Consider the following 54994-nt stretch of genomic DNA (forward strand, 5'->3'; position numbering starts at 1 on the left):
ACATTTTTTTTCACTCTTTTGATTTCAGTTGCAGCAGGATTCAGCGTAATATCTGATTCCACAACTATTTGAAGTGTCGGTTCTGCAAGTACAACTGGAATTTTAACAGTTGGAGCTGTAACTGGTGTAGCGATTAGTGGAGTAGCCTCACTACCTAATGGTACTAGTTCAGTTGATTCTACTGGACAAGGTGCTATTTGATTTAGATTTTCTGATTGTTCATTCAAAATAATTCCTCTTTTCATTTTTTAGTATTAGAGAGCGCTCTCTATATTGCTAGGATATGTAGCAATTAAATCTATGTATGGATGTGTATACTAGTTATTTTCTAATATTTTAAAAATGAAATTAAAAGATAAGAATTGAGCATCAAAGTTCTAGATCACTTGGTTTTAATTGTTTAGTTAACCAACATTTAGCCATTTCCGTGCGCTTTTGCTAATAAATCACAATATCAATTTACAACGTTTTTTAGTTAACTACACTAGTGTTAGGAAATTCACTATAATGTAAACTAAAAATTTCAATCTTCTACACAAGCACAAAAACAACAAAATAGACAAATGCTACAGGAACTGCATAAGAAGAAATACCTTTTAAACTCCATTTGTCCTCATCAGTTGACCAGAGAAAAATAAACAATGTTATCATGCTAATCCCGAAAGCGGCCGTAATAATATTTAATAATCCAATAATCCCCATCCCCTTTTCTATCCAACACATTACTATATTCTTAATAAATTGGGACAATGCTAACCGCTTGGCTGTTCTATCAATTAATGCATTGCGTTTACATAGCATCTCTCATATTGTTCAGGTAATGATTTCAATTTCGCTTGTATCTAAAATAATGAAACTTTTTTAACTCTTTCCCGTAAATACATAAATAACCAATTCAATGGAGGTGCTTAAATGAAAGATATTTTTAAAGGAATTCTAGCTGTAATCATAGCCTTAGCTATATGGGATGGAATTAAATACATATGGAATCTTTTTGTTTAAAAGCTGAGAAAACAGCCAATCTTTGGTTGTTTTTTTCTGTTTGAACAAATGTTTTCAATCTTCTGCTGAACAATTGCTTTCCGCCACACCGGATTTACATGCTCACAGGATGGAGGTTTATGTAAGTGTCTATTTAACAGTTAAGTCTAGAAATAATTATGAATTGTGTTATGCAATCGTCAAAAATGAAAACATTTCATTTTTGAAATTTTAAAAATAAGAAAAAGTACAAGGTAAGAATGGAAATAGGAAATAGTTTTGAAGAAGCTGCTCAAAAGGAGTTGTATGAGGAAACAGGATTAATTGTCCAAGAATTGAAATTGGTTAGATTAGCTTCAAGGAAAGAGTTGTATTACAAATTTCCATATGGGGATGAAATTTATAACGCGACGGCAATTTAAAGCAACTGCTGAAAAGGCATTATAAAGCAAAATGAGGAAAGTAAAGAATTAAAATATATCCCTTTAGAAAAACTTCCAAATTTAAATTACACAACATTGAAATTACTAGAAAAGGGTGGTTATATTGCAACTGATTAGATATAGCAGGCTATTATCACCATTAAGCTTCACCCCCAATCTAGTGCTTGTGCATAAAATTTCATACAAGCTCTTTTTTTACTTCCGAAAACTCAAGCAAGTGTCCTTTTCGATGATTTGTAGTAAATTAAAAGCCCATTAGGCTCTGAGTTATTCAGTCACCTAACAGGCAATTAATATAAGACTTTAAATGTTAGTCCCTTTGAAATTCATTTCAAACTTCAAACCTGATAAGACTACTCTTGAATAGCCGCTTCAAGTGCTACAACGATCATGTCGTTGAATGTAGTTTGGCGTTCTTCTGCTGATGTTACTTCACCAGTTAGAATGTGGTCACTTACTGTTAAGATAGAAAGTGCTTTACGGCCGTATTTTGCAGCTAATGTGTAAAGTGCTGCTGATTCCATTTCTACAGCAAGTACGCCGTATTTAGCTAATTTTTCGTTTTGGTGCTCATCAGAATAGAATAAATCTGCTGTGAAGATATTACCTACTTGTAAGTTTAAACCAGCATCTTTACCTGCATTGTATGCTTTTAATAATAAATCAAAGTCAGAGATCGGTGCGAAGTCGATAGCGCCGCCCCAAATGATTTGGTTCATACGTGTATCAGATGTTGCTGCTTGCGCTAAAATAACGTCACGAACTTTTACATCTTTTTGAATTGCACCACAAGTACCTACGCGGATTAATTTTTGAACATCATATTCTTGCATTAATTCTGTAGCGTAAATCGAGATTGATGGCACACCCATCCCAGTACCCTGAACAGAAATACGTTTACCTTTATACGTACCTGTATAACCAAACATGTTACGAACTTCGTTATAGCAAGTAACATCTTCTAAAAACGTCTCAGCAATGTACTTTGCACGTAATGGATCTCCTGGAAGTAAAATTGTGTCAGCGATTTCGCCTTTTTTTGCATTAATATGAATACTCATACTGCAATCCCTCTTTTCTGTCAGTTATCACTATAAATAATACTGTGTTTCTCGTATTTTCGCAACGCTAGACGTCTAGCAACTTGAAATAAATTTTATTATTTCCACTTATATCACGCGAGATCTACGTATAATGACCATAACTCATCAAATACTTCTATTTTTAAGTTATCTGTAGCGTAAGATTCAATATATGAAGATAGCTCATCAAAGTCCATGCTCTGCTTCGGAAAATTATGCTCATTGAACACTTCCTCTGCAAATCGCACCTTCGCATCTGACCAATCTCCACCTCTGAATGTCAATACATACAAATAAAAGCTCTTTTTCATACTTAAATCCCCTTTTTACTCATCTGCTTTCCGCTAGTTTATCAAAAAATACCTTCTTAGTCACAATAATATCGATTAAGTATTTTCTCCACTATAACTAGTGGCACAAACCGGACTTTCCTCACAGAAAAATAATACATATAATTTATCTGAAAAATGAAAATTATTAGAAAAAAGGGATAGAAATACCTATGAAAATAAGGTAAAATTTAAATCAACTATTCAAAAGTTGGAAGGTGATGACGATTAAAGACTCTCATAAACAAAGTAAATTCGTAAAGAAACGCCCATCTTTTTTTAAGAATAGCTTTTCAAAAAAGAAAAAAGATGATTCAGAAGATGATAGGCATAATATCCCTCCTATCAAAGAAAAACGACAACGTTATTACCATTTAATTCGAGGCAAAGTACTTATTATATTTGCTCTCCTCATTATTATAAATGGCACAATGGGTTTATTATCGTATATCAATATTGAAAATCTGCAAAGACAAATGAAAGATTTTACTGAGAAAAACGTTCAAGAACAATTAACGGTTAACCAACTTGCTTATGAAATTGCGAGGCTCACCAATTTAGAACAAGCCTATTTAATTACCGGGAACGGAAACTTCGCTACTTCTTATAAAATGAAAATTGATACCATCGATAAAAAAATGAAGACCCTAGAAAAGCAGTTTACAGAAAGAGAGCTAGAGTTAGGTCATACACAGGCGATCAATCAATATTATAAAAATTACCTTGAGTATTCTAGTAAGGTTATGACAATGCGTGATGAACTTGGACTTGAACAAGCTCGTAAACTTATGATGGACGGTGCTGGAGAATCGATGAAGGCGTATATTGATAAAAATATCGAGTCCATTAATGAAGTTATGGATGCTGCAAATAAAGCGAAACTAGATAAGCTTAACAAGCAAGTTACTCTATCTATCACTTCTTTCTTCTTCGTTTCAATACTTGGACTTATTGCCATTATTATTTTTGGTTATATGTTATTTAAATCATTAAGAAACAATACACAAGCTATTAACGACTCCATTCTCGATATTGCACGGGCTGGCGGAGACTTGACACGACGAGTTAAAGTTCGTAATCATGATGAGTTTTCAACTATTGCCACTTCAACTAATACACTAATTGAGTCAATATCTAATTTGATGAAACGTGTCAGTAATCTAGCGGACCACGTTTCAAGTAGTAGCCAAGAGCTAATGTCTTTAGCCGATGAAAACGCCCGTACTATACAGAATATTGCAGATGCTACGGCTGATATCGCATCTGATAGCGAGAATACGATTTCAAGTATGACGAGCGCGCAACAAAAAATGAGTGATCTTGAGCATTCTGTGCACCAGTTAAATGAGCAAGCTATTGCTGTTCAGCGTGCATCATTAGCTATGCAGGAGGCGGCTAATGATGGCAGTCGCTCCGTTCAACAATCTTCGTTTGTCATGCAAGCTATAGAAGAAACGATGTAATTATTAGTACAACGTTTAAGACCCTATAAGAATATCATAGGGTCTCTTTGTTATTTATTCTCTTCGCTCATGATTCTCTTCATTATTTTAGTTACTACTTTTCTACATCTCAATATAGCTTCCTCACTTGGCTCGTTGTTGGCAATAACTGTGCATTCGTACTTCCCTACTTTTAGTTTAGTTATTTTTCCACTAGTCATACGCAAATACTCTTCTTACGTTCAAATGTTATGTATGCAAAATCTATTCCATCTTCTTTGTCTGCTTCAAAATCAACAATTCTAAATTTCTTAATCATATCTAGAAAAGGGAAATAAGCGTCTGCCTTTTTAGCTTTACTAGATATAAAAGTTAAATAAACTTTATCAACATAATCTAGAGATTGTTTGTATATCTCCTCTCCCCCAATAATCCACAGATCTTTTTCTTGCTCCCCACTTAAATAATGATTTATAACTTTATCAAGTGAATGTTCAACTATTATATTTTTATTTACTTTGTAATTCTTGTTGCTAGATAAAACAACCATTTTACGATCTGGTAATTCTTTAGGCAAGCTCTCATATGTATTTCTTCCACTTAGTATGTAATTTTTTAAACCATAATCATTTTTTGAAGTTAATTCTCTAAATCGTTTCAAGTCTTTCTTTAGTCTATAAATCAAATTCCCTTTATATCCAATTGCGTAACTCTCATCTATTGCAACTATCATATTGATTGACATATACTCCTCCTACTTATCATTGACTTAATACGTGACTTGATAGTAAAATCAAGATGTGACTAAACCGAATTTTCCTGATTCACTTCTAAGTCACGTATGAGTGAGTGTCTTATTGGCATCTCACTCTTTTTATTTATCTTTCTTGGCATGAATGATATTCTTGTTATCATATACATTAACTACTTCCCATCCATCAGATTCTAATTGTTCTACCTCACTGTAATTTTTGTAATTGTAGTAGATATGTTTTTCTTTTGTTGACAATGAAGACACTATTACTGCAAAAACTAATATTCCTATACCTATCCATATATTTATTTTTGAAATAGAATGAGCTTTAAAATAAACACTCGTTGGGATTATTATCATTAGTAATAAAACTGCCACTACAACTGTCCATAAGTAATGATTAACTATCCATTCATTAATGATCAATTGACACTCCTTCCTTTTTATACATATGATTACACTGCTAATTCAAATTTAAGTTGTGGCAAAATTGGGTTATAATCAATTAACTCAAAATCCTTTTCTGAAATGTCATAAAAATTAGTGCCATCAGGGACATTTAGAATTAACTTAGGTTGAGATTGGACTTTTCTAGATTTTAATTCTTCTACTCGCTTCAACATTTCAATAGCGTTATCAGAGTGCTTGTCGTAGATATGAAGGTTTTGAGTTAGCATATTAAACTTGCCAACTTTCATTGAAGTGTGTTTAGCCACCATCATTTGAAGCGCTAAATATTGCATCCTATTTATGTGACCTGCTGTTAGGTAATCACTGCTACGAGATGTCAATGTCATATCTAAGTAGAAGTCCTCTTTTACTTTTCTTACGGTAAACATAGAGCTGTAGCAACACGGGTTCAAGCCATCTGATTCCTTAAAATCCTCATTCTGCCACATGGATAAGATATGTCTACGACCAAACTTGTTATTCATTAAACCGTCTAATAAATTATTTATTAAGTCATATTTCTTTACAGTTGCACCATATCTAATGCCTATTGAATCGTTTCCAATATCAAATTCATTCCACCAGTTAATATTGTAATTGTCACGTAGTAGCTTCAAATCGTTACTTTGATCCTTATAAATCCATTCAATTTCTCTAATGGCACTTTTAATTGCAATTGGGCGTAATTCTGTAATAGGAGTCTCACCTTTTGAAATATCATATGTTTCAAATACTGGACTGATAAATGCGCTATATGCAGGAGTTCCGTCTTTCCATTTAGGTCTAGGGTTATCGTCCATACATCCTTCATTAGCCAATCTAGTTAAGTTTTCAATCAGATACTTTTCTGCTTTATTTAATTCGGTCAACCTAATCTCTCCTCTATGTATAAAAATAATGAGAGTAGAAATCAATCCACTCCCATATAAACTTATGTATTTTATTTATTAAGAAGTTTCTTTAAAGCCTTTTTAAATTTACCTTTCTTCTTTTTCTTAGGAGCTTCCTTTACTGTTTCACTTACAACTTCAACATCCTCAATCTTTTCTTCTTCATTTTGAGTTACAACTTCTGGAGCAATTACTGGTTCTTCAACTTTCTTATCAAATTTCACAAATTTATTATTAAATCGTTCTACACCTGATCCATAGAAATCTTCAGAAGAAATTACACCATTTCCATTATATTGTGGTACAAATGATACTCCTTTTTGCTTTGCTTCTAACTTGCGTTCCTTACGTGATTTCATCATAAATAACATTCTCCTCTTTTTATAATATTTTAATTTTATGTATTTATTTATATTAAACGTATTTCTACGTGAATTTTATTCTACTATGTATTTCAATGCGTGTTGATTAGATTTCTTTTGTGCTTCTAGTTGATCCTTAATAATTTGCTCTATATCCTTCATTGCAATATTACGAGCTGCATTTACATCTGCATTAGCCTTATGACTACATTTTTGACAATGAAATGTTTCTTGGTTAGGTCTCCATTTGTCTTTATTACTTTTATTATGTATATGTCCACATTTATTACAACGAGCAGATGTATAAGAAGGATCAATTTCCACAACTTTAATTCCTACTTGTTCTGCTTTATATGTGATATATTGCTTTAGCTGATAAAATGTCCAAGTTTTCAAAAAGGTATTATCTTCTGAAATACCAGTCAAATCTTCTAACTGAATAGTACCACAACCCATTTTCACTGCTTCATCAATAATGAATTTTGACCAATTATGATTTTTAGTTTGTTTAAAGTTCGCAATTTTTCCACTAACCTTTTCTAATGCCTTAGTACGTGTCTTTATACCATGCCCAACTGAACCTTCTCCCGCCCATTTACGAGACTGTTGAATACGTTTTTTACGTACTAATACTTGATTTTCAAAATCCCTAATTTCCTTACCGTCTCCAACAAATTGGCGATAATATTTATCATGAGACACAGCTAACGTAGCAGGAACATTTACACCTACGTCGATTCCCATAACTTTATTTTCGTCTAATAAAACCTTTTGTGATTCAAACTGATATGTAAGTAGTAGATAAAATTTATTTTTAATTTTTGTAATTTTACTATCACACATCTTATATTTCTCATCCAAAATTCTATCTAGAATAACATTAGCACCATTACCAGTACGTAAAATTACATCTATCTGCCCTGATTTTAAGCCACGCTGATTTTTACCTTCATTCGATAATAAAGAAAATTTAGCAGTGTAAGTTTTAGCATTTAGTTTTGTTAAATTTCTAATTTGTAGTTTTCTAATAGGGAATGATCCATCACGTTTATAATTCGCAACTGATACTTCTCCTCGATTAATTAAAGGAGCATCTTTTTTAAATTTCTTTACTGCTTCTTGAATTGCAACATCAACTGTTGCCGATGATATAAAATCCCCAAATTCATCTTTTATTAGATTGTAAATATCAGGTGATAGTGTTTTCCCTAAGACATCTTTTTCTTTTGGGTACTTACCAAATCTATCATTATAACCAAATGAGAATTGTTGCCAATCCCACGCCATTGAAGTTGCTTTGTTTTTAAGTCTATATATTACATACTGTATATCTCTTAATAAGTTGTATAAATCTTTATCATACTTAATTTCATATTTCATTGTTTTAGTTACCATTATTTCTCCCCTACCTTTTAGTTTTTTGGTGCGAGTAATACAGTGATTTCATGTTTACTTATGGTTCGCACTATTAGATTTTATAATTATTAACTCGCTTACATACTTATATGAATTGCTACGTATTGTGTATTTTTTACATTTAAATTTATTAATTCTCTCTATTTACATACTTATATGAATTGTTACAGCGGGATTTATGTATATCTAATCATTAGTGTTGTATATGTAAATTTATCGAGTGTATTAGATTTTTATACTATTACTCATTATGTATTTCTTACTTAATCTTACCTTCTCGATATAGTGCAGGAGAGTCTGCACAGGTAGTTTTATTATTACTTATTAAATTCTTTATTTTGTTAATTCTTTTCAATACAGAGTTATGACTTATTATCTAATTAAAGAGATTACTAAGTACGATCTTCCTTCTCATATGTACAATAATATATTAGATTTTGTTTGCGAATTTTTCATATGAGATTACCGAGTGTAGAATCTTTATTTTCGATCATTTATATGTATTTCTATACTAATATGTATCCGAATCACTTCTCGCCATTATTCGCTTAATGGACTGGTATTACGCATGAAAGTCTACGCTATCAATGGAACAAGTACTAATTTTCTATTGATTTTATTTTAGGTATTTGCGGTAAGTAACTGGTGATTGATGTACTCTTACCGCAAATATTATGTATTTAATTAACTAATTTCAGTATAACATCTTATTTTCATAATTCAATATTTTTATGTATTTTATTATTTACTATAAGACAGCTTACATTTCATTTTCCCTATTTTTAGTAATATCAAAATAGAAATAACCTAATTTCTTCATCATTATATTTATACTCATCTTTCACATTGTAATTAATTGTTTTAGAGTAAATACTTGAGTTAAATATTTCATACCCATTCTGATGATCAATAATGCCTACATCAATAAATGAATAATGTGAACGATGACCTCTAGCCTGTGTAGACAATCGATGATATTGTAGAATGACTTGATGTCCATTTTTCAAAATTTCAATCTCATATTCATTATTACATCGATACTTCCTAACTACTGTTTCACCAATACTTAGGTCATCCATATATTTTACTGTTCGCTTTATGTTGTCAGAGAAAAACATTACTTTTTCCTTTAGTGACAATTGAAGTATCAATAAATTTCAACATAAATTTATCTCCTTTCGATTTTAAATAATATCCATGTATTATTGAAAGTCGGTGATACAAATATAATATTCATACCACCAAACAATTCAAATAATCATAATTACGATATAGATTTTACTTAGTTAGACTATTATTAATTTGACGTTGAATTTCCACTTTAATTCGTGACTCTGGAGCGAAAAATGAATCTGATTTCATAATCTTACCATTTTCATCCTGTTTGGCATATTTATCACCGTTTTCATCAGTAAACAACTTAGAGTCGTTACTTTCTTTAATGATCTCAATAATAGGTTGAATATCGATTCCTGACTCTACACAATCACCAAGTAAGAACCATAGCTCGTCACCCAAACCATCAGCTAACGCTACAAGTTTTTCAGTTCGATCTGTAATAAGAGGTTTCCCCAATTGTTTTGCCATAGCTTTATCTAAATACTCATGCAACTTAGTCACAGCATTAATGAAATCAGCTTTATCATCTGAGATTGAATATAGTTGCTCTACTGCTTCCTCAATTGATCCCCATCCTTTACGGTTAGTAAATCGTTCTAAAGTAGGTAGAGTAGGAGTTGATTCAGCAGGATGTCCAAATGTGATTTGAAAATCCTCAACGATATTTTGTAATTTATTTGAGTATGTATTTGTCATAATTATATATTTCCCCTTTTATTCTGTGAGTTATTTGTTTATTTAATATATTATCTAACTATGCTTCACAACTACTACATAGTTTATCTTTACTGAATTGTTGAGCCGCATTTGTACTATGTTGGTAATAAAGAGTTTTAATCTCATTTTTCCATGCAAAGATATGTAAATCATTAATTTCCTTTGCTGTCATTTTAGGATTAACCATAATATTTAATGATTGTCCTTGGTCAATAAATTTTTGACGCATTGCGGCTTGTTCTAATACTGCATATTGGTCAATCTCAGCGAAAGTTTTAAACACTTCTTTCTCATGCTCAGAAAAGAAATCTAAATGCTGAACAGAACCATCATTACTACGAATACTATTCCAAGTTTCTTTATTATCTTTTCCATAAGATTCTAATACCTTTTTGAGATATGGATTACGAATAGTTACTTTTGCTTTAGCAACATCTTTAACGTATACATTACTGAATTGAGGTTCGATTGATTGAGAAACTTGACCCAGAATGAATGCTGAAGAAGTTGTTGGCGCTGTCGCTAAACGGGTACTATTACGTCTGCCATAACCTTTTAGTAGTTCTGGTTCTTCAAATATTTCGGCTAATTCTTTGGAAGCTTTTAATGATTTTTTATCAATTAATTTAGCAATACGAACATTCAGCGTAGAAGCTTCTACACTTTCAAAAGGAATCATTTTAGATTGTAAAAGCGAATGCCATCCTAATACACCTAAACCTAATGCTCTGTGATTTTTAGCAAAATTATAAGACCGTTCCATATATTTGAAAGCATCTCGTTTTTCTTGTTCATCGGAATCTCTCATAGCTTCCAAATCACTAATGAATTCAGAAATAACAGCATCTAAGAAATAAATCATAGTTTCCACTGCATCAGTATCCTTCCACTCATCAAAATGTAATAAGTTCATAGAAGATAAACAACATACAAATGACTCTTTGTCATTGTTTGGTAATTTTATTTCTGTACATAAATTACTTTGATTAATTTTCATATCCTTATCTTTATATACATCTACAGTATTATTATTGACTGTGTCAGTAAAGAATATATAAGGATAACCAATTTCTACACGACTCTGAATAACTTTAGCCCAAATAGAACGCTTATAAGTATCTCCTGCAATCATCTCTTTCATCCATTTATTAGTAACAGTTACTCCATGAGTCATTTTTTGAATAGGATTACCTTCACTTCCTATTTGTAAAAATTCTTCAATATCAGGATGTTCAATAGGCAAGTATGGAGAAAATGCACCTCTCCTCATACTACCTTGTGATGCAACATCAATGAGAGTTTCAAACATATTCATAAAATGAACTGCTCCTGAAGATTTACCATTATCTTTTATTTCTGCTCCGCGATGACGTAAGTTTCCAAAGTAACCGGAAGTTCCTCCACCAAACTTACTCATCATACCAACTTCTCCATGAGTAAATAAAATATTAGCCATATTATCATCAATATTACTCCCAAAGCAACTAATACTTAATCCCTTATTATTTCCGAAATTAGACCAAACTGGAGAAGATAATGAATAATAACCTTTACTTAAATATGTATAAAACTTATCAGAGAATCCTTCAATTCCTAAAATTTTCTCAGCATGGTCAGATATTTCTTTTAATCGTTGTTCAGCACTAACTCCTTCTTTTAAATATCCACCTTTTAAAAAGTTTCTACTATTTTCGTTTAACCATTCAAATGTCATAAGTTTATTAGACTCCCTTTTTAATAATATAATTTGGCAGTTTTATAACATACCAAGGTTCTATTATTAATTAAACAAATCATCTACTCCGATGCTTTTAGTTCTCTTAGTATAATTAACTGAACGTTTATCAAAGAAATCTACATGTTTCGTACTTTCTAATTCATCAGTGAACCAATCTGTCTGTTCTACTAATTCTTCATTGATTTCAAAAATAGGTTCAAATCCAGTACTCTTTAGTGAGTTATTTAATCTATTTTTAATAAACTCTATAACTACTTCTTTAGGTAAGAAATCTAAATCTCCATCTTCATATATCCAATCCACTACAGACACTTCTGATTCAAACGTATTCTTACAAGCTTCATAAACTTTATTACTCAATTCTCCATCGAACCATTCAGGATTTTCATTTCTAATAATATCAACTAATTCAATACCGAACATTCCGTGTAATTGTTCTTCTTTAGATGTAGCTTCAATAGCATTAGACATACCTTTAAATAAATTCTTATACTTATTGAACGACATGATAATTAAGAACTGAGAGAATAGGGATACGTGTTCAATAAATAACGAGAATAGAATAAGTGATAATGTAAAATCTTTATTACTCTCAGTTTTAAGATATTTCACAGCACTCGTTAAGCTATTAACTCTCTTTGATAAAGTTGGAATTTCTTGGATTTTTTCAAACTCATCATTTAACCCTAAAATTTCTAATAGGTGAGAATATGCATCACTGTGCCGTACTTCTGACTCTCCAAAAGTAGCACCTACTGCACCTACTTCTGGTTTTGGCATCCGATTATGTAAGTCTCCCCAGAAATTCTTAACGGTTACTTCTACTTGAGAAATTGCCAACATTGCATTCTTAATTACGTTTCGTTCCTTATCGCTAATATTAACTTTATAATCATGAATGTCTGAAGTGTAATTAAACTCAGTATGTAACCAATAAGAGTGTTGGATAGCCTCTTTATACTCATTTAATTGAGGATACTCATAAGGCTTTAAGTTTACACGACTCTTAAAAATATCAGGTTTTCTTTCTTGTGATCGCTTTTCCCGATAAAGGATATATGCCTTAGCTGTTGCTTTATACTTAGAATTAAGAAGAACCATTTCTACAATATCTTGCACATATTCAACTGACAATTCAATTTCTCCATAATTTGATTTACTCAATGCTTCTAATACATCTTGAGCAAGTACCTCTGACTCTTCACTGTCAAACTCTCCTGTTTCCCTCCCTGCTTTGCTAATAGCATTAGTAACCTTATCTAGTTTAAATTCGACTATTGAGTTATCTCTCTTCTTAATTGTTTTTGATAATGCCAAATTAGTTCCTCCTTGTTTATGTATCTGATTGATTCACTTTAATTGAAATTGCTAATCTTCTTCAAGGATTTCTTTGATGATTTCAATTGGCTGAATTCCATTTAATTTTATTTGACTACCATCACTATCTATTAGTATCACTGGTACACTTGATAAATCATATTTCTCAATTGCCTCTGCATCTTTAGCAATGTCTATTGTATCGAATGGAATACCTTCTCCTTCTAAGATGATTTGCATTTTATTGCAATCTGGACACATTGGTGTTGAACGTTTAATTAATGTTAACTTATTTTTCAAAATACCATCCTCTTTCTATTCATGTGTATTATTTATGTATTTTTTTAATTAATAGTTAAGTAAAATCTGTTCAACAATTTCCTTTGTTGTCAGCTTACCTGTATCAAATTTAACCACTTCTAAATGTTCAACCTTATGTAATGCTTCTTCGTATTTGTATTTAGCATATTTTAACTTTTCTAATGAAACATACTCATCACCACGAATATTGAAACGTTGTTCCAATACTTCATCATCTGCATACAAGTAAATGATTGTTGCCTTATCCTTCATTTCTTTCTCTATAATCCTGCGTTGCCCATCTGATAACATTGCAAAGTCATCATACATGGGCGCATACACTTCATTACAATATGTAAATCGATCAAATATGATGTTTTCCATCTTAGTAAACTCTAAGAACTTTTCAAATAGCTCATCTCGAGTGCATTGTGAATGCTCAAAACTTGATCCTTTCACAACTTTGAATTCTGTAATGCCTGAAAGCATATCCACTAAACTCGTCTTACCACTACAATCTGTACCAATCACAACATAATTTATATTTACCACCACAGTCCTTATGTATTTTAATTCAATTACCTAACTCTCGCTTAAGATATTGCTCAAAGGTAATTCCCTCATTTTCTAACACTTTGTTATTTACAAATTTATAACCATAAAACTCTAAAGCTGAATCATTGATCTTCATAATCTCATCTCCTTTACTTATTTATAATCTAATTATAACACCGCATTTTAATTTCGCAAACATTTTATGTATTTTATTATTTAATTTTAATAACCATCAATGTAACTTACTTCAAAGTAAAGTCCATATTCATCTTCACCATAAATGAATTGCAAATCTGGATACCTTCCTATTTTATTCGATATGTAATCTTTTGTTTCTGTGAAGAACCATTCCAATTCACTTTTCTCGAATACGCTACAATATATCTTATGGTAAAGTTCTAACTCATATTTAAATGATTCATCACGTAAAGTGTTAGCGTTCATGTAATATCTAATTGCAGTCTTATTGTTATAAGTAAATTCATCTTTGATGTGATTGTATAAGTATTTATAAAAGGGCTTCTTAAATACAGTATCTCTAACTTTAGATTTTAATTTTCTAATTCGTTTATTCCACTTTATTTTACTTCTAAATGTCATTACTCGTCACCCTCTTTAAAATTGAGTAGAGAAAGAATATTATCAATCTCCACTCAATTATTATGTATTATTTTAGACTTCCAATAACTCTAATTTGAATGTTATGTCGCCCCAATTGAGCTGCACGAGCTTCTGAGTCAACTAAGATATCGGCATTAAATCCTTTTATTCTTCCACCTGTATCTCCAACAACAGCTTTAAAGCTCTCATTTGGTGTTTTCACTTCGACAATAGACCAGAGTGGAATTGTATTTGGATCTAAAGCAATAATACGATATCCGTTATAATATATTGTATTATTCACATTGATACCTACTGCAGTAATCCCTGAACACTGATAACAGTTAGCTCCATAATATGATCCGTTGAAAGTCACCCAACCTGACTGACTACTGTCATCAACTTTTTTATTACTATTAACATTCTGTACTGACTGTTTCTTCTTTTCATTTGCTAATCTAACTTGTTCAGCTTTCTTAGCTTCTTCTATTCTCTTTGCTTCAGCTAATTGTCTTTCCTTCTCAATCCTAGCCAATCGTTCTTGTTCAAGTTTAGCCTGTCTTTCTTTTTCTAATTTCTCTAAGCGTTGACGTTCTAACTCCTCTAACCTTTTTCTCTCTTCCTCTTTCAAACGCTCATATTCCTTATGGAATGATTCAACTTGATAAACAATTGAATTCTTTTTAATATCCTCCATACGTTTAATGACATTTGAGGATTCTGATGTACCAACTTTATTACTCTCTTCTATAGCCTGTGATGCAAACCAAGCCCATCCTAATGTACATGTAATAAGTGTTGGTACTGTTAAAGTTTTAGTTAGTTTTTTCATTTATTCGCTTATTCTCTACAAAAAATTGTCTCATTTGAAGCTCTAATGACAATATTGAATTGTGCGCTTCTCTTGCAGAAATAAACTCCCTACCTTTCATTATGTATTTTATTATATTAAATATCATAATTTACTAAAATGTTATTTGTCAATCATTTATATTTCCGTAGATCAATACATCAGTTTTATCTAAATTATTAGTTGTAGAAATTATGTAACCATTACTCAATAACACTTCAGTAAGTTTATTTTCATCATATCCTGATTTAACTGTTAGGTTATATGGTTGTTGTTTAATATCATCTAAAGAATGTTCAATTGAGTTATAACAAATCTGATCTTCTTGAATTGCTAATACTGTTCCATCTTCATTTAATTCGAATCCTTCAGTATACAGTAACTTTTTAAACTCTTGAGTATAAGTATTTTCACTCCCAAATGATATCTTTCTAGGAGAATTAGATTTGAACCGTTCATATAAATTCTTCACTACTTGCTCATCATATGTATAGTACTTTACAGACACATTCCTAATTTCTACTTTCACATAAGACAGATCATCTGCTGTTAAGATGTTCATTATCGTCATAATCCCACTCCTTATTATGTATATTCTTAAATAATATATGGTTTTTATTTAACGTTTAATTGTTCTAATTTAAATGAATCTGGAATCATAATTAAATTGTGTTTATTATCAAAAGCATATTTAACTTTCCGCAACACTTCTTCTCTAAAAGTCCTTGGAATATTTAGAGAATGTTTGATTTGAAGCATTCCGTCACTATCCATAATTTCTAATTTGAATTCATCTGGGAGCATTAGTACATTAGTATTTGTACATAATCCATCTTTAATTGCATCGAAAAACTTATTTTTAACAACATACGGTACTTTGTCGGATACTGTTACAAAATAAATATTTTCTCCTTTCACTTTAGCGCTTAAAACATGGCTCATTTCATTCTTTTCATTATTGTTCGATTCAAAACATGCTTTCCATACACTGGACAATGCTTCTTCAATAGCCTTTGCAGTTTGAGACGTATTTTTAATAAACTTTTCTACATCAGAATTGTTAATTAAAGTTTCATTCTCGTGAATCTTAATTAATTTTACAGCACTATTATCTTCTTTATAAACTAATGATCCATCATCGTTAAGAATAATATTTTCTTGTAATAACTCTCCTAATAAAGCGTCTTTAAGAGTCATACCAACTCCTGTAGCATCTAATCTAATCTCTTTAGGTCTATATAGCTTAATCATCGTTAAAATAAGTTTCGCTAATTCATTGCTACTAAAATTATCTATATCAAGAATATTCGTATACATACCGTTATTCGATCTGTAATTTCCTAATAAGCATATGTTTGACGTACAAGTTCTACTTGTCATTGGTAGTCTGTAATCAATTATTATTGAACTAATGTCTACCATAGGTGACAACTTCAACTTATGCTTGTCGTTAATATTTATAGTGATATTTGAAACTCCTGAAATTTCTACTTTAAATTTTTCGACTGTCATATGTAATTACCATCCTTTATTGTTTTATGTATTTTTATAAAAGCAAACTATTATTTAACTACTAATACGTATTAACTGAAGTAGAAAACACGCTCTTTCTCAATACCCCGTCTAGCATAAGTAGTTAGTACATTATCAACTAAATATGAATCGTTTTCTAGAAGTTTTTCATCAACGTGTACCGTATTACAACGAATACCTCTAGTATTTTTACTTGGATATGTATACTTGTATATGTCGTAGATACATTCGTACGAAGCTTCCGATTTATTGTTTTTAGATTTCACTACAAATTTATCTCCAATTAATTCATCTATTTTTGCTAATGCTTTCTCTTTATTCTTAGAAAACACATAGTGAATCTTTACTTCATTATCTTTCCTTAAATTACTCAGTACCCATTCAACGCCCCTATTAAATTCAATATCTTTAACTAATTTGATTAGATGATCACTTTGTGAACTCATAATTCATTTCCTCTTTTCTATTATTTTTATGTATTTTATTTAAAATCAAAATATTACTTAAATAAGCCCACCTTGTTTTTCTTTAGATTCTTCAAAACAATCGCAGATACTGTTTTGAAATCCTTTGTGTCATGATCAAAATTTATTGTAAGTGTGCCTGTTATAGTATGAAGTCCGTTTATCTCGTTTAGTATGTCGTTATAGTGCTTTTCCCAATAATTCATTTCACACTGGAGTTTTTTTAGAACACTTTCATTTTCACACTTCTCACAATTAATGAGTTCTAGATGCTCATCTCTACGCTCTTGAACATATTCCTTATATACATTGATAATTTTATCTACAATATTTTTTGTATCCAACTTATCTTGATTATCAATTTCTTTTAATCGTTCATTAATATTCATTTTAGCTTCATCGAATTGCTTATCGATAATGTCTTTTACTATGCCGGTATCATTAAAATCCCATTTATGCTTATTTTCATCAAACTGAACTGTTTCACCTTCAACGATTAAATTATTCAGCTTTTGATATTCATTTGCTAAGGTGTCAATATATCGATTATTGAGTAATCTGCTTTCAATTTCCAAAGGATTATCATTGATCATTTGCTCAAGTTTAATTAAATCTGTTAAATCTTTAGTTGCAATTGCTGCACCACGCTTATCATCAGAAAGAATAGTACAATGATATAGATCTTTTTTTAATTTTGAACTAGCTTCATCAAGTACTGACTTTGTCACTTCCTTAAATTCATTAATTTCCTTCTCATACTTCTTTGTTAAATAAGCGTTATAAGCATTTTGTAAAATTGTCATAAATGTTTTTCCCCATTCTGATTATGTATTTTTTATTTTAAAGGTTCTAATTTAGTCAACTTATCAGGAATGAAAATATCAAAAACAGTTTCATTCCAATAATTATTACTTGCAATTTCCTGATTAATTTCGATAATTTTTTCTGTAATTGTAGCTCTTTCTAGTTCACTCACTTCATTACTTCGTACTACATCAATAGTCCTTTTCAACTCATTGTAATTGTTGATATTTGAATCTGCCATTAAATGACTTATAAATAATACACTAACGGCAACCAAGCATGCTATACCACTAAATGCACTAATTATTACACCTGTAATTGCAATAAACTCATTGTCATTTAATTTAAACCAAACTAAAAGTCCCAATCCGAATAGCAATAAAATACTACCCAAAACTATCATTATTGATTCCACCATTCTTAATTAATATTGTCATTTTATTTAGCACTTTTCTTTTAGCTCTAGCTCAAAATCATCTGATGTAATTGCAAATACATGTGAAAACTCACTAAACTTATCTAAATCAACATTGATTCCTACTCCAGATGTTAGAATTGATTTTTCAATAATGATTTTGAAATCATGAGAAACTTCGCCTGTGCTACTATATAAATCACCTTCAGCAATTAACTTAAATTCTTTGTAATTTGCAATTGAGTCAGTCGTTTTAAATTTGATCTTTGTTGTCTTAGGTGTTAGTTCTTTTTCAAAATCAGACAAACTATCATTATCTTTTACTTCACCAATAGCTTTCATTAGTTCAATATCAAATTCAACCGTATTAATTGCGAAATAAGAATCTTTTCCATTATGAACTAACGCACCTTTTGTAGCAGCGTCCAACTTCGTGATAAACTTACCCTTCTCATCAAAAACTTTTAAATCCATTACATTCATTAAAAAATTCTTCATATAAGTATTCTCCTCTAGCGTAAGTCGCCACCTATTTTATTTTTGTACTGTCATATGAGAAGTGTATTTTGATCCAGTAGTATGATTCTTTTGCTTCTTTGTAATCCATTATCATCAAATTATGAATTCCTGTTTTAAATAGACAGTATATATGTTTCCAATCTTGCGTATCAAAACTAAGTATGCGTTTTATCATATTAACTAATCACAACCCAAAGCATGTAACCGAAATAGACCATTGTAATAAAACGTGTAAAGTATGAATAAAATCCAGTCTTCTCTTTCACTTCTCGTTTTTTACCTGTAATTCGTGAAAACAGAATCATAAACATTGCTACTAAAAAGTCAATAATGTACAGTCCCAACATTGAATATGTCGGATACAAATATGTATCGTGCTTTAATGCGAACAATAAATAAATCAATTCACCAAGCGCATAAGTTAATGCGAATGTGATATATAAACACCCTGCTCCAACTAAATCTTTATCTTCAATTTCACCTTTATTTTTTTTAGTATCACTTAACCGAAATACTTCTGCACTAAATACGGATAACGCCCACCAAACAATCATTGCAATTGTAAAAAACAACATCCATTAATCCTCCTATTTTCGTCTAATTGTATTTTTGTATTTAGGCTTACGATTTTCTGTAAGCTTTTCAAACTTACCTTTCCATGTGCTGATTACACGTTTAAGATGTTTAATCTGTTTGTTCTTATTTACGAGTTGTTTCTTGAGGTGAAAGTTTTCTGCTTCAACCTTTTTATAATATTCCCATACAGTTTGTTCAGTTAATGTTTCCCAATCTTGCATAAGAATCATCTCCAATTATGTATTTGATAATACTAATCTATTATTTAAAATCTAATTATGTATTCATCAATCTATTTTCAGCATATAAACATTGTTCATTTGATATTTCCGTTCCTATGTAATTCAAACCTAAGTTCTTACATGCATTTGCTGTTGTACCTGTACCCATAAATGGATCATAAACTAATGAACCTTCCTTAGTGTACATAACCAATAACTTTTCACATAATTCCGTTGAAAATGTCGCTTTATTTAATTTGGTTGAACCGTCATTATTTTTAGCTTCTATGTAATTATAGACGTTTTCGAAATTCTTCTGACCTGTACGCTCAATAACGCTTACTACTTTTTTATTAGAATCGAATGTTTTAAATTCATTTTTACGACAGAAAACAAATACATATTCGCAAATACGAGTCAATTTATTAGAACTTCTATTGTTTGGTATTGCGCTTCTCTTCTTCCATACAATTGAATCAGCCAATGTAAAATTGGTTTGCTTGATAATCTCAGCGACAGTTAAAAACATCAGTGTTGTATTTTCACTTGAATAGGACATATTGTAAAGCACATTTCCATTTGGCTTTAGTATTTTATCAAAACCATTAAACAAATCAACAGTCCAATCAATATATTCGTTATCTGTTTTATTATCTTCGAATCCTTCATATCTACTATTATACTTATCTTTAGACATTGTATATTTATCTGTCCTTGAGGTGTTATATGGCGGTGATGTTAATACTGTATCTACTTTTAAATCCGTTTTATTCATAAATATCATACAATCTTCATTATGTATTTGATTTATTTCCAATATAAAACTCCTCCATTTTCAATAATATTTAATTTTTATTAAAACTTTTATGTATTTTATTGTTTAATTTCTTCCTTATCAGCTTTCTTCTTGCTTGAATTCTTCTTGATTCCCATGAACTGATTAATTCGATCATTGGATAAATCAATATAAAATTGCCTGTCTAAATAATCTGGCACTGTTTTTTGTGTAACATCTTCATTATCAATAAACACCTTTTCAGATGTATTTTGAAACTTAGCAGGATTAGCTCCAGACTTCTTTTTAAATAAACCACCATCTTCATCACGATTAGATGCAAATACACGGAAAGTTTTATCCTTTAATGCATACCCACTCCCATCGTTCCACATCATCTTAGTTGAATATTTACCTGTAGATTCATTTAATACTTTTCGTTTTGAGAAAGTACAATTCTTCCAAGCCCCTTGATCATATGCAGAGGTTACTTTTACAATCTTTTGGAATTCACGTAGCTTATTACATTCATTAATGGTTTCTTCAACAGGCTTATTTTTCAAGAAATATGCTATTACAGCTTTATTGACAATAGGTAAATCATAATCAATATCACTTAATGATTTAACAAACGCACCCTTTGCCTTCCATCGTTCTTTACCGTTAGGGTAATACAATCCCCCTTCTGGTACTAAGATATAATTATTTACATCTTTTTGTATGATTCTGTTAAATCTATCCCACTCAAGGTCTAGTCGAGTCCTTACTTCCCATTCTTTAGCTATTGATTGTACTATTTCAATATCTTCTTCTCTTTCTACTTTCATAAAAATACCATCTGTATTCTTTTGAAGAATCTTACAGTGACCTTCTAATTTTTCAGCCAAATCAGTAAGTAGTAGTTGTCCTGCAATACAAATAGCGTTGCTCATTCTTTCATCATACATTGCATTAAATTTATCTTTGAAAGTACCAAATGTAGCATTAAGTACGATTTTTAAAGGTTGTTGTTTTGGATTTTTCTCAGCTTTTAATTTCAAACGTTCATTTCTAATATTTATGTATTTATCTATACTAGGAACATTTCTACTCATGTAATTATACTCAATGATTAGTGCAGGATACATTGAGCTTATATCACAAGCTAGAATAATACCACTTTCATCAATATTCTTTAAAGCTGAATGAATACCACCTATACCATAATCAGTTGGTACTCCTGCAATAACTGTTTCTAATTTCCTACCTTTATTTGTTACAGGGTCAATGTAGGATGTGAATTCATTCTCGTACCACTCTCTCACATAATTATATTTATCTAAAACTAATGTGTCTGGGATAAGATGATCAAATGCATCTCCTCTATCATCATGCTTTTTTGCATCTAATATATAAGCAGATAATTGCGCTTTTGTTTTATTGAATAGTGTCATATCTAAATCAAATGCTTCAATTAATTGTAGTTGACTATCAAATTCATGCCTTAATCTCTCAAATACTTTGATAGTCTCTTTAACGTCATGAATACAATATTTAATTAAGTTCTTTTCTTCTTCATCAGTTAATTGCCTATCAATAGTGAATGGAACTGAAGATTCTTGGATATCACTACCCATGAACCCTTCTAATGTTTTTAATGGAACAGGTGGATTTGGCATAATATCGAAATTATTTAGAGGTAATCGAAAAGCATTTCTAACAACATTATGTCCTTTTAATTTATGTTCAATTAATTGTTCACTGATATAACCTGCATCCATATCTAACATTAATCCCTTGAATATGTATTGGTCATATTGTCTAGAATTATATCCAACAAAAATAGAATCTTTAAATTGATTATAGAATTGAATTAATTCATTAACACTATTCTTGATCAATTTACCTTTCCTTGTATCAAAATCAATAAATACAACACACCACCATGATTGTCCTGTTCTGCTGTCTTTTAGTTTAGATAATACTTCAAAATCATAGAAGAATATTCGCTTATTTTCTAACAACTTACTCAAATAAACAACCACCTTTACTTGCTAATTATTATAGTAAATCATCTAAATCTGATAAGGTATCTTTCTTGGTTAAATTTAATTCATTTATGTATTTTTTTCTATATGAGCATGTTAACCTATGTCCACATAAATTGTTACAATAGAAAGAATCTTTTTCAAAATCTAAAGGTTTCCATTCTGTTTCATCATTTTTATTTTTAGATTGAATTTCCTCGATGGTCGTATTAACGTAATTCTTCAACTCTTTTATATTCTCCTCATTTACTTCATAGGTAACATAACAATCTTCCAACCAATATTTCTCTTTAATATATGAAGGTAAGTTGTCAATAGAGTTTTCTTTCAATGACTCTTCAATTAAAATATCAACCTCTAAGTCATCCATTCCTTCTTTTAACATTTCCTTTTCTAAAGTTGATTTCATTTCTTTAACCCATTTTCCACGATTACACATCTTGCGTTTAATTTTTCCGTTCTTTTGCATGTAACAAACATACAAATATTTGACCATACACCATTTAACTTCATTAATTTTTGCAGAAGTTGTTGATTCTAATCCTATTTTATACATTAGTAATTGTCGACCTGCTTCAATCCGTTTCTTTCCACTGAATTTAGATGATGTTTTCCAGTCAATTACATTTACATCTTTATTGTTTTTTTCATTTTCAATTACTTGTATAGCGTCTACATATCCTTGAATATAATGTTCTCCTAATTGAAAAACAATTAATTTTTCAAGTACAAACTTACCATCTAATTTAGAGAAATTTTCGGTGAAATGTTTTACATCTTTCACAAAGTTATCTCTGATTAAATCTGAGGGGAAATCTAGTCCAAGAAGTTCATTTTCAGCCATCAAAATATCGAAATCATTTGAAAATGTATGTTTAACTTCATCATCACCTTTGTAATATTTTTCGACTTTACCATGTATAAATGTACCTGGTGATGAGTAACAGTTTTGAATGCCTTTATTTTTTAATATGTATGAATTGTAATATTCAAATTGGCAATTGTCATAAGTATTAATTCGTGATATTGACCATACTATATGACCATCTGCACGTAATTGCTTTACCTTATCTTCTGCTTTTACCAATTAATCATCTCCTATACTTTAATCAAACAATGCTTTAGTAATCGTTTATAATCTTCTTTTGGTAAGTCTACTGGACTCATCTTTGAATCTTTAGGCAGCCAAAGATTATTTTTATCATATATGTAGAAAACTTCATTTTTGAAATATCTGCTCATCTTTAGCTTTTCACTGATAGATATGCTCACTTCTTGAGATAATCCTTCGTCCATACCTACAATTATTTTTTCTGTAAATAAAGATTTGATATTGTTTGCTTGATAATCAGATAAATTACTTCCCCCTAATCCTAAACCTAATGGACTTCCCATTGAGTCTAGGATCATAGGTGATTTTTCACTTTCAAAAACATGGCATATTCCTTTATTTTGAATGCTTCTATAATTCTCACTGAATCCAAATAGTGTTTTACTTTTTGGAAATGGAATGATCGGAAACCATTTATTTTCAAATTCATTTACTTCTCGTTTATTTAATCTGCCCATTACTCCACATATCTCACCTGATGTAGTTCGCCAAGCGCATGTGATTCTGTCACTCATTACATCATAACCAATTTTAAACTTGTCTTGAGTTTTGAATGATATACCATCTTCATAAAACATTTTGTTAGGCAGCATGGCATATAAATCTAAAATTGATTCATCATATATTTCTAATTTAACACCGTTATTTTCACGAAATCTTTGAATCTTTTTATAAAATCCACCGAAAGGTAATTCATAATCATTCTGTTCGACTTCTTCAAATTTGACAATTTTTGAAATAAACTCAATTGTCTTTGGAAATGACAACTTCTTTTTATCTTGAACAAGAGTAATTAAGTCACCTTTTAAATTTGTACTAAAACATGATGCTTGCAGAGTTTCCTTGTTTATTCTTACTGCTGTAGGGTTTTTCCCCTCTTCTCTAGCGCATCGATATTCAATTCCTCCACTGAAATTATCGCTAATTTCATGAAATCCTGCCTTTTCTAAAATTAATTCAATTAATTCATCATTAACTTTTATGTAATTTTTTAGTGCATGTACATTCATTTAAGCACCTCACCATTATGTACAACTATGCTGAACGTTGGTGTTTTACTGTACAATAACCAATCTCTCTCCAAACATTCCATGCTCCATCAAATTGATTTACTATACAAATTTCACCCTCATCGTTACGTGTTTTATCTAAGAATAAAATTCTGTATTTTTTTTCTGTATCCAAAGTTATGTATTCTTTATTTTTAGTCAATTTACCTGTTATTGGATCACGTTTGAATTTATATGGCTTAATATCAAAATTTTCACCTTCAAACTCATCATCCCAAATTGAACGCATAAGTATCAATTCTGAAACAACTTCTTTTACAGCCTTTGCTCCTGATAATGTGGTTGCATTTAAGTATCTTGTACCTTCAGTATGTAAAGCTAATTGCATTGTAATAATTACACTAATATCCTCTTTCTCTGCCACTTGTAACAATTGTTTAGATGCCTCTACTAACTCACCTGTAGCATTATTTGATGAAGCGTCCTCACTTTTAAATGTGTCATATAGAACATAACTGTATCCCTGTTTAGCCATTTTTCGTGCGATCCTTTTGACATCTTCAATGCTGTAGTCAAATATCTTAGCAAATTTTATTCGATGATTATAATGAGTTTCTTGATACTCTTTAGCCTTGTACAACATAGATAACTCTTCTTCATTAAAATTACCCATTTTTAATTTCTTACGAGTTATCTTGAAATAGTTCATTTTTTGAGTAAGGATAGTAATTAACAATATATTCTTCCATGCTTTGATGTTCATCTCATTAGCTATTATTACTATGTTCTCTCCTGCATCTAATATTGGAAACACATATGTAGCCATACAGTATGATGTCTTACCTGTACCAGAATATCCAGCGTACACTTGTACGTTTGACTTATGTAAACCAAGAGTATGATAATTCATTAGCGGAGCAGTAGATGAATAACTAAGTCCTTTTCCTGTACCGGCATGACATTCTAGAATAAACTCTTCATCAATAGATAAATCTTCAATCTTTACTCCTGCACCACGGTTAAGAAATACATTATCTAGTTGATATTCAAAGTAGTCATACAATTGAGAAGTATTCATTTTATGAAACTTTTTAATCTCATTTACTACATTGAATCCTTTATCATGTAATTTCATAAGCATGTTGTTTTTAACTAGTGAGTCATAATATGTATCTATGTTATTTTCATTTAAAACTGCTCTCATATTATCCACTTCTTGTATTCCACCTCGTCTAATGAATCCTTCCATTAAAACTTCATTATTATGAATAAACGAATGAATACTTGCATCATCAAATGATTTATAACCAACGTTATACATTTCTTTACCTAATGAATAAAAGAATTTTCCATCAGGTAACATTAAATCTTTACTTGGATTAACTTCTCCCGCATAATCATCGTATAGCTCTGGATCTTTCCATAGTGACATAACAAACGACATTTCTAATGCTTCTCTAACGTCTGTTATTTCTTTTGGATAATCACTCAATTGTTTAACTTGTTCAACTATCATTAATAATCACCCTCATCTAAGAATTGCATAATTCCATTATTTTTAGGTACGTTACTAGTAATATTTTCAGTTATTAAATCATCCATAATTTCAGACTCAATGACATGAGATTGTTGTTTTTGTTCAAGTTGCTTCTTACGTTTCCATAGTTTATATGAATCATTAATATTCTTCTCAATAATAAGCATTATGTAATTAACTATATGTTTTTCGTCTTCGAATTCCTTTTTCGATATATAGTTTTGAAGATAATTCGTTAATGATTCTACACATGACTTGATTACCTCAAAATCATAATTTTCATTTAATTTACGAAGTCTTTTCTTTAAATTTGGAGGAATAATTTGACCTAAATCATAATTTAAAATTTCCACAGCAATGTATACATATAACTTATTAAAATTGTCAGTAATTACTTTGTCATTTTGTTTCTTTGTATTAAGTTTATTTAAATAATCTTGATATAACTTATACTCAACTTCATCACAAGTATATGAGTACTTGCTATTTTCACTTACTTTAAATGCAAACATTTCACTATTCTTTTTCTCAGTTTTACACCATTTACATTTAACTGAATATGCCATATTTCACCTCTTGACAACATTGTAGTTTAAATTACAAGGAGAATGAATATAACATCCACTCCCCTATATTTATTTTTATGTATTTATTATTTTAATCAGCAAGTAAATCAACTGCTTTTTGTAATTCTGAAGTAATTGCATCTTCTGGAGATCCTAATTTGATATCATTAGTAGTTAGAATTTCTTTTACTTTTGCTTTTGTTTCAGCATCAGCTTTGGGGAATTTTGTTTTTACAATTTCAGCAAGTTTTGCATTTTCAATTGAATCTACCCCTTTAGATTCCTCTGCCTTTTGTTCAGCGATAACTTCTCGTTCTTTTACTTCAATTTCTTTTTTCTCTAAAATTTCAGTTTCTGATTTTCCACTAGCTGATTTGATAGCATCTTCAATTGCTCCTAGATAATTATCCGCAGATAACTCTACCTTATCTACAATATCAGCGAAACGTGCTCCACAATCAACATTAAAATTATCATCTCGGAAATGAATCCAACGAGTAATTCCACCTAATGATCCAACCTTCTTACCATTAACTTCTTCTACATCAATTACATCCTTATCGATTGAAATTGTAGCAATGATATCCGCCTTATCTGCAATAACGCTGTCAAAATCAAATGGTAAAGAAGTAGTTAACTGTTGATATGCTTCCGCCATTCCTTTTTCATTCACATCACGCAATTTAGTATGACCAATACAGAATAGACCGTATGATCCTTTTAATCGAGCTACTTGTTCACGGACTAATTCTTTTACTTTTGCTCGACCTGCTCCATATCCTTTTAAAGCACTATTTAATGATTCACAAACTTCATTGTATTTTTTCTTATGTAATCGGAAAACTTCTTCTGTAGCTATCTGGAATAATTCATCCACAGTATCTAGTGCAATAAACGTAAATTCATTTTCTTTTGGATTCTCAACTAATTCATCAACAATTTCAATGAATTCACTCCATGTTGGAGCTTTTGCAACAACTAGTCCATTTAAAGCTTTGTACCCATCTTCATCTCCAAGTGAAATAAGAAGTCCTTTATTCATATTACCATTTCCAATTTTCTTAATTAATTCTTTAAATAAAGTTGATTTACCAACCTTTTTTAATCCTCGTACATAATGCATATAACTCGCAACATCAACTTTTACCTCGTTTGTAGACCATAATGCCATAAATAAATCTCTCCATTTCAATTATGAATTTTTCATTTATAGTGGAACAGTATGCGTTCCACTATAATTTCTTCATATTTATTATAAATTATAGTAAATCTTCTAACTCATCAAATTCAATAGGTTCTTCTACTTTAGTAGTTGTTTCAATCTCTTTCGGTTTAGCTTCTTGAGTAGTTTCTGGAGTAACATAAGTCAGATCTTCAACTTCATAAGTAGATTCAAGTACTCCATCAGAGAAGTCATTACTATCGTTGAATCTTTTAATTAATGGCGATGTGAGACGGAACTCTTCAATAGTCTCTCCTATCATTCCACCTTTAGGTTTAAAATCATCTACTGTATTCATCCCTAACTCAACACATTCTTTTTGAAGTGGAGTTAAATCTTTTTCTGTAAATTCTACTTCATCTGCACCTCTGAAGTATTTACCTTCAAATGCCATATGGTATACATTTTTATTTGATTTACCAGTCAACATTTTCTTGATCAATTCCACTCGACCAACATGCTTTGGATTATCTAAATCTAATTTAGATGCATTTAAAACTGTTTGTTGCGGGAAGAAAACATCCTTCTTTTGAGCTTTATCACGAGATAAAATGTATGTATCAAAATGAATTACTTTTTCTTTTGCAAAATCTACTTCATCAATTGCCCCTTTTGTAAAGAATAGGTCTAAATTTAAACCTAATTTATTACGTTCTTCTTCAGAAACCAATTCAATAGAAGATGGTACAAAATTAGTATAGAACTTTCCATTCCAGTGAGACTTTTCGATATTACCTTTCACACGGAATTTTCGACCTTTATATTCTTCTAGTTTTGACATGAAGAATTGAATTGCATCATAAGTATTAATAAATTCTTTACGTTCAGGAAGTATATTACGAGATTTATCATATAACTCTAATAACTTATCCTTATCTTCTTGTGTTGGATTTTCTTTTGTTTCTAAATTATAAATTTCACGTTTAGTATTATAAAATTCGTCTTTAGATGTTTCTACTGGAGTTAAATCAATAATTGTTTTACGATAATCAAGAACGCTATCCACAACTGAATTATTTAGTCGATCTTCCCAAGGAACTTGAACATTGTTACTTGACGGTACACCAAACAATCCCTTAGTTCCTGTATATGCAATATTAGGTTTACCATTACCAACATTTAATCCTGCTTCTAATGATACAAATCCTTTATTTGTTTTAGATTCAATTATTGCAAATGAAAAGTTATGTTTATTCCAACCTGAATCAAATGGTTTAACCTTCAATGGTTCTTTTGCAAATCCTAATTCTCCTGTAAATTCAAAAGTATTATACATACGTACCATATAAATAAATCTCTCCAATTCTAATTATGTATTTTATTTATTAATTATCGAACCAATCACAATGTACCTAACTAAAGTTTATATAATATTAGGATTTTATTGAGAACATATGTAATAAGCTTTGGCGAAACTTATTATTTGAGAACATGCTATTTTGCACATATTTTCCTTTATTAATATAAACTTTAATTATTTACATCACTCAAGGCTCGATAGTTAATTTTAATTATGTATATCATTACTTATTTTGACTGTATTTCTTCATCTAATCCTTCACGCTTAAAGTAATATTTACTTCTCGGATTCATCCAAGGTGGAGGCTTAATTTCTTTCCATTGTTCAATATTCAAGATGCTATTCTTAACTACACTCACTACTTGTTTTTCATGTAGCTTCAAACCTTCATATTCAGAACCTTGATCAATAGCTTTAGCAATCTCTGATAATATGAATGCATCTGTAACATTGTCACTAGGATGTTTGAATCCCCATCGTTTCTCAATTGGAACTACCATTGTTTTTTTAGAAGAGTTTCCGTTACCAGTTGCAAACTTCTTCAATCCTTTAGGACTTACATCATAATAAGTAAATCCTGCTTTATGAAGATGTTCTCTGATTATCCAACCTACTCCAAATTGATAATCAATTCCTTGTCCTACTGAATTATAGCTAAAATTTTCAATACAGATAATGTCAGTTTCTATATTTAATTTCTTAATTATTTCTTCAGCAATGTAAATCATTCTTTCTGGGTCTTTCTTATATGTATAGAATAAATCAGTTTCAACTATGATGTTACCTCTTTCATCTTGTATAAAGAACCCTGTCATTGATGATGGGTCAATTCCAACATAACGTATTGTCAATCAGCATCAACCTCATTTGATTCCTCATCATATACTTCAATACCTTTTACCTTCTTACGACCTCGACCGCTAGTTGATTCGCCTAAGTCGATTACTATTTTTTCTTTTATGTATTCATACATTTCATTGGCAACTTTATCAATATGATCACACGCCTTACCTAAAGCTAAGATTAACTTGTCAATGTCTGAAATTTCTTCAGCAGTAAGACCTTCTCTAAATTCTTCTTCATTTAATCGCTGCATTAGAACCTTATAACTACCAAAATGTTTTTCATTACCGTAAGCATATTCATCGATTAATGGAGCATTCTTACCCTTTCCACCACGTTTCTGATATTTAAAACTTAGAGTTTTATTATGCTTATCAAAACTAAGCCTGTGTTGAGAAGTAAGTTGTGTTTGATTACTTTCTAATGGTGTTTCATTCAAGTAATTACCACCTAACTTTTTATGTATTTTATTTATTAATAATATCATTTCTTATAAAATGTAATTCCAGTAGCAGTTTTTTGATTGTCTTATTGCACCAAACAGCATTAGCACGAGTAAATTCTTGTTGTTCGTTCATAAAATCTAATTCGTTCAATATTTCCTGTTCATTTTCATAAGTCAATCTACTGACCATGATCATCACTCCCTTTCTTAACTTATATATTTATTATACCACTTCATTTTTATATTTCAAGCATTTTTATGTATTTTATTATTTAATTTATAAGTTCTAATTTTACTACTTCTAATTCTTTTTGTAACTGCTCAATCTGCGCTTCTATACTACTTACCTTTTCTAACTTTTTCTTATGTAATATTTCTTTTTCATGTTCAGTCATCCACTTCTCTTCTAACACCCACAAGTCTCTCTCGTATCCTTGAAACTCATAATCCAACATTCTTACTTCTTTAACAATAGACACTTTTGGCAAATGTACATCGCAGTCTATTCCACAACAATCTTTATCTGAATCATAACCTTCATCATCAGGCTTACATTCACAATAATTACCTTGAGTCTGACCAATGTCTAATTCAATTGTAAATGTAACAGGAGTATTCATTTCATAAATCTCTAACCAACCATTAGAGTATTCATCAAATTCATCTGGTTCATTATAATCTATAGAATATGTACTATTCTCATATTTAGTTAGTAATTCTTTCATTTCTGGATAACTCTCTAGTTGAAATAAAGTCTCATAGTAAGGAATAAGTCTTTCTTTTTCATCATGATTTATAATGTATTCCTTTAAGTCATCATAAAATATATGCATCTATCTTCCTCCAATTTTTATAAAATGTGATTATTATCTAAATTATCCTAGAGCTTTTAATGTTTCTTGAATTTGTGTCTTCACATATTTATTTTGTGTAGTAAAATTCTTCAATTCACTTTCAGCTATCATACGTTTGCTCTTTTCATCTTCATACATTTCAAGTAATTGTTCTTTTGAGAAAATAACGAATTTCCCTTTATAATAATCTGCTTTTGCGCTTTCAAATGCAGCTATAGAAATATCTATATATTCCTTTGTTCCATCTGGATCACCGAAGTTTTTTAGATATTCATCTACACCGCACACAACTTTAGATATTTTTTCTATATTTTCCTCACTGTACTCAACATGTACATATATCAATTCTCCTCCACCACAATCCTCATCGATAATCTTCATACTGTTTAAGATATCCAATTTTTCTTGATTCGTCATAATATATACCCTCCAAATGTTTTGATGTAAATACTAATATCCATTTTTCAAATATGTATTTTATAAAACTGAAATATTATTTAATTATTTAGCATTCAAATCTGCTGAGTGCAAAAACATTAGATCCTCATATTGTTCTATAGATAATAACTCACGTAATTTACGTTCTTGTTTTACACTCATATCCATAGGCATCATATGAAATTGAACTAAATCAACTACATATTTAATGAAATCATCTTCATATCCTAGATTAGCTAACCAGTAACAAGTCAATTGAGCACTTACAAATTCATGACCAATATAAGATGCGTATCGCTTCTCTTCACCTTTATAATTGATGAATGATTTACACCATCCTTTACCTAAGTCATGAAATAGTGAGGCGATCAACATTTCCTTCTTACGACTACCTTTGTAGTTCTTCATTACAAATTCATACACGTAGAAGATATGACGACTAATTGAAAATGAATGGTACTTAGAGTCATGAGGGACATCATAAACATCTTCAAAGGAATCTATAATTTTCATTGTCTCCTCAATTAAATCTTCATGATTTGGTGATTCATCAGATAGCAAGTATTCAAATCGTTCACGATAATACTTATCCAACTTTAGTTCTGGATGAATAAACTTAACACTATTCCATCCTTCATTAATCGTAGGAATTTGAGCACTCGTATACATCCTATTTAGTACATCGAATCCTACTTTCCTTTCACGTTGATTATCGTTATACAAACATTCACCAAATAATGAGTTGAAATAGTAAGCATAATACTCATCAGCTTTAATCTCATTTTTAATTAAATGAATTCTACGTTTACGGTTTAAGTTTGTAGCATCATAAATAACATCTTGACCTTCATTTAACAACTTATTAATACGGCTATGTAATTCTTTGAAAATCATTTCATTTTGTGACTGATCGTTAATATCTCCTAATAATTCCTCACGTAAGCCGTCAGATGATAAAACTACTGCATTAAGTTGTTTCGCCATTTCTTTAGCTTTCGTTGATTTACCAACAGCAGGTAAACCGATGAGAACATGTAGATTACTCATAATTACGACACTCCTCAATGATTTTGTTTTTAATAATGTCTTGAGACAGTTTAATAAATTTATCTTTAACTGAATAATCAATTGTTTTCTCATCAATATTATTAAGTATTTCTTCTTTGAATTCTTTGCCTTGTTTTATAGTTAAATCCATTAAATATTTAGCATCTTCTAGGCTGTACTGGTTCAACTTTGCTTTCATAATCATATTAATCGCATCAGATGGAATTAATGCTTCTTTCATTGACTTGTTATGAGCATAGTAATCTTGCATCATAACATATAAACGAATAACATGAGAAAGCTGCTTGCCATCATAGCCGTATTTTTCAATTTTATGAGCAATTGTTGGATAAGGATGACATAATGCTTTTTGTTTCTCACACATCATTCCATACATTGCTCTAATCATTTGTGCTGATAACTTTTCTACTAATTCATCTTTCAAACTAAAAATTTCATCAAATTCCTTTTTAAAGTGTTTATCGACAATATAATAATCAGTAAATAAAGTTTCAATATAAGCAGGATTTGCTTTAATTAATGTTTGGAAATAGCTGCGAATGTCTTTTAAATCACATTGTCCCCATTCGGTATCCACTACTGTAGAGATAGGCTTGCTATTGTAAATTAAATCATCAAGTGTTGGTACAATAATAGCCTTCATATCAATATCTGATTTGTAGTCGTCAGTGTAAATATCTAAATTGTAATTTTGCGAACCGTAAATACTTATGTATACCACTTTGTATCCCTGTGATTCAAGGATTTGTTTCTGATTAGTTAAACAGTCTATTAAATTGATCATATAGATTCTCCTCAGCTAAAGATTTCACGTTTAGTCATTTTGACTTTTTGAGTTATTAGGTGATTCAAAGTTTTAAAATCGATTTTAGGCTGTTTATGCTTCTTGATAATATTCCAAGTTTCTTCTTTAATTAACTCTGAGAATACACGACCCAATAACATTGGAATATATTTACTCGTCCAACCTTCATTTTCATTTACAATCTTAGCAAATTCTTTTTCAATGAAGGCTTCAGTACAATACTCATCTACAATAACCTCTTCGATCATTTTACCTGCTTTAATTTCATTGTATCCCATAGCTTTGTTATGTATTTCCTTAAATTCAGTAGTAACAATCTTAGCCCATGTTTGTCGTTTATATTTGTTATAGAAGTTATAGTTCTTTATTACAACCCCTTCTCCAACTCCTGCGCCATCTTTAATTAAGAACTGGTTTTTATCCAATGATTTTAGGAATGCTTCATAATTACCGTTCACAACTTTAGCAATTGGAATAATGAAATCTAAGTTATATTCTTCTAATAAGGGCTTGTAGATATCATATGGAATGTATTCTACGCTTTCTTCTCCTTTATCAATAGTGATGTCAAACACGTAGAACTTACGCCAAGCGTCTTCTCGATAAGATTTTAATGAGTGAGGTACTAACCATTCACCATATAATCGATGAGTAGGATGTGCCTCTAAATAATTCTTGATGTTTTCATTACTTAATATATACTCATAAAATCCTGCATTATCTTTTTCTAAAGATAGTTCTCGATTTCGACTACCTGCCTTAACGTTCCCTTCATCATCTAGCCATACACTAGCATTAGTTCCGTCTAACTTAGGGAAAATTAACACTTCACCAAATTCAATATCTGTTACATCATCAGTTCCATATCGTTCTAAGTGTTGATATTTTTTAAATTGCATAATATTTCTCTCCTCGGTTTATGTATTTTTTATTTTAATTTAATAAAAGCAGAATATTACTTAAAATATTTCTAACTCCTTTAATACTTTCTTGAGCAAATCAACTTCACCATTAGCAACTAACAATACTGATTCAATCATTTCTTTATCGTACTCAATTCCTAATGAGTTTAATTGATCTGAAATGTCCTGTAGTTGATTATGATCAATTACCCATCCACCACTACTCAATGTCTTGTCTTCTTTTGCATATTTTAATTCAATCATAGCTATCTACTCCCTTAATTGGATTGAAAGCATTCACTCCATCCAACTTATTATATTCATTAATAATTGTTTCGACTTGCTTTCTATGCTTTTCTGGAAATCTATCATTCTTACCATAACTCTTACTTAAATATCTGAAATCACTTTCTACTTTCTTAAAATATTCTCCTTCAGTGAAAATTCTATCTCCATATTCATCTTTACCTAACATACTTACTGTAAGTCTTGTATGTTTGTTTTCATTTTCTTTTATGTATACAAATGCATGTTGATGGAATGATCCATCTTTATCTTCTTTATAATTAGCAGGAATTAGATATAAATCATCTTCGATTAATTTAAATGCAAACTCTTCACTGAATCCATTCATAAATTCAGGAATTACTATTTCTAAACCATCGATAACTTTTGTTTTAAGTCTACTTTTATTACGTTCATCATGTTCTTCATGCCAAATTTTACTTTTGATAACTCTTACTACTTTAGATAGTTCATTATGTAAATACTTATCTTCTACTGTTGAAGTTTTATATGTATCACTGAAAGACATAATATTGTCTAGCTGTTCTTTTAGGTACTCTGTATTCAATTTCTATACTCCTTTCTCTAGATAATACGTGTATTTTATAAACTTTCTAATTCTTTTTGAAATCTCTGTAACTGATTTTTTAAAGTATCCAAGATAACATTTATTAATTCCGCATTCCCTTGGTAGCGATACAATTTTGCATTTATACCTGATCCATCTGAATGTTCACTAATAGATAAAGAATAGTTGCAATCATCGTAGTATTTATCTTTTTCTTTAAAATCTCTTTGCTTTGAAATTAATTTTTCAATTTGAATAATTCCATCTTCAGTAGTTTTTATTATCTTAACTAATTCATTTCCTCGTTTAAGTTGTTCCAAGTCATATACTATTCCTCAACATATGTATTTTATTAAGTAAAATCGTACTATTATTTAAACTTCTTCCAGTACTAATTTATATTTTGACTGCTGGTAATGAATGTACTCGGAATAATCAACTTTTATCTGTAGCTGATTTCTAGCACGTTCAATGGACTCATAAAAGTTACCTACTAAATGTGCACCATCCAGTCCATGCAAATAGTATCTATTTTCTAGATTTTTAATTAACATGTAGTATGTACTGCTTGCCATTGAATAGAAAACATCTCCCAACTCAATAACACTTGTTTTACCTTGTTTAGTTTCTACATTCATCAAAAGTACCTCCATTTTATTTTTATAAAAGTGAATTATTATTTAAAATGTGTAATTACACTTGACTGGTATCTTAATCGTATCTACTTGTTTGTTAACCTTATACTCCGTTTCCACTGTGATATTGCCAACCAAATAACTAATATCTTTTACGCCTTTATTAACATAATCAACATGACATGATTCTTTTTTCATCAATGGGGTCAATGCTTCCTGAATGACGTTCTTAGTAAATAACATCGTACCGTCATGAGTTGATTGTCTAATGATTTGATAATCGTATTCATCATTAACTTTTTCATCATATTGAATATGTTGTAATACTAATCCATTTCCATATCCATTTAGTTCAATGACCTTAGAAATTTCTTCTATAATATTTAACTTAGTAACTTTCATATTGAATCCTCCTTAATATTTATCATTTTCAATAGCATTTAACATATAATCAATATCTACATACGTACACTTACCAACTTTCTTCATCTGAATTAAGTCTTTATGTATTTTATCTAATTTGTTTAATAATACTGGTACATTAAATGCCATACTGGTATGTTTATCGATATCCATATAGTCACTCTCACCAAATTCTGTCTCATATTCATTCCATTGCTTCTTAATTATTTCTAATTTATTCATTATCAGTTTCCTTTCAATAATACTTATTTTTTATTTAATCGCAACAATCATTTTATTTGAAACATCTCTAAACAAAGTGCTAACATAATCCCTATATAAGTTGAAAAGGATTGATCGATATGTCTGAAAATCAAAATTCTAATGTCGTTAACTTAGATGAACATCGTGCATTGAAAAACTTAATAAACAGTATTTCAGATGATGAATTAGAGACAGCTAAAAAGTATATAGAAGCTCTAGAACAAGTTAATAAAAATACTGATACTAAACCTAAAGGATGATTTCATCCTTTTTTTTATTTTTCATATAAATTTAAGAAACGATCTCACCACTAGAGTAATGATATATGTATTCACGTACATGTTCTCTAAACATTGTTGTTGTATAATGTACTGTTCTTGGACTAACACCAATTAATGGTGCAACTTCTATTGTAGTTGTTTTTCTAAACATTAAAGGTAATAAGTATGGATGATATTTTTCATGTATCCATGTTTTTGCGTATTCAATTGCGTTATGTAAATATGTATAGTCTTTTTTATATAAGACATCGCTATCTGAAGAATCTAAAATATCAATTAGGAAACTACCCTCTTCGTTTACTTTTTCATTCAAAGAAGTGAACTTATATTCTGAAGAGTTTCTTTTTACTCTTGTTTCTCGTTTTATACTTCTTAATACTTCATTTACCATGTTTGAGTAACAGTATGTAGAAAATTTACAATTCTTTGATGTATCGAATGTCTGAGCTGCTTTAGAGAAGGCAAGATTACAGTCACTTGATACATCTTCATTATTGATCACTTTCACACCTTTAAACTTTTTAATTACTTCAAATATCAATCCTTGATTTCTTTTATAAAGCTCTTCAAAAGCTAATTCTTTACCTTCACTTTGATACAACTCTACTAATTCTTCATTTGTTAATTTTTCCATTCATTATTCCTCTAATAAGTACTTTTCTCTTTATTATTTAATAATCTACCATTCTTCGGTAATGTAACGCTCATTACTCCTTCAACATTCAATAATTCCTCTCTACTTTTCAATGTATCAATAAATAATACATTAATTACTGGTGATTTATATGTAATTGAACCTAACTTAGATAATTCTTTAATAGTTTCTTTATTTTCGTATGTAATAATGTATTGCTGAGATGTCTTTCTATTGGATCGCATTTCGTCAAATAAATGTATAACCATTTCTGCACCTCTATTCTCATGTATTTTTAAAATAAAAACATCCTATTATGGAAGCAGATTGCTTTAACAATTACCCCTCATTTATAACATTAATTGTTAAAGCAAAATTACTTCATCGATTAACCTAATTACCATTCACCTTTTACAATCTTATCGTTAATCGCTTCTGCTTCATTTTCAACACCATACCATTCATTTGCTATTTGAAGACTTAGCTCTCCCATTTCTTGATACCCTATTTTCATTTGCTCGATCATGGCTTGTCTTAGTTTATCATTTATTATGGAATCGTTACTTATCTGCTTTATCTCTTCAAACATTATCAACATCTCCGTTTCATTATTATGTATTTTATTAACTAAACACCGACATTTGCTACATAACAACTATTTATTTACAATGAGAATGTTATAACTTTCATTTATTTGTATTCTTTGATAAATATATCTTAATCTACCAACCAATTAATTTCAAGTATTTTTATGTATTTTATTAATTAATTTTCGTTATTACTGATCAAATGGGATTGTACTCTTGATTTAGGTAAACGCAGCATTGTTACTAAGCCAAAATCATCTAATGCATTTTCCCCTTTAATAGCATCCTCTGGAATCCAAACCTCTAACTTAATACGGTGATAACCTTTATACTTTCCTGATTTACTTGGCGCATGTACAGAACAATTACCTGACATCGGTGCTAATACTAACATACTATCAGACTTATTATTTTTTACTTGTTTTGCTACTTTTGCAACTGTCTCATCGGTTACATCAAAAATTACGCTTTGCATATTTTCATATCTCCTTTTAGTTGTTTTAATAAAATTCCACTATTATTTAATAGGTATTCTTAAAGATTCGAAAACTTACCTTCAGCAAGTAATTCCTCTTCACTTAACACTTTTACATTCATATAACCTTCTTCTCTTGCTTCTTCTGCGTATTCTTGAGCGATTTTCTCGTTATCATAACCGACTGCATATTGCAACTTATCAGTTTCATAGCAAGTGTAATATTTCACAGCACCCCCTTTTTTTCTGCACATTTTGTTTTGATTAATCTTCATTCCAAAATTCCATATACCATTGTTGTTCAGATTCTGTTAAACCACGTTGTTCAATAAGTTCGTCAATAATTTCCCAAAAAGTATTGGATATATCCCTAACCCCTGTTCCGTACAAGTGGATGTGATTAATGATTTTCTTAAAAACAGCCTTTTCTTTCTCACTCATGTTCAAATAAAACCCAAAACTAATCGGTACTCTTTGTATTGACATGACAACATGTCCTTCTTTTTGCTCGTAATTTGTCATGTAAGTGACTTGTTGCAATATTTCTCGTCCAGTGAATTGCTCTCCAGTATATTCTTTTAGTAACAGAAAATCTCCAACTTGAAAGTTTCGGTCATTTTTACGAATTTCAAAGGTTTTTAGCCCTTCATTAACTACTTCAAAATACTTATTTAAAATTTTTAATTCATGAACTTTGTTCATAACTTCTTCCTTTCTGTTTGTTTTAAAATTAAACTATGTATTTTTAATTAATAGAGTGGTTTCATTAAATGTTTTAATTAACTTCAAGTAATTCAGGATTTTTGTAAATGTTACCAATGACTTCTACATTATCTACTACAACAGCTATGTTCACTTCCCAGCTACCACAAGGAGATTCCAAATAGAACCCATAAACTTCTCTAAACAGACCGCCAACAAGTAAATCTCTTGTGTCATATGCATGATTCCCTAAATGAACAATTAATTTTTGTCCATGAATATCTACAACGTCTTTTTCATAAATCTCCTTGCCGTTCTTGTCCTTTAAGCCTGTGTATTGCCCAACTGTTTTCGGTTCTACTTGAATCTCGCTCCATATTCCTGAAACATCACTTATATAACCAATGTAAAATTCATTGCGCTTAATAATAAGCGAACCATATGCCCAATCATTAGTTCCTAAGCACTTCCCACGAAACATTATCTCTTTCATTATTTCACCTCTTTGTTCATCAAAATTTCGTAACATTTAACTACTAATCTAATTTGATAAGCAACATCATCAAATGCATCATGCTTACGTTCATTCTCATCTGTTACAGACTTTTTAATTTCTTCCTCAGTTAATCCTGACTTCATACTTGCTAATTCTAAAATCGTGCGCACATCACGATCATTCTTATAATAAATTGGATACTTCATTCCACTACAACTATTCAGATTAGTTTGTAATTTGGCATTATCAAATAAGATACCATTACCCCATAAATAAACGTCCTTCATATCACCTGTAGATGATTGAGTCTTTAACCATTTATGTATAGCTTCAAATAAGTCGTATTCCTCATATGTACCTTTATTCAGTAATTCAGTAAGCAATTCTTTATCTTTATTTAACCACCATTTCAAAGTTGAACCATCGACATTTAAGTTGTTGTACTTTTCGATATCACCAATTAAATTAATCGAGCCATGTTTGTCACCTGTTTGAATGTTGAAGCTTATTGCTGAAATTTGAAATACAGTCGCATTGTTTCCAGTACCTAATGTTTCAATATCAACCATAATATCTTTACGCATATTCAATTCTCCTTATTATGTATTATTTTATAATCCTACGTACTTCATTAATATCTGGAATGGACGATAATCATTAGATATGTATCGCATGTTACTGCCAACTTGCCATCCATTCCTATTACACTCTACAATGTTTTCATGTAACTCAATCTCATTACTTGCCTTAAGAATCTTCTTTCCGTTAAATTTATTGAATTCCATCTATGTATCCTCATTTATGTATAATTTTTAATAATATCTATATATTATGTATTTTAATATTTAATTTCTTTTACTGCTCCAGTTTCCAACATACATTTAGTATAGCAAATTGAATCACAGTATAGATTAAGTTCATCTATCAGATACTCGTCTTCTCTAGTTAATTCATTTAAACACTCTTTATTTGCACATTGCCCAATCGCATTTGATTCGTGAAAATCACTCAGCTTCTTCACCTTCTCCAACCTTATTATTCTCTTGGAGTGGATTATACTCTTTCTGTAGCTCGAAATATTTAAATCCTGCTCCTACTTTAATGTCATCCATCTGTTTAACAAACCATTCACATCTAGCAATCCAAGACTTCATACTGTCATCATCATTAAGCATTGAACCTTTATCATACTCATCAATAATAGACCCAAAAGTATTCTTTAAATTCACGATATCATTATTCAATTATATACCACCTTTATGTATTTTATTATATATTAATTTCAAGGTGCGACATTAGTGACACTGCCAATACCACACCCTAACATTATTAATATCAATTATTTTATCAGGTAATTTTACGAAGCACTATGTATTCAGGATAGTTTTGTTCTAAATATAGCTTCGTTTCATTGATATTCTTTACATCCTTCATTTCTATGGTTGTCTGTGAATCACTGTTGTATAAGAATGCAAGTGCAGGAGTTAAAATGATATTGTAGTCACCTTTTTTCTCGATCCTAATCATATCTTGTCCTTTAAATGTCTTGTTCGTAGAAGGGTAGTATTTCAGTTCTGCTTCCCTTTGGAAGAAAAGTATTTCTTCACCTTCATCATTAATTTCCATTATTTTAGTAAACTTTAAATCTAGGCACTCATTAAGTATTTTATTACCTTTAACATTGGTTAAAGAAAGTCCGTCAGGAGCTATCAATTCATCGAATCGAGTCAATAATTCCTCAGGTGTTTGATCATAAATGTCTATTTCTGCCTCAATTTTTGCTAATCTCATGCTCATATTCCCCCTTTTGAAAAGTATTTACTATACGTTTAGTGACACTTACCATTGCTATAATGCAATTTTACCAATCATCCAAAATTATGTCAATACTCAAATGCAAACATTCGTTCTCGTTTTTGTTCGATACTTCTTAATAATATTTAATTGATATGTAAGTCTTTATTTAAATATTATTAGCAAATATTAAACACATTTTATTTATTTTTTTATTTTATGTATAAAGGAAACCGAATGTCTTGCATTCAGTCCTTTTTAATTCTTAGAAGTTCAATTTTAAATGACCATACTCTTCTTCCATGAAATCAATATCAATAATTTCTTTAAATCTCATGAATGACGGATATTTTTTACCTTTGATTTCCATACCGTATAAATCAAATTTTTCAGCTACTTTAGTTACAATTTCTTTTGTAAGTATTCTGTCAGTACCCATAAACTCATTAGCATAATACATCACGCCAGAGTTACCAATTGTAGTTGTAGTTATCTGTACATCATCAAATGCATCCTTTATTACCTTTATAATAATACTTTGTAACACAGGAACAGTGATACGTACACCATTGACGCCAACTCTGTTTTTTCTAAAGACATACTCTCCATCAGCAATTCTATTTACTTTCCCTTTTTCACTTTTATACTCCTGTGTATTAAAAGTTTCAATCAACATATCATATAATTCTTTTGAAATTTCTAATTGTCTATTGGTTAAATTAACTTCATCACTCAATAAAGAGGCATAATATCTTCCTTCTTTTTCTGATAAATCTTCTCTTCGTAAGTTTATAATCTCTGAAAATTTATTCCCGTTGATCCCCTCAAACAAAGCTAAGACCAAGGCTTTATCTCTTACATTGTTGATGTTCTCAAAGCACTTAAATAAATCATTTCTTGTATAATACTTAATTCCTTCTCTATACAAGTATTTAGACACAAATTCTGTATTAATTGTATCAATGATTGGATTGAGTGAACTTTCTCCATAACCGTTATCTTTTGCCCATGTAATATAATTTTTAATTGTATTGAAGAAGTTTACAGCAGATCGTTCTGTTTTTCTCTGCACCCAATAAAATAATTCTTCTAACATGCCAAAATCCATGTCATACAAATCCTTACCTTTTTGAGCTTCAAATGGTTCGGTTCTTTTAAAATATAATCTATATTGATTTTTAGTTTCTTCAGCATGTTCAGATGCTTTTAAAAAGGCTTCCTTATATTCGGCATTATACATTTATTAATCCTCCTATATCTATACCAGACTTTCGAAATATTTAACTATACTGTTTCTGTCTTTCTTAGATAGCTTACCTATATTCTTATTTAACAATTTATATTCATTCCAACGATCATTATCAATATGGAATTCATTAATATCAATAATTTTTTCTAATTCATCATACTTCATTTCTTTTTCATTCATCTTCTTCATTAATGCTAAATGACCTTCAAAAATATCGGCGTCAAAAAGAACTTTATATTCGTCATTTTCATGCTTTCCAAAAATACCGAATAAATAGACTAAATATTCATTTATTTCCTCGGCAATTTTTCTAGCTTCTAATCTAGTATTGATTTTAAATACGCTGCTTATTGCATTATATAAAGTGTTATAAGGGATAAATTCATTACCTTTTAAAGCATGTTTTGTATCGGTACTTGTTGTAACTCTATCTTTAAGTTCACCTTTGGATTTAAGAACATTAATTACTTCACTAGCATAATTCTCTTCTTTTAATTCATTTGCTCGACCTTTTGTTAGAGGAGTGTGTTTATTTAAATCTAATTGATATCTCTTAATTTCCTCATCGGATTTGTTGGATATAATAATAGGGAAAGACCCTTGAATTTCTTTATCTCTAATATAAGCACTATAAGTTCCTAAAGTTCTATGCATTCCATCAACAATATCTAGAATTGTTCCTTCTGTAATTGTTAATGTATTCTTATCTTTATCGAAAACTAACTCAGATTCTTCTTCTGAACTAAATTGTTTAGCATTTAATATAACTGTAGAAGGTCTTAATTTATTTTTTAATGTTAAATTTCTAATTTCATTAACTTTCTTTTGTATAACTATAGGTTCTTCTGTTACTTTCCCATATCTTAAAACTTTCTTCATTCCTCGCTGTACGTTAGGGTTATAATTTAACTTTCCGTACTTATATAATCTTCCTAATTCTTGTTTTGTTAAGGATGTTGAATAATATCCATCACCCAAATCCACAACGTTATGTCTCATTATTGGAAAATCTATTTCATCCATTGATTGAACATCTACAAATTGATAACTTTCATATTCTTTTCTCTCACGTTCTGTAAACCAATCATTCATCCATTCGTTTTGATCAATACCTAACTTTATAACAAGTTGTTGACCAAACAGCGCTAGTTCTTCCCCAGTTAACTTCCCCACATTATTCGAGTTGTTAAATAGTGAGTAAATACTAGTCTTTTTAATTCCGTGTTTACCATTTAGATGTTCTACTACAAGTTCTACTTCTTCTTTCTTAACTGTTGAAGCAAATAGTTGTATCAAACTTTTAATTTCTGTTTCTAATTGCTCTCTTGTTTTATTAATTTGCATATACTAACGCCCCTTTCGCACTAGAGTTATTTTACCACTTTTTCTCTGTCTTGTCATAGATAATCACCCTCTGATGATTTATTTTTTATCTTGTTATTTAGTAATAAAAGCATCTCTGGACGCATTTCTTCTAAGCACTCTAATAATAATTCATGAGAAACTGTTTTATACAACTTTTCAGAAGTGTTCATTTTTGCAGATATAATACCTGTAACATTTAGATCAGTAAGTCTTAAATACCTCATAGTAGTATTAACATTACTGTGCCTTGCTTTTTTCATTGCTGAGTCTATACAATTCCCATTATTTAAGTAACACATAGTAACCGCAAGTTTCTTGAATGAGTGAAAGCTGTAGTCTATTCCTGTTTTATTTAATATCCTATTCCCTCTTTTCATCATCCCGTCTAACTGTTTGTAGGTTAAAGTAAATAATTTCTTCTCATTGCCAATTGTCTTAAGTTGTAAGAGTTCATTATATAATTCCTTACTTATTTTATCAATCCATTCTTTATTCCCTTTGCCTTTATTGTAGCCGTTAGATTTAAGAATGACACCATCTTCAACTTCTATAAAATTTGACCATTCTGCTGACAACAATTCCTTTGCCCTCATGCCTGTTTCGGTAGCTAAGTTAATTATTAAAGACTTTTCCAATCCTTGACTTTCTCTTCCAAAGTATTCAGCATACTTCATTGCTAAATCAAAAGGTATCATTTCTATTTCTTCACCAGTTGTTGGTAATGATTCTAAAATGGTTAAGTCATCTAAATCATATTTAATCACTTTTCTACCTCTTAAATATTCTATTAATGACTTAATTGCAGATTGTCTATTATTAATTGTTTGATTTGAATATTTTCTTGTACCATCTTCTTTTTCACGATAAAACATGTCGTCAAAGTATTCAAATAAGACATCCGAGTTCAGTTTATTCTCAATATCGTTTACTGTAATATACTTATATTCACTTTTAAATAGTTTATCTTTAAATATCATATTTAATGCAGATCGATAAGTTTTTTCTGTATTTATTGATCTTCTTCCTTTAAACTTTAAAAATTCTTCAATATTTTCACATATATAATCATCGATATATGACGTTTCAAAATTTGCCATAACCACTTTTCGCAACCCCTTTGTGATCTTCTTATTAAGAATAGTATATCCATTATTTTGTATATTGTAAAGTGATTTTATGTATTTTATTAATTATTTTGTTTGAGAGCCGACTACATTTGATCGACTCTCAATGTTTTATAATATGTTCCTTTTATTTTATTTTAAACAATAAGTCAAATTATCTTTATAATTCGCTAACCTTAGTAAACTGTTCGAACATTTCTTTCCGTTTTTCATTTTTTAAACCATAACCATAAACATCAGAAAACTGTGTATTCCAAGAAGCATTGTCTGGACTTAATATTGTTACGTCAAATCCTAAGTAATTATTAAGGTCATTTCGGTTTATAGTAGCATGATACACTTTACCCTCAAATGCTAATGTAACTTCAATATTATCAACATCTTTGAAGTCTCTGAAAATTCTTGTAGGTTCAAATACTATCCATTTTTCAATTTTATCGAATGTACCAAAATAAGAAAGATATTGATCTTTAGTAACAGGTGTATCTTGATTCTCTTCTAGGAATTCTTCGTAAGAATTATAGAAATGAATAAATAATGTTTTCAACTCATCAGCAAACACATTGCTTTTAATAAATGTCCTACCTGTTATAACTGATAAAAAAGATTCTAAATTTGAACGATAACTCATGATACTCCCCCTGATTCTCTGCTTTATTTATTGTTAATATTTAATTATACATTATTTCCATCTTTAAATGAAAGTTAAATATTATATAATGTTATTATTTAGCGTATTAATTGCTTCTCTAATAGACTCGATGAGATTATCATAAGAAGGTACATCTTTTTTCTCCTCTACCTTTGCATTATCACAATCATCATCAATTAATTCATATGTAATTTTGTATTTGGCTATTTTATATTTTCCTTTATCTTTATAAATTCCATGAACATTTGAACTTCTAGCACTTTCTACTGATTCAAAATCATATTTGTTATAATTGCCTCTCCAGTAAACTCCTTGTGGCTCATTCGATTCTTTATCGAGAATACGATATACCTCTAAAGGTTCTTTCAAAATACATACTCCCTTTCTTTCAGTAATACTTACCTTTTATTCAAGCTCTACAAGAACTCAATTCTTATTCAGATAACAACTCTAATGATTCTAAAATGCGCTGATTATCACACTTCAAACTTTCTATTTCCTCTTTCTTGAAAATTAAATCTGAATGTAATTTAGCAATTTCCTTTATAACACTTTGAAAAGTTTCATCATTGTTAAATCTGCTACTTTCTAAGTTTTCTAATTCTCCTGTTAACTTGGATATTAAACAGAACGCATAATCAATACTCTTTACATGTATTAAATTCTCTTCCATTGACATTTCCCTTTCACTTTATGTATTTAATATTTAGTTATTATTGAACTTATCTATATGTTCACTGTACTGACTGTTGAGATGGTCAGCTACTTGTCTCAAACTTACTATAATATTTTCCTTAGAGACGTTATATCTTATAATATCATTAGTCATTCTATTCAACTCTTCTGAAGCATTCAGCGTATTGTATGTAAATATTTCTTTTAGACTTTTATCTTGCGTCAACTCTTTTACACGCTGAATATCCTTAGCTAAATCTAATAAACTTTTTTCATTTGACAATTGTACCCTCTCCAATCTTCTTACCATAGGCTTTTTCGAAAAAATAATTGGACTTTTCATAATGGTATTTCCTTATGGTTGGGTGTTCATCCATATTGTACTTTTTACCTTTCTTCAAGTGATAAGTTAAAATCGGAGCATAAATTACAACCTTTATTAAATTTAAAATATCCTTCATAAGAAATTCTCCCATCTTTTTTTTCTTAATAGATTCCTGTTATTTATCATTGAGTACACCTATACCATTAATGCTGATCTTTTTATAAGTATCCTTTTCAAAATCGTAATCTTCTGGTGATAATTTAATGTCATGTCCCATTACAATTTCTTTAGATCCATCTTCTTTTATTATTTCTACTAGAATTTTATCAATGTTGTTCATAACATTATTATTCGTAAAATTTATTAAATCGTCTACTTTCATATTTATATTCTCCTTTTTATCTATTAATATATCTCTTTTATAAAAATTCTCAATTATAAATACTATATAATTCTTTATATTCATCCATACCTATGACTGCATAGTCGTTAACATTTAAATTATCATTTATATCAGTTTCGTGGATCTCTTCTATTAGCTCATCGTATTGAATTTCTATATCATCGCAAATTAGAATATTTTTATCTACATGATCTAAATTAATGCTGTCACATTTAATACAACATAAACCTGAATACTCTCCACCGTTTTGGTATACTCTTATTATAAATTTTCTCACAAGTACCCCTCCTATTTCTTTCAATAATACATCTGTTTTATGTAATAATTTATTTAAATTTTTAAGGTAGACCAGTTTCCATTAATCTCACCATATGTATCAAAATAGTTCACTGCAAATTCAAATAAATCATGATCATAATTTAAAGAAGCAAACAATTGTATGTAAAACTTAATTAATCTATCCTCATGAACTACCTTATCTAAAACTTTTATAACTTTCTCGTCATGTACATATTCGACGCTTCTGAGTATTAAATTAGCAGTAAATACATGGTCTGTATTATACTCAGGCTTATAGCTTCCATCACTATTAATTTTAACTTCGGATTTCATAAACATGATTAATTTATAATACCTTTGGAACACTTTGATATCGCTGTTGGTCATATATTTCTTACCTAATATCAAATCTCCATGTTCATTTTTATCCGCAGATTCATACCATTTCAAAAATCTAATTTGCATTTCAATACCTCCGTTTCTTTCATAATAGACGGCTTTTATCTAAATTATATATTCCACTCTTCAATAATTGTCTTTAACTCCCAATCCTCAATCACACACGCTACAAAAGAATAATCACTAAGTAGTCCTAATTGCCGTAACTTCTCTAGTTCCTTTAATTCGAAATCAGAAAATCTATCACCATATTCACTTGAAGCAACTTCTAGAATGAACTGCATCATTCTCATATGATTTAAGTATGTGCCTACTCCACAAATATGATAGTAGCTGTCATTGTCACGAGGGTAATCTTCTCCGTTAAATGTAAAATGCGAACATGCATCCCACTTTACATTACCTCTAGTGAAAAAGCTCTTATCAATCACTGTACATTCATTATCCCATGAATGAGGTTCATATGATTTAAATGCAAAATATCCGTCATCCATTGTAAAATCAATTTGACCTACCGCAAATCCTGCGTCAGTATTAACTAGATTCACTCGTTTAATATTCAATGTAATCCCTCCTGATCTTCTTCATAAAATGCAACTATTGTTTAACCTTCTCAATAACTCTATATTCAAATGATTCAAATACAATTCTGTATACACCTTCAACCTTATACTCTGTATAATTGATATTCTCTTCAGATAATTTATTCAACGTTCTAATCCAATAGTTAATAAGTTGAAATGACTCAAATGCTTGAGCTTTAAGAACTTCAACCTGATTTATTATAGTTTGACAATCGGTTAATGATGAAGTTTTAAAATACATTCCATTTTCAAATCTGATGATATATTCTTCTTTCAATCAACATTCACCCTCTCTAGAACTTTGTATTTGTAGACATTCCATTTAACCTACGAATCATATCAATAACTAAATTAGTCTGAGCCATAAAAATACGTTCTGTCATAGGATGATTTTGAATTATTGGCTTTATCACTTAAACTATCACGTAACTTCTCTAATTGTTGCAAACTAAATCCATTCATTTTATTAATCCTCCTTTAATTTCAATACTCTTTACAAATGCAGTCGTATTAGATAACCATCCACTATAATCCTTCTCAAAATAACCGTTCTTTTTAATAAAATTTTTATTTACAAGAAATAACTCGGCGTCTTTGTACGATTTGAAACCAAAATCTTCATTATATTGAACATTATTTGTAATGTAATTTACAATAAACATAATAAATCACCCTCCAATTATGTATTTTGTTTTATAAAATGAAATTATTATTTAATACCATACTGAAATCACATCAGAATCAAAGTCATCCTTTGTCATAACACAACTTTTTAAAATTCCTAGTGAAGTAATATCATTAGTATCACAGTAAATTGAAACTACTTCTTTACCAATCATCTCTTTTAGTTTTAAATAGCTTTCTTCAATTGGCTCTTTTGTTTTAATTAAATGCCCGTCTTCACAACTCGCTATATTAATAACATCAAAATTATTCATTCCTGCTTTTGTTGGAGGTAGTGATATTTGCTTAAATCCAAACTGATAAATAAAAATTAATGGGTTACTTGTTTTATCCATACTGTTCGCCCTTTCATGAAAGTAATTTTTTATTTAATCGAAATATGTAATTCATTCACTGCTCTCGCTGAAACTTGAAAAATTTCTCTATCTAACAACTCAAATTCTGAAAATCTTGTCTTATAACCTTTAAATAAAGGCTTATAGTTATGGGTAATAACGACATATTGCTTCTTTGGTATATTTTCTAAAAAATCTTTGATAAGCATATTTTTCACCTACTTTCATAAAAGCGTTCTATTATTAATCTTCTCTAATCACTTTAACTTTACTATCAAATTCTTCTAGCATTATTTCTACCGTCTTTTTATTACCATCAAATCTATCCAAATCCACATTATTTACACGTAATTTAACTTTCCCAAAATATAAACTTAAATCGTCAACATAGCATTCAATACCTTTATATTCCAATAGTACGCTTTCATAGTAACTTGCTTCAGATTCAATTTTATCTATTTGCTCTCGTAGAATGTTGTATTGTTTAGATAAAAAATTTAAACTCATCCTAAATTCCTCCTAATTTTATAAATTCGTTATATTATCTAAAAATTATTCCTTTTTATTTTTCTTCATCTTCTCTAATTGTTCATCTGTAAAGTTAAATGACGTACAACCAATAGAATTCCATTCATCGATGATATGATCAGGTATTGTTTCTTCAATGGTGATTTTTACAAAGTTACCGTCATACTCAGATAATAATTCATGTAAGTACTCGCCACCAACTATTCCAATTTCAGCGTCTCTCTTATTGTCCCATAAACCTAACTTATCATATGAGCCTCCTAGATAACCTTTAAACTCTTTTTTATTTATCATCAAATATCCCCTTCATTTTTCATTAATATCAACTTATTATTTAACTATTATATTTACTACCAATTTAATTCAATCAGTCCATTATGATAATCATTCAATAAACCTAGAAATACTGCACACATGAATGCCGATAACACCATTCTAATAAATCCTCTTCTTCGTTTCTTTTTCTTAGGAGGATACCCCTCTTCGTCCATAGCTCCCATTATGTAAAGAAAGTGAAATACTGTGGAGAACATGCAAGCACCAAATAAAAATATAAGAACCGTTACCATTCTCTTTTCTCCTTTTATTTAATTATTTTAATTACTAAACATACATACCTTTTATATATCCTTCAATAACACCGTCATTTTGTAGTTTGTTTAAAATATCATCTACTTTATCAAACACCATTCTTGCATACTTGTGGTTCGTGTCATTCATCAGTATGCGTTGGTAATCATACGGCTGAAGAAAATCTTCGTCTAATACATCAATGTTTTTAATCTCTAGCGACTTCTTTTCAATACTAATATTAAATGAAATTTCATCAATCAACATTTTACAGAAATATAAAGTAGGTTCATGATGATTGCTAAACCCATACTCATTTAAACTTTCAACTGTCTGTTTAGATGTTAAATTGATTCGATTAGTAAACCCTTTGGATGTTAATTCTTCTTTTGTTGGCGGTTGAATTCTATACTGCTCACTATTACTTTCTCCAAATGAAAATATGTTGAGCTTACTTTCTATGTATTTTCTACGTTCGTCTGACATATTGAATTCAGTATTACTTTTATCCGTTCTTACCGAAATAATTTCATTACCTTTTACAGTGATCTCTTGTGTTCCATAATTGAATATATGATTATTCTTAATAATTTTACCTTTAGTAAAGTTGTTTGACAGTAACACATTTCGAGTTAATTTAAGAATAGCTTCTTCTTTACTTGTCGAGAAATTATTCTTAAATTTAAATCTGTACTGATTATAAATATCATCTGATAAGTACAATGGGTATTTAAGTAAGTTATTTTCAACCATTGTCCAGTATTCATTCGTTTCTTCTATAGATGCTTTACGAATTACACTCTTAGTTGCTTCTTTTTGACCGTCATAATAACCTAAGAAGTTTGCGTATTGCTCTTTACCTTGGCTATCAACAACTATAATATCGCCTTTCTCTAACCCATCTATATCTGTATTGAAGAAGTATTTCTTTTTATTTTTACGGTGGTTGCTAATTAGATTAAAATTTACTTTTGCTATTTTCATTTTTTCTATCTCCCTTTTATAAAATCGAATTATTATTCAATTACCATGCTTTGTAAACTGTTGTTTTATTATTTATAAAATCGATTACCTTATAAGAATCTATTCCTAATTCACGTAATTTCATAACTATATCAAGACACTCTTTTTGCTCTCTTAGACTTACCTCTCTTATATCATCTTCAATAATTACCTCCTCTGATTTGAAGATATTCACATTTACTAAATTGGGATATTTACTAATCCATGATTTACGTATTTCTAAAGCTTCTTCTATTGTATCTACTTCATGGAATCCATCTAATAAGTTTGGTATCGAGAAGTCACTTTTTGATTTAATTTGTGAAAGTTTAACTATATACATATTTATGTAACCTCCTTTTTAAGTAAAATACGAATATTATCTAATACCTAAAAGACTTCTCATTTCTTTTTGCATCTGTTTCTTACCTTCTAAATAACCTTCGTTTCTCTCATAGCTAATTTTATGACCGATATTTAACACAAACTCCATAGCTCCAAATTTATCAATAACTGTACTGTATAAGAACTCATACAAATTTGGATGATCGTCTTCCGCAAGTAGTTTTTCAATATTAGTAATTACACTTTCATCAGTTATATTGTATTCATCGCCGAATCTAGATTTAAACAGATATAGTTTTTTAGCGTTTATACGACCCCCTTTCCTTATACTTAGCTCAGGACAAGATGTTTTAAAATATGTACCACTTGTATCATCTTCTATTCCAATCCACTTTTCCATTTAGATACCTCCTAATATTTAGTAATGTTTGATTTCTTAACCTAAGTATAATTAATAAAATACATAAAATCAAGTATAAATTATGTATTTCTTTATTTAATTTTATAAAAGGGAAATATTATATAGATGTTAGATAAGACAGATTTATCCTCATTGGGAATATTTTCATAGAATATCATATTTTATTTGGTATACTAAACATTGTAACTATTTTCTAGGGGGAATAAGGTAAATGGATAGTAAGTTTTGAGCTATTTTCTTTTTGATCATCTTCTTTCCGATAGGTTTATTTTTAATGTGGAAGTATGGACACTTTACTAAACAAGTACGTGTTCTCGTAACACTATTTTTCGTAATTATAGTTTTACTTGCATCTTGTTTTAGTGATACAAACAGTGCTCAAAAGGAAGAGTTGCTTAAAAAAGAACAACAACTAAAAGATAAAGAAAAACATTTAATTAAGCTTGAGAAAGAATTAAATAAAAGAGAAAAAGATATGGATAAGAAATTAGAGGAATGTAAAATAGACCTCGATAAACAAAATAAAAAATTAGAAGAACAAGAAAATGAACGGGAAAAAGAAGAAGAGATAAAGAAACAGGAAGAATTACGTCAGGAAGAGGAACAGAAAAAAATCAAAGAACAAGCGAAACTAGAAGAAAAGAAACAACAAGAGGAAATAAGAAAACAGAAAGAGCAGAAAAAACTTGAGGAACAAAAAAAGCAAGAAGAAGCACACAAACAAGAGGCTACTCAGCAAACAACTACTACAACATCAGCTCCTCAACAAAGTGTAAATTTCAGAAATTGTAAAGAAGCTAAAGCCTCAGGTTATTCAAACATTAGAAGAGGAGAACCTGGTTACTCATCTAGGCTCGATAGAGATGGTGACGGAATAGCTTGTGATAGATAACTACAAAAGAAAGTCACTCACTATTTTATGTGGGTGACTTTTAAAATACCTTATATTACAATTTCAACTTTTCATTAATATGATTATTTATAAGTTGTTCAACCTTTGTTTTTAGTGCTTGATTAGCATACCTTAACTCTACATCGTTTCCTGCCGTAGCAATCTGCGCATCACTAAAGTGCTCATCTATTTTAGTCCACTTAACCATTCGTATTTGTTGCTGTGCAAGCTGTCTTTTCAAATCAAAACATTCATTGCGAAAATCCTTTAATAAAGAATCCATTAATGGCAGAAATACATTCTTCAACTTAAATTGTTCTGTCTTTAGATAATCAACCTGCAACGATTTAACAGCTAAGTCTAACAATAAAAATTTGTGTACAAGCTGTCGTTGTTCTGGATTAATCATCTATATTCACCATTGACGCTTTTTGAATCTGATTAAATGTAATTCGTTTGATTGAAATATCTATATCCAAGAGTAAATCCTTATTAAATGAATCGATAGCAGTAATCATTCCTACAACATCATATAATTTATTGTCCCTCCACAAAGTTATTTTGACTTCTTCATGCAGTTTATAAGCTCTCTGCACTATTTGTTCAATCTCTTCCATTTCCCATTCAGTCAATTCACGTTTTTTATCATGAAATTGTTCCTGTTTCCATTCCTTGATTTTCACCAAATGCTCTGGCAGCATCAAAGATGTCCATTTTTGACTTCCTCTGTCTTTTAACATAGTCTCTCTCCTTACATAAAATAAGAACGTTTGTTTTTATATATTATAGAACTAATGTTCTAATTTATGCAATAAAAAGATCAAATATGTTCAATGAAAGATAACTATTATCTAACTTATTTTCGATTTTAAATAATCATCTTTTGTAATTTCATAAAGTTTATCATCATAATACCTTCCATCTGTAAGTATTACTTCATTCTTTCTGTACCCTACAATCCTTCCATTGTATTTCTTTATGTATTTGTCGTACATCTTCTCAGCTCTATTACCTTTAATCACTTTAAAATTAATTTTATTGAAGTTATATTTATCAAATAAGTCAGTTAAGAACTTTCTAAAGTCTTTGGAAAAAGTGTAATTTATATCGTGAAAATTAATTGCATAGATATCTGTTACATTTCTTGTCTCTCTATCTATGTATGCACCAAATAGTCCTATAACTTCATTATTCTTCACACTTACTAACTGTAGATGATTCCAAGTATCTCTAGGAATATCTGTATCAAATCTATAATA

Annotated in this window: 85 protein-coding genes and 1 pseudogene (1 of these 86 cut by a window edge); 4 read left to right on the forward strand and 82 right to left on the reverse strand. The window is 29.8% G+C overall.

Translation table 11 applies throughout. From position 1 onward, the window contains the following. Nucleotides 1–227, reverse strand: a pseudogene (locus ABNX05_RS10725) (CsxC family protein); the annotation flags it as partial. Nucleotides 228–531: 304 nt separating this feature from the next. Next, nucleotides 532–723 carry a hypothetical protein gene (locus ABNX05_RS10730; RefSeq protein WP_349659723.1) on the reverse strand — a complete coding sequence of 64 codons (192 nt, stop codon included), beginning with the start codon at nt 721–723 and terminating at the stop codon, nt 532–534. Between the two features lie 518 nt (nt 724–1241). Here ABNX05_RS10730 and ABNX05_RS10735 point away from each other — a divergent pair. Beyond that, nucleotides 1242–1403 (forward strand): NUDIX domain-containing protein, encoded by a 162-nt coding sequence (locus ABNX05_RS10735; protein ID WP_349659724.1) that lies wholly within the window; start codon nt 1242–1244, stop codon nt 1401–1403. 374 nt (nt 1404–1777) lie between these two features. On the opposite strand, the gene deoD is transcribed toward ABNX05_RS10735, so the two are convergent. Together deoD and ABNX05_RS10745 are read right to left on the reverse strand one after the other, a co-directional pair. Beyond that, on the reverse strand, nt 1778–2485 hold the full coding sequence (gene deoD / locus ABNX05_RS10740; RefSeq protein WP_349659725.1) for a purine-nucleoside phosphorylase: 708 nt from the start codon (nt 2483–2485) through the stop codon (nt 1778–1780). Between the two features lie 113 nt (nt 2486–2598). Continuing rightward, nucleotides 2599–2817, reverse strand: a complete 219-nt coding sequence (locus ABNX05_RS10745) for a YozE family protein (protein WP_323650052.1) — start codon at nt 2815–2817, stop codon at nt 2599–2601. A 239-nt stretch (nt 2818–3056) separates the two neighbouring features. Here ABNX05_RS10745 and ABNX05_RS10750 point away from each other — a divergent pair, with 239 nt between their 5' ends. Beyond that, entirely contained in the window at nt 3057–4298 is a 1242-nt protein-coding gene (locus tag ABNX05_RS10750; RefSeq protein WP_349659726.1) for a CHASE3 domain-containing protein, read from the forward strand. Nucleotides 4299–4494: 196 nt separating this feature from the next. Here ABNX05_RS10750 and ABNX05_RS10755 read toward each other — a convergent pair whose 3' ends face one another. From ABNX05_RS10755 to ABNX05_RS10965, 43 genes are all read right to left on the reverse strand, one after another. Further along, nucleotides 4495–5022, reverse strand: a complete 528-nt coding sequence (locus ABNX05_RS10755) for a dihydrofolate reductase (protein WP_349659727.1) — start codon at nt 5020–5022, stop codon at nt 4495–4497. A gap of 129 nt (nt 5023–5151) precedes the next feature. After that, nucleotides 5152–5457 (reverse strand): hypothetical protein, encoded by a 306-nt coding sequence (locus ABNX05_RS10760; RefSeq protein WP_349659728.1) that lies wholly within the window; start codon nt 5455–5457, stop codon nt 5152–5154. Between the two features lie 29 nt (nt 5458–5486). Then, entirely contained in the window at nt 5487–6350 is an 864-nt protein-coding gene (locus tag ABNX05_RS10765; protein ID WP_349659729.1) for a thymidylate synthase, read from the reverse strand. 71 nt (nt 6351–6421) lie between these two features. Further along, entirely contained in the window at nt 6422–6733 is a 312-nt protein-coding gene (locus ABNX05_RS10770; protein ID WP_349659730.1) for a hypothetical protein, read from the reverse strand. A 75-nt stretch (nt 6734–6808) separates the two neighbouring features. Further along, a complete protein-coding gene (locus ABNX05_RS10775; protein ID WP_349659731.1) occupies nt 6809–8128 on the reverse strand; it encodes an RNA-guided endonuclease InsQ/TnpB family protein in 1320 nt (439 codons plus the stop codon). An 812-nt stretch (nt 8129–8940) separates the two neighbouring features. Further along, nucleotides 8941–9288 (reverse strand): hypothetical protein, encoded by a 348-nt coding sequence (locus tag ABNX05_RS10780; protein ID WP_349659732.1) that lies wholly within the window; start codon nt 9286–9288, stop codon nt 8941–8943. 139 nt (nt 9289–9427) lie between these two features. Then, on the reverse strand, nt 9428–9964 hold the full coding sequence (locus ABNX05_RS10785) for a pyrophosphohydrolase domain-containing protein (RefSeq protein WP_349659733.1): 537 nt from the start codon (nt 9962–9964) through the stop codon (nt 9428–9430). Between the two features lie 58 nt (nt 9965–10022). Beyond that, a complete protein-coding gene (locus ABNX05_RS10790; RefSeq protein ID WP_349659734.1) occupies nt 10023–11699 on the reverse strand; it encodes a ribonucleoside-diphosphate reductase subunit alpha in 1677 nt (558 codons plus the stop codon). A gap of 66 nt (nt 11700–11765) precedes the next feature. Beyond that, entirely contained in the window at nt 11766–13040 is a 1275-nt protein-coding gene (locus ABNX05_RS10795; protein WP_349659735.1) for a ribonucleotide-diphosphate reductase subunit beta, read from the reverse strand. 51 nt (nt 13041–13091) lie between these two features. Continuing rightward, nucleotides 13092–13340 carry a glutaredoxin domain-containing protein gene (locus ABNX05_RS10800; protein ID WP_349659736.1) on the reverse strand — a complete coding sequence of 83 codons (249 nt, stop codon included), beginning with the start codon at nt 13338–13340 and terminating at the stop codon, nt 13092–13094. 48 nt (nt 13341–13388) lie between these two features. Continuing rightward, a complete protein-coding gene (locus tag ABNX05_RS10805; RefSeq protein WP_349659737.1) occupies nt 13389–13892 on the reverse strand; it encodes a hypothetical protein in 504 nt (167 codons plus the stop codon). 225 nt (nt 13893–14117) lie between these two features. After that, nucleotides 14118–14495, reverse strand: coding sequence for a hypothetical protein (locus ABNX05_RS10810; protein ID WP_349659738.1), 378 nt, complete (start codon nt 14493–14495; stop codon nt 14118–14120). Nucleotides 14496–14562: 67 nt separating this feature from the next. After that, nucleotides 14563–15327 (reverse strand): 3D domain-containing protein, encoded by a 765-nt coding sequence (locus ABNX05_RS10815; protein ID WP_349659739.1) that lies wholly within the window; start codon nt 15325–15327, stop codon nt 14563–14565. A 148-nt stretch (nt 15328–15475) separates the two neighbouring features. Further along, nucleotides 15476–15916 (reverse strand): hypothetical protein, encoded by a 441-nt coding sequence (locus ABNX05_RS10820; RefSeq protein ID WP_349659740.1) that lies wholly within the window; start codon nt 15914–15916, stop codon nt 15476–15478. 44 nt (nt 15917–15960) lie between these two features. Then, nucleotides 15961–16857 carry a hypothetical protein gene (locus tag ABNX05_RS10825; protein WP_349659741.1) on the reverse strand — a complete coding sequence of 299 codons (897 nt, stop codon included), beginning with the start codon at nt 16855–16857 and terminating at the stop codon, nt 15961–15963. 71 nt (nt 16858–16928) lie between these two features. Next, the gene (locus tag ABNX05_RS10830; protein ID WP_349659742.1) at nt 16929–17324 is read right to left on the reverse strand and encodes a hypothetical protein; all 396 of its coding nucleotides are present in this window, start codon (nt 17322–17324) and stop codon (nt 16929–16931) included. Between the two features lie 53 nt (nt 17325–17377). Beyond that, complete coding sequence (locus ABNX05_RS10835) at nt 17378–18145, reverse strand: hypothetical protein (RefSeq protein ID WP_349659743.1); 768 nt, start codon at nt 18143–18145, stop codon at nt 17378–17380. Between the two features lie 32 nt (nt 18146–18177). Next, entirely contained in the window at nt 18178–18549 is a 372-nt protein-coding gene (locus ABNX05_RS10840; protein WP_349659744.1) for a hypothetical protein, read from the reverse strand. Between the two features lie 39 nt (nt 18550–18588). Further along, on the reverse strand, nt 18589–19059 hold the full coding sequence (locus tag ABNX05_RS10845) for a hypothetical protein (RefSeq protein WP_349659745.1): 471 nt from the start codon (nt 19057–19059) through the stop codon (nt 18589–18591). A gap of 197 nt (nt 19060–19256) precedes the next feature. After that, nucleotides 19257–19655, reverse strand: coding sequence for a hypothetical protein (locus tag ABNX05_RS10850; protein WP_349659746.1), 399 nt, complete (start codon nt 19653–19655; stop codon nt 19257–19259). 12 nt (nt 19656–19667) lie between these two features. Continuing rightward, nucleotides 19668–19877, reverse strand: a complete 210-nt coding sequence (locus ABNX05_RS10855) for a hypothetical protein (RefSeq protein WP_349659747.1) — start codon at nt 19875–19877, stop codon at nt 19668–19670. 55 nt (nt 19878–19932) lie between these two features. Further along, entirely contained in the window at nt 19933–20694 is a 762-nt protein-coding gene (locus tag ABNX05_RS10860) for a DNA-methyltransferase (protein WP_349659748.1), read from the reverse strand. A gap of 56 nt (nt 20695–20750) precedes the next feature. Further along, nucleotides 20751–22664 (reverse strand): DNA polymerase family B protein, encoded by a 1914-nt coding sequence (locus ABNX05_RS10865; RefSeq protein ID WP_349659749.1) that lies wholly within the window; start codon nt 22662–22664, stop codon nt 20751–20753. Between the two features lie 28 nt (nt 22665–22692). Next, entirely contained in the window at nt 22693–23766 is a 1074-nt protein-coding gene (locus ABNX05_RS10870) for a PD-(D/E)XK nuclease family protein (protein WP_349659750.1), read from the reverse strand. Between the two features lie 11 nt (nt 23767–23777). Continuing rightward, nucleotides 23778–24800: a hypothetical protein gene (locus tag ABNX05_RS10875; protein ID WP_349659751.1), complete on the reverse strand. Its 1023-nt coding sequence runs from the start codon at nt 24798–24800 to the stop codon at nt 23778–23780. A gap of 25 nt (nt 24801–24825) precedes the next feature. Beyond that, nucleotides 24826–26316 carry a DnaB-like helicase C-terminal domain-containing protein gene (locus ABNX05_RS10880; RefSeq protein WP_349659752.1) on the reverse strand — a complete coding sequence of 497 codons (1491 nt, stop codon included), beginning with the start codon at nt 26314–26316 and terminating at the stop codon, nt 24826–24828. Continuing rightward, on the reverse strand, nt 26316–26903 hold the full coding sequence (locus tag ABNX05_RS10885) for a hypothetical protein (protein ID WP_349659753.1): 588 nt from the start codon (nt 26901–26903) through the stop codon (nt 26316–26318). Before ABNX05_RS10885 ends, ABNX05_RS10880 begins: the two co-directional genes overlap by 1 nt. A gap of 91 nt (nt 26904–26994) precedes the next feature. Beyond that, complete coding sequence (locus ABNX05_RS10890) at nt 26995–28074, reverse strand: AAA family ATPase (protein ID WP_349659754.1); 1080 nt, start codon at nt 28072–28074, stop codon at nt 26995–26997. Nucleotides 28075–28162: 88 nt separating this feature from the next. Next, nucleotides 28163–29410, reverse strand: a complete 1248-nt coding sequence (locus tag ABNX05_RS10895) for a hypothetical protein (RefSeq protein ID WP_349659755.1) — start codon at nt 29408–29410, stop codon at nt 28163–28165. A gap of 242 nt (nt 29411–29652) precedes the next feature. Next, entirely contained in the window at nt 29653–30276 is a 624-nt protein-coding gene (locus ABNX05_RS10900; protein WP_349659756.1) for a hypothetical protein, read from the reverse strand. After that, entirely contained in the window at nt 30273–30707 is a 435-nt protein-coding gene (locus ABNX05_RS10905) for a hypothetical protein (RefSeq protein WP_349659757.1), read from the reverse strand. Before ABNX05_RS10905 ends, ABNX05_RS10900 begins: the two co-directional genes overlap by 4 nt. A gap of 28 nt (nt 30708–30735) precedes the next feature. Next, on the reverse strand, nt 30736–30903 hold the full coding sequence (locus ABNX05_RS10910; RefSeq protein WP_349659758.1) for a hypothetical protein: 168 nt from the start codon (nt 30901–30903) through the stop codon (nt 30736–30738). An 82-nt stretch (nt 30904–30985) separates the two neighbouring features. Then, nucleotides 30986–31546 carry a hypothetical protein gene (locus ABNX05_RS10915; protein ID WP_349659759.1) on the reverse strand — a complete coding sequence of 187 codons (561 nt, stop codon included), beginning with the start codon at nt 31544–31546 and terminating at the stop codon, nt 30986–30988. Nucleotides 31547–31588: 42 nt separating this feature from the next. Further along, nucleotides 31589–31984 carry a hypothetical protein gene (locus ABNX05_RS10920; protein ID WP_349659760.1) on the reverse strand — a complete coding sequence of 132 codons (396 nt, stop codon included), beginning with the start codon at nt 31982–31984 and terminating at the stop codon, nt 31589–31591. Nucleotides 31985–32068: 84 nt separating this feature from the next. Continuing rightward, on the reverse strand, nt 32069–33052 hold the full coding sequence (locus tag ABNX05_RS10925) for an AAA family ATPase (protein WP_349659761.1): 984 nt from the start codon (nt 33050–33052) through the stop codon (nt 32069–32071). Next, entirely contained in the window at nt 33045–33794 is a 750-nt protein-coding gene (locus ABNX05_RS10930) for a DNA polymerase beta superfamily protein (RefSeq protein ID WP_432760138.1), read from the reverse strand. The genes ABNX05_RS10925 and ABNX05_RS10930 overlap by 8 nt, the downstream gene beginning before the upstream one ends. A 74-nt stretch (nt 33795–33868) precedes the next feature. Further along, the gene (locus ABNX05_RS10935; RefSeq protein ID WP_349659763.1) at nt 33869–34777 is read right to left on the reverse strand and encodes an RNA ligase family protein; all 909 of its coding nucleotides are present in this window, start codon (nt 34775–34777) and stop codon (nt 33869–33871) included. 60 nt (nt 34778–34837) lie between these two features. Next, nucleotides 34838–35044 (reverse strand): hypothetical protein, encoded by a 207-nt coding sequence (locus tag ABNX05_RS10940; protein ID WP_349659764.1) that lies wholly within the window; start codon nt 35042–35044, stop codon nt 34838–34840. Beyond that, on the reverse strand, nt 35037–35633 hold the full coding sequence (locus tag ABNX05_RS10945) for a hypothetical protein (protein WP_349659765.1): 597 nt from the start codon (nt 35631–35633) through the stop codon (nt 35037–35039). The genes ABNX05_RS10940 and ABNX05_RS10945 overlap by 8 nt, the downstream gene beginning before the upstream one ends. A 35-nt stretch (nt 35634–35668) precedes the next feature. Next, nucleotides 35669–35953: a hypothetical protein gene (locus tag ABNX05_RS10950; protein WP_349659766.1), complete on the reverse strand. Its 285-nt coding sequence runs from the start codon at nt 35951–35953 to the stop codon at nt 35669–35671. 54 nt (nt 35954–36007) lie between these two features. Then, nucleotides 36008–36271, reverse strand: coding sequence for a hypothetical protein (locus ABNX05_RS10955; RefSeq protein ID WP_349659767.1), 264 nt, complete (start codon nt 36269–36271; stop codon nt 36008–36010). 42 nt (nt 36272–36313) lie between these two features. Next, nucleotides 36314–36670, reverse strand: a complete 357-nt coding sequence (locus ABNX05_RS10960; protein ID WP_349659768.1) for a hypothetical protein — start codon at nt 36668–36670, stop codon at nt 36314–36316. A gap of 12 nt (nt 36671–36682) precedes the next feature. Then, nucleotides 36683–36913 carry a hypothetical protein gene (locus ABNX05_RS10965; protein ID WP_349659769.1) on the reverse strand — a complete coding sequence of 77 codons (231 nt, stop codon included), beginning with the start codon at nt 36911–36913 and terminating at the stop codon, nt 36683–36685. 119 nt (nt 36914–37032) lie between these two features. Between ABNX05_RS10965 and ABNX05_RS10970 the strand changes: the two genes are divergently transcribed. Further along, a complete protein-coding gene (locus tag ABNX05_RS10970; RefSeq protein ID WP_349659770.1) occupies nt 37033–37194 on the forward strand; it encodes a hypothetical protein in 162 nt (53 codons plus the stop codon). 31 nt (nt 37195–37225) lie between these two features. On the opposite strand, the gene ABNX05_RS10975 is transcribed toward ABNX05_RS10970, so the two are convergent. The 32 genes from ABNX05_RS10975 to ABNX05_RS11130 form a co-directional block, all read right to left on the reverse strand. Next, complete coding sequence (locus ABNX05_RS10975; RefSeq protein WP_349659771.1) at nt 37226–37849, reverse strand: sigma-70 family RNA polymerase sigma factor; 624 nt, start codon at nt 37847–37849, stop codon at nt 37226–37228. 11 nt (nt 37850–37860) lie between these two features. Continuing rightward, nucleotides 37861–38118, reverse strand: coding sequence for a hypothetical protein (locus tag ABNX05_RS10980; protein ID WP_349659772.1), 258 nt, complete (start codon nt 38116–38118; stop codon nt 37861–37863). 128 nt (nt 38119–38246) lie between these two features. Further along, a complete protein-coding gene (locus tag ABNX05_RS10985) occupies nt 38247–38438 on the reverse strand; it encodes a hypothetical protein (protein WP_349659773.1) in 192 nt (63 codons plus the stop codon). 176 nt (nt 38439–38614) lie between these two features. Next, nucleotides 38615–38911 carry a hypothetical protein gene (locus ABNX05_RS10990; protein WP_349659774.1) on the reverse strand — a complete coding sequence of 99 codons (297 nt, stop codon included), beginning with the start codon at nt 38909–38911 and terminating at the stop codon, nt 38615–38617. Nucleotides 38912–38970: 59 nt separating this feature from the next. After that, a complete protein-coding gene (locus ABNX05_RS10995; RefSeq protein WP_349659775.1) occupies nt 38971–39141 on the reverse strand; it encodes a hypothetical protein in 171 nt (56 codons plus the stop codon). Nucleotides 39142–39175: 34 nt separating this feature from the next. Next, nucleotides 39176–39613, reverse strand: coding sequence for a DUF3850 domain-containing protein (locus ABNX05_RS11000; RefSeq protein ID WP_349659776.1), 438 nt, complete (start codon nt 39611–39613; stop codon nt 39176–39178). Nucleotides 39614–39686: 73 nt separating this feature from the next. Beyond that, nucleotides 39687–40106 (reverse strand): YopX family protein, encoded by a 420-nt coding sequence (locus tag ABNX05_RS11005; RefSeq protein ID WP_349659777.1) that lies wholly within the window; start codon nt 40104–40106, stop codon nt 39687–39689. Then, nucleotides 40106–40693 carry a 3'-5' exonuclease gene (locus tag ABNX05_RS11010; RefSeq protein WP_349659778.1) on the reverse strand — a complete coding sequence of 196 codons (588 nt, stop codon included), beginning with the start codon at nt 40691–40693 and terminating at the stop codon, nt 40106–40108. Before ABNX05_RS11010 ends, ABNX05_RS11005 begins: the two co-directional genes overlap by 1 nt. 420 nt (nt 40694–41113) lie before the next feature. Further along, nucleotides 41114–41353, reverse strand: a complete 240-nt coding sequence (locus ABNX05_RS11015; RefSeq protein WP_349659779.1) for a hypothetical protein — start codon at nt 41351–41353, stop codon at nt 41114–41116. 103 nt (nt 41354–41456) lie between these two features. Next, nucleotides 41457–41900, reverse strand: a complete 444-nt coding sequence (locus tag ABNX05_RS11020) for a hypothetical protein (protein ID WP_349659780.1) — start codon at nt 41898–41900, stop codon at nt 41457–41459. A gap of 268 nt (nt 41901–42168) precedes the next feature. After that, complete coding sequence (locus tag ABNX05_RS11025) at nt 42169–43143, reverse strand: phage lytic cycle repressor MrpR family protein (RefSeq protein WP_349659781.1); 975 nt, start codon at nt 43141–43143, stop codon at nt 42169–42171. A gap of 18 nt (nt 43144–43161) precedes the next feature. Continuing rightward, nucleotides 43162–44496: a ParB N-terminal domain-containing protein gene (locus tag ABNX05_RS11030; protein ID WP_349659782.1), complete on the reverse strand. Its 1335-nt coding sequence runs from the start codon at nt 44494–44496 to the stop codon at nt 43162–43164. A 53-nt stretch (nt 44497–44549) separates the two neighbouring features. Then, complete coding sequence (locus ABNX05_RS11035) at nt 44550–45614, reverse strand: tyrosine-type recombinase/integrase (protein WP_349659978.1); 1065 nt, start codon at nt 45612–45614, stop codon at nt 44550–44552. A gap of 187 nt (nt 45615–45801) precedes the next feature. Then, nucleotides 45802–46272 (reverse strand): hypothetical protein, encoded by a 471-nt coding sequence (locus tag ABNX05_RS11040; RefSeq protein ID WP_349659783.1) that lies wholly within the window; start codon nt 46270–46272, stop codon nt 45802–45804. An 81-nt stretch (nt 46273–46353) separates the two neighbouring features. Next, nucleotides 46354–46662, reverse strand: coding sequence for a hypothetical protein (locus tag ABNX05_RS11045; protein WP_349659784.1), 309 nt, complete (start codon nt 46660–46662; stop codon nt 46354–46356). Between the two features lie 64 nt (nt 46663–46726). Next, nucleotides 46727–46966, reverse strand: a complete 240-nt coding sequence (locus tag ABNX05_RS11050; RefSeq protein ID WP_349659785.1) for a hypothetical protein — start codon at nt 46964–46966, stop codon at nt 46727–46729. A gap of 33 nt (nt 46967–46999) precedes the next feature. Continuing rightward, nucleotides 47000–47251 (reverse strand): hypothetical protein, encoded by a 252-nt coding sequence (locus ABNX05_RS11055; protein ID WP_349659786.1) that lies wholly within the window; start codon nt 47249–47251, stop codon nt 47000–47002. Continuing rightward, the gene (locus ABNX05_RS11060; RefSeq protein ID WP_349659787.1) at nt 47241–47429 is read right to left on the reverse strand and encodes a hypothetical protein; all 189 of its coding nucleotides are present in this window, start codon (nt 47427–47429) and stop codon (nt 47241–47243) included. The genes ABNX05_RS11055 and ABNX05_RS11060 overlap by 11 nt, the downstream gene beginning before the upstream one ends. A gap of 39 nt (nt 47430–47468) precedes the next feature. Then, nucleotides 47469–47675, reverse strand: a complete 207-nt coding sequence (locus tag ABNX05_RS11065; protein WP_349659788.1) for a hypothetical protein — start codon at nt 47673–47675, stop codon at nt 47469–47471. 49 nt (nt 47676–47724) lie between these two features. After that, nucleotides 47725–47973 carry a hypothetical protein gene (locus ABNX05_RS11070; protein ID WP_349659789.1) on the reverse strand — a complete coding sequence of 83 codons (249 nt, stop codon included), beginning with the start codon at nt 47971–47973 and terminating at the stop codon, nt 47725–47727. Between the two features lie 53 nt (nt 47974–48026). Then, nucleotides 48027–48440, reverse strand: a complete 414-nt coding sequence (locus ABNX05_RS11075; protein ID WP_349659790.1) for a hypothetical protein — start codon at nt 48438–48440, stop codon at nt 48027–48029. Nucleotides 48441–48484: 44 nt separating this feature from the next. Then, entirely contained in the window at nt 48485–48937 is a 453-nt protein-coding gene (locus ABNX05_RS11080; RefSeq protein WP_349659791.1) for a hypothetical protein, read from the reverse strand. Nucleotides 48938–48971: 34 nt separating this feature from the next. Continuing rightward, nucleotides 48972–49235 (reverse strand): hypothetical protein, encoded by a 264-nt coding sequence (locus ABNX05_RS11085; RefSeq protein ID WP_349659792.1) that lies wholly within the window; start codon nt 49233–49235, stop codon nt 48972–48974. A gap of 181 nt (nt 49236–49416) precedes the next feature. After that, a complete protein-coding gene (locus ABNX05_RS11090; RefSeq protein WP_349659793.1) occupies nt 49417–49620 on the reverse strand; it encodes a hypothetical protein in 204 nt (67 codons plus the stop codon). 51 nt (nt 49621–49671) lie between these two features. Beyond that, nucleotides 49672–49977 (reverse strand): hypothetical protein, encoded by a 306-nt coding sequence (locus ABNX05_RS11095; RefSeq protein WP_349659794.1) that lies wholly within the window; start codon nt 49975–49977, stop codon nt 49672–49674. Between the two features lie 29 nt (nt 49978–50006). Continuing rightward, nucleotides 50007–50186 (reverse strand): hypothetical protein, encoded by a 180-nt coding sequence (locus ABNX05_RS11100; protein ID WP_349659795.1) that lies wholly within the window; start codon nt 50184–50186, stop codon nt 50007–50009. 34 nt (nt 50187–50220) lie between these two features. Further along, nucleotides 50221–50484, reverse strand: coding sequence for a hypothetical protein (locus ABNX05_RS11105; RefSeq protein ID WP_349659796.1), 264 nt, complete (start codon nt 50482–50484; stop codon nt 50221–50223). Nucleotides 50485–50529: 45 nt separating this feature from the next. Beyond that, entirely contained in the window at nt 50530–50802 is a 273-nt protein-coding gene (locus ABNX05_RS11110) for a hypothetical protein (RefSeq protein ID WP_349659797.1), read from the reverse strand. A gap of 53 nt (nt 50803–50855) precedes the next feature. Continuing rightward, a complete protein-coding gene (locus ABNX05_RS11115; protein WP_349659798.1) occupies nt 50856–51074 on the reverse strand; it encodes a hypothetical protein in 219 nt (72 codons plus the stop codon). 34 nt (nt 51075–51108) lie between these two features. Further along, nucleotides 51109–52059 (reverse strand): hypothetical protein, encoded by a 951-nt coding sequence (locus ABNX05_RS11120; protein ID WP_349659799.1) that lies wholly within the window; start codon nt 52057–52059, stop codon nt 51109–51111. Between the two features lie 40 nt (nt 52060–52099). Continuing rightward, nucleotides 52100–52420 (reverse strand): hypothetical protein, encoded by a 321-nt coding sequence (locus ABNX05_RS11125; RefSeq protein ID WP_349659800.1) that lies wholly within the window; start codon nt 52418–52420, stop codon nt 52100–52102. A 36-nt stretch (nt 52421–52456) separates the two neighbouring features. Beyond that, nucleotides 52457–52822, reverse strand: a complete 366-nt coding sequence (locus ABNX05_RS11130) for a hypothetical protein (RefSeq protein ID WP_349659801.1) — start codon at nt 52820–52822, stop codon at nt 52457–52459. A 295-nt stretch (nt 52823–53117) separates the two neighbouring features. On the opposite strand from ABNX05_RS11130, the gene ABNX05_RS11135 reads away from it, so the two are divergent. Further along, nucleotides 53118–53735: an excalibur calcium-binding domain-containing protein gene (locus ABNX05_RS11135; protein WP_349659802.1), complete on the forward strand. Its 618-nt coding sequence runs from the start codon at nt 53118–53120 to the stop codon at nt 53733–53735. A 55-nt stretch (nt 53736–53790) separates the two neighbouring features. Here the strand turns inward: ABNX05_RS11135 and ABNX05_RS11140 are convergent, their stop codons facing one another. From ABNX05_RS11140 to ABNX05_RS11150, 3 genes are all read right to left on the reverse strand, one after another. Then, on the reverse strand, nt 53791–54144 hold the full coding sequence (locus tag ABNX05_RS11140; protein WP_349659803.1) for a YhjD family protein: 354 nt from the start codon (nt 54142–54144) through the stop codon (nt 53791–53793). Then, the gene (locus tag ABNX05_RS11145) at nt 54137–54475 is read right to left on the reverse strand and encodes a YolD-like family protein (RefSeq protein ID WP_349659804.1); all 339 of its coding nucleotides are present in this window, start codon (nt 54473–54475) and stop codon (nt 54137–54139) included. The genes ABNX05_RS11140 and ABNX05_RS11145 overlap by 8 nt, the downstream gene beginning before the upstream one ends. Nucleotides 54476–54586: 111 nt before the next feature. After that, nucleotides 54587–54994 carry the 3' portion of a GNAT family N-acetyltransferase gene (locus tag ABNX05_RS11150; RefSeq protein ID WP_349659805.1) on the reverse strand. Its footprint extends 99 nt past the window's final position, so 408 of the gene's 507 nt are visible here — the last part of the coding sequence; its start codon lies beyond the right edge, outside the window; it ends in the stop codon at nt 54587–54589.

The organism is Lysinibacillus zambalensis (genome assembly GCF_040183165.1).
In the GTDB taxonomy this organism is placed as follows: Bacteria; Bacillota; Bacilli; order Bacillales_A; family Planococcaceae; genus Lysinibacillus; species Lysinibacillus zambalensis.

What these genes read in the sequence shown, in the direction of transcription:
- ABNX05_RS10730 (WP_349659723.1), bottom strand. Translation starts at nt 723, where the DNA reads ATGTGTTGGATAGAAAAGGGGATGGGGATTATTGGATTATTAAATATT.
- ABNX05_RS10735 (WP_349659724.1), top strand. Translation starts at nt 1,242, where the DNA reads ATGGAAATAGGAAATAGTTTTGAAGAAGCTGCTCAAAAGGAGTTGTAT.
- deoD (WP_349659725.1), bottom strand. Translation starts at nt 2,485, where the DNA reads ATGAGTATTCATATTAATGCAAAAAAAGGCGAAATCGCTGACACAATT.
- ABNX05_RS10745 (WP_323650052.1), bottom strand. Translation starts at nt 2,817, where the DNA reads ATGAAAAAGAGCTTTTATTTGTATGTATTGACATTCAGAGGTGGAGAT.
- ABNX05_RS10750 (WP_349659726.1), top strand. Translation starts at nt 3,057, where the DNA reads ATGACGATTAAAGACTCTCATAAACAAAGTAAATTCGTAAAGAAACGC.
- ABNX05_RS10755 (WP_349659727.1), bottom strand. Translation starts at nt 5,022, where the DNA reads ATGTCAATCAATATGATAGTTGCAATAGATGAGAGTTACGCAATTGGA.
- ABNX05_RS10770 (WP_349659730.1), bottom strand. Translation starts at nt 6,733, where the DNA reads ATGATGAAATCACGTAAGGAACGCAAGTTAGAAGCAAAGCAAAAAGGA.
- ABNX05_RS10775 (WP_349659731.1), bottom strand. Translation starts at nt 8,128, where the DNA reads ATGGTAACTAAAACAATGAAATATGAAATTAAGTATGATAAAGATTTA.
- ABNX05_RS10785 (WP_349659733.1), bottom strand. Translation starts at nt 9,964, where the DNA reads ATGACAAATACATACTCAAATAAATTACAAAATATCGTTGAGGATTTT.
- ABNX05_RS10790 (WP_349659734.1), bottom strand. Translation starts at nt 11,699, where the DNA reads ATGACATTTGAATGGTTAAACGAAAATAGTAGAAACTTTTTAAAAGGT.
- ABNX05_RS10810 (WP_349659738.1), bottom strand. Translation starts at nt 14,495, where the DNA reads ATGACATTTAGAAGTAAAATAAAGTGGAATAAACGAATTAGAAAATTA.
- ABNX05_RS10815 (WP_349659739.1), bottom strand. Translation starts at nt 15,327, where the DNA reads ATGAAAAAACTAACTAAAACTTTAACAGTACCAACACTTATTACATGT.
- ABNX05_RS10820 (WP_349659740.1), bottom strand. Translation starts at nt 15,916, where the DNA reads ATGACGATAATGAACATCTTAACAGCAGATGATCTGTCTTATGTGAAA.
- ABNX05_RS10825 (WP_349659741.1), bottom strand. Translation starts at nt 16,857, where the DNA reads ATGACAGTCGAAAAATTTAAAGTAGAAATTTCAGGAGTTTCAAATATC.
- ABNX05_RS10830 (WP_349659742.1), bottom strand. Translation starts at nt 17,324, where the DNA reads ATGAGTTCACAAAGTGATCATCTAATCAAATTAGTTAAAGATATTGAA.
- ABNX05_RS10835 (WP_349659743.1), bottom strand. Translation starts at nt 18,145, where the DNA reads ATGACAATTTTACAAAATGCTTATAACGCTTATTTAACAAAGAAGTAT.
- ABNX05_RS10840 (WP_349659744.1), bottom strand. Translation starts at nt 18,549, where the DNA reads ATGATAGTTTTGGGTAGTATTTTATTGCTATTCGGATTGGGACTTTTA.
- ABNX05_RS10845 (WP_349659745.1), bottom strand. Translation starts at nt 19,059, where the DNA reads ATGAAGAATTTTTTAATGAATGTAATGGATTTAAAAGTTTTTGATGAG.
- ABNX05_RS10850 (WP_349659746.1), bottom strand. Translation starts at nt 19,655, where the DNA reads ATGTTGTTTTTTACAATTGCAATGATTGTTTGGTGGGCGTTATCCGTA.
- ABNX05_RS10855 (WP_349659747.1), bottom strand. Translation starts at nt 19,877, where the DNA reads ATGCAAGATTGGGAAACATTAACTGAACAAACTGTATGGGAATATTAT.
- ABNX05_RS10875 (WP_349659751.1), bottom strand. Translation starts at nt 24,800, where the DNA reads ATGAATGTACATGCACTAAAAAATTACATAAAAGTTAATGATGAATTA.
- ABNX05_RS10880 (WP_349659752.1), bottom strand. Translation starts at nt 26,316, where the DNA reads ATGATAGTTGAACAAGTTAAACAATTGAGTGATTATCCAAAAGAAATA.
- ABNX05_RS10885 (WP_349659753.1), bottom strand. Translation starts at nt 26,903, where the DNA reads ATGGCATATTCAGTTAAATGTAAATGGTGTAAAACTGAGAAAAAGAAT.
- ABNX05_RS10890 (WP_349659754.1), bottom strand. Translation starts at nt 28,074, where the DNA reads ATGGCATTATGGTCTACAAACGAGGTAAAAGTTGATGTTGCGAGTTAT.
- ABNX05_RS10895 (WP_349659755.1), bottom strand. Translation starts at nt 29,410, where the DNA reads ATGGTACGTATGTATAATACTTTTGAATTTACAGGAGAATTAGGATTT.
- ABNX05_RS10910 (WP_349659758.1), bottom strand. Translation starts at nt 30,903, where the DNA reads ATGGTCAGTAGATTGACTTATGAAAATGAACAGGAAATATTGAACGAA.
- ABNX05_RS10915 (WP_349659759.1), bottom strand. Translation starts at nt 31,546, where the DNA reads ATGCATATATTTTATGATGACTTAAAGGAATACATTATAAATCATGAT.
- ABNX05_RS10920 (WP_349659760.1), bottom strand. Translation starts at nt 31,984, where the DNA reads ATGACGAATCAAGAAAAATTGGATATCTTAAACAGTATGAAGATTATC.
- ABNX05_RS10925 (WP_349659761.1), bottom strand. Translation starts at nt 33,052, where the DNA reads ATGAGTAATCTACATGTTCTCATCGGTTTACCTGCTGTTGGTAAATCA.
- ABNX05_RS10935 (WP_349659763.1), bottom strand. Translation starts at nt 34,777, where the DNA reads ATGCAATTTAAAAAATATCAACACTTAGAACGATATGGAACTGATGAT.
- ABNX05_RS10940 (WP_349659764.1), bottom strand. Translation starts at nt 35,044, where the DNA reads ATGATTGAATTAAAATATGCAAAAGAAGACAAGACATTGAGTAGTGGT.
- ABNX05_RS10955 (WP_349659767.1), bottom strand. Translation starts at nt 36,271, where the DNA reads ATGAATGTAGAAACTAAACAAGGTAAAACAAGTGTTATTGAGTTGGGA.
- ABNX05_RS10960 (WP_349659768.1), bottom strand. Translation starts at nt 36,670, where the DNA reads ATGAAAGTTACTAAGTTAAATATTATAGAAGAAATTTCTAAGGTCATT.
- ABNX05_RS10965 (WP_349659769.1), bottom strand. Translation starts at nt 36,913, where the DNA reads ATGAATAAATTAGAAATAATTAAGAAGCAATGGAATGAATATGAGACA.
- ABNX05_RS10970 (WP_349659770.1), top strand. Translation starts at nt 37,033, where the DNA reads ATGTCTGAAAATCAAAATTCTAATGTCGTTAACTTAGATGAACATCGT.
- ABNX05_RS10975 (WP_349659771.1), bottom strand. Translation starts at nt 37,849, where the DNA reads ATGGAAAAATTAACAAATGAAGAATTAGTAGAGTTGTATCAAAGTGAA.
- ABNX05_RS10980 (WP_349659772.1), bottom strand. Translation starts at nt 38,118, where the DNA reads ATGGTTATACATTTATTTGACGAAATGCGATCCAATAGAAAGACATCT.
- ABNX05_RS10985 (WP_349659773.1), bottom strand. Translation starts at nt 38,438, where the DNA reads ATGTTTGAAGAGATAAAGCAGATAAGTAACGATTCCATAATAAATGAT.
- ABNX05_RS10990 (WP_349659774.1), bottom strand. Translation starts at nt 38,911, where the DNA reads ATGCAAAGCGTAATTTTTGATGTAACCGATGAGACAGTTGCAAAAGTA.
- ABNX05_RS11000 (WP_349659776.1), bottom strand. Translation starts at nt 39,613, where the DNA reads ATGAACAAAGTTCATGAATTAAAAATTTTAAATAAGTATTTTGAAGTA.
- ABNX05_RS11005 (WP_349659777.1), bottom strand. Translation starts at nt 40,106, where the DNA reads ATGAAAGAGATAATGTTTCGTGGGAAGTGCTTAGGAACTAATGATTGG.
- ABNX05_RS11010 (WP_349659778.1), bottom strand. Translation starts at nt 40,693, where the DNA reads ATGCGTAAAGATATTATGGTTGATATTGAAACATTAGGTACTGGAAAC.
- ABNX05_RS11020 (WP_349659780.1), bottom strand. Translation starts at nt 41,900, where the DNA reads ATGAGATTAGCAAAAATTGAGGCAGAAATAGACATTTATGATCAAACA.
- ABNX05_RS11025 (WP_349659781.1), bottom strand. Translation starts at nt 43,143, where the DNA reads ATGTATAATGCCGAATATAAGGAAGCCTTTTTAAAAGCATCTGAACAT.
- ABNX05_RS11030 (WP_349659782.1), bottom strand. Translation starts at nt 44,496, where the DNA reads ATGCAAATTAATAAAACAAGAGAGCAATTAGAAACAGAAATTAAAAGT.
- ABNX05_RS11035 (WP_349659978.1), bottom strand. Translation starts at nt 45,614, where the DNA reads ATGGCAAATTTTGAAACGTCATATATCGATGATTATATATGTGAAAAT.
- ABNX05_RS11040 (WP_349659783.1), bottom strand. Translation starts at nt 46,272, where the DNA reads ATGAGTTATCGTTCAAATTTAGAATCTTTTTTATCAGTTATAACAGGT.
- ABNX05_RS11050 (WP_349659785.1), bottom strand. Translation starts at nt 46,966, where the DNA reads ATGGAAGAGAATTTAATACATGTAAAGAGTATTGATTATGCGTTCTGT.
- ABNX05_RS11060 (WP_349659787.1), bottom strand. Translation starts at nt 47,429, where the DNA reads ATGAAGGATATTTTAAATTTAATAAAGGTTGTAATTTATGCTCCGATT.
- ABNX05_RS11065 (WP_349659788.1), bottom strand. Translation starts at nt 47,675, where the DNA reads ATGAAAGTAGACGATTTAATAAATTTTACGAATAATAATGTTATGAAC.
- ABNX05_RS11075 (WP_349659790.1), bottom strand. Translation starts at nt 48,440, where the DNA reads ATGCAAATTAGATTTTTGAAATGGTATGAATCTGCGGATAAAAATGAA.
- ABNX05_RS11090 (WP_349659793.1), bottom strand. Translation starts at nt 49,620, where the DNA reads ATGTTTATTGTAAATTACATTACAAATAATGTTCAATATAATGAAGAT.
- ABNX05_RS11095 (WP_349659794.1), bottom strand. Translation starts at nt 49,977, where the DNA reads ATGGATAAAACAAGTAACCCATTAATTTTTATTTATCAGTTTGGATTT.
- ABNX05_RS11100 (WP_349659795.1), bottom strand. Translation starts at nt 50,186, where the DNA reads ATGCTTATCAAAGATTTTTTAGAAAATATACCAAAGAAGCAATATGTC.
- ABNX05_RS11105 (WP_349659796.1), bottom strand. Translation starts at nt 50,484, where the DNA reads ATGAGTTTAAATTTTTTATCTAAACAATACAACATTCTACGAGAGCAA.
- ABNX05_RS11115 (WP_349659798.1), bottom strand. Translation starts at nt 51,074, where the DNA reads ATGGTAACGGTTCTTATATTTTTATTTGGTGCTTGCATGTTCTCCACA.
- ABNX05_RS11120 (WP_349659799.1), bottom strand. Translation starts at nt 52,059, where the DNA reads ATGAAAATAGCAAAAGTAAATTTTAATCTAATTAGCAACCACCGTAAA.
- ABNX05_RS11125 (WP_349659800.1), bottom strand. Translation starts at nt 52,420, where the DNA reads ATGTATATAGTTAAACTTTCACAAATTAAATCAAAAAGTGACTTCTCG.
- ABNX05_RS11130 (WP_349659801.1), bottom strand. Translation starts at nt 52,822, where the DNA reads ATGGAAAAGTGGATTGGAATAGAAGATGATACAAGTGGTACATATTTT.
- ABNX05_RS11135 (WP_349659802.1), top strand. Translation starts at nt 53,118, where the DNA reads ATGTGGAAGTATGGACACTTTACTAAACAAGTACGTGTTCTCGTAACA.
- ABNX05_RS11140 (WP_349659803.1), bottom strand. Translation starts at nt 54,144, where the DNA reads ATGATTAATCCAGAACAACGACAGCTTGTACACAAATTTTTATTGTTA.
- ABNX05_RS11145 (WP_349659804.1), bottom strand. Translation starts at nt 54,475, where the DNA reads ATGTTAAAAGACAGAGGAAGTCAAAAATGGACATCTTTGATGCTGCCA.